Origin of the sequence: Micromonospora sp. NBC_00617 (assembly GCF_045161355.1) — a bacterium.
Classification (GTDB): Bacteria; Actinomycetota; Actinomycetes; order Mycobacteriales; family Micromonosporaceae; genus Micromonospora.
The window spans coordinates 7,031,846-7,089,516 of record NZ_CP107751.1 but is presented as its reverse complement, the minus strand read 5'-3'; the positions used below and the strand labels follow the sequence as shown (position 1 = coordinate 7,089,516).

The window sequence follows — 57,671 nt, the reverse complement described above, 5'->3', positions numbered from 1 at the left end:
TGGCGGGACGTCGCGGTGCCCGAACTGCTCAGCGGGCACCCGCCCCTGACCGATCAGGTGCCGGGCGTACCGGCCCTCGTGGTGGACAACGAGGCCAACCTCGCGGCGCTCGGCGAGCTGCACTCCCGACCGCCCGGCCCGGCGAGCTTCCTGCACATCTCCGGCGAGGTCGGCATCGGCGCGGGGATCGTCCTGGACGGCGCGCTGTTTCGCGGCGTACGCGGCTGGAGCGGCGAGATCGGCCACCTCCCGGTCCACCCCGAGGGCCGGCCGTGCCGCTGCGGAGGGCAGGGTTGCCTGGAGCAGTACGCCGGGCAGGAGGCGATCGTGGCCGGCGCCGGGCTGGTACGCGCGGAGCTCCCCGCGGACACCGCGACGGCGCGGCTGGCCGAGTTGGCCGAGGCCGGTGACCCGGACGCGCTGCGGGCGCTGCACGAGGCCGGTACGGCACTCGGGGTGGCGGTGGCCGGCGTGGTCAACCTGCTGGACCTGGACACCGTGGTGCTCGGCGGCGGGTACGCCCCGTTGGCGCCCTGGCTGTGCCCGCCGGTGCTCGCCGAGATCGCCGCTCGGGTGCTCACCGCCGCCTGGTCACCCGTCACGGTCCGGCCCTCGACCCTCGGTCCGGAGGCCGCCTCCGTGGGCGCGGCCGGCTCGGTGGTACGGCGGATCGTCGCCCGCCCCGCAGGCTGGCTGGGCCGATCCGGCTGACGCGCTCTGGGCGTGCGTCGGTACGGCGTGGTGGACGAGTGGCTGGGCGGGCAGGCGCACGACGACATCGCCATGCTGGCGGTGTGCGCGTCGACGCCGGCCTGAGTCAGGCGGTCCGGGCCACCGGCGGCTCACCGGTGGGCCATTCGCGGGGCGGGCCCACCGCCCGCTCGGGGCCGGTCTGCCACACCGTTCGGGTCGACGGCTCCGGGTGCTCCGACGAGTCCCCCGCCGGCCCGGTCGGTCGGTCCGGGTCCCGCGGGTCCGTGTCGTCCGGCCAGTCGCCGCGCCCCGGCGGCCGGTCCCCGTCCTCCGGCGCCGAGCCGCTTCGCGCCTGCTGCCGACGGGCGGCCTCGTCGAACTCCCGCATCCCGCTCACCAGGGCGGCACGGCCTGCCGGCGTCATCGCCGCCAGCACGGCGGCAATCCGCTTCTGGCGGTCCGCGCGCAGCTCCGTGAGGAGTCGGCGGGCCTCCGGGGTGAGGTGCAGGGATATCTCCCGCCGGTCGAAGCGGCCCGGTTCGCGCTCCAGCATGCCGGCCGCTACCAAGCGGTCGCAGAGCCGGCTGGCGGAACTGAGCAACATGTCCAGGCGGGCGGCGAGCCGGCGTAGGTTGATCCCGTCTTGTTGCTCGACCACCATCACAGCCCGTAGTTGGGCTCCGGAGACCCGGCTGGCGGTCGCCTCGCGGGCGGAATCCCACACGCCCAGCAGGGCACCCGCCGCCGCGTCCAATGCGGCGGCCATACTCGTCTCAGGGTCCGGTGGACCGTGTTCTTCGGCCATGGTGGCCCGAGAGTACTCCGAAGCCACTGGTCGTCGAGCTTTGATCAAGGAGGCCTGATGAGCGAACCGGTCAATCGGGCACGACGTACCCTGAACGAGACACCCGCCGACCGTCTGGTGGGCGGCATCGGGGGGATCCTCGACGAGGCGTACGGGGTCACCGAAGCGGAGCTGTACCAGGTCGACTACCGCCTCTCGGAGCTGTTGCCACTCACCGAGGGTGACTCCCTTCGGGGCGCCGGACACCCCGCCTGGCGTGCCTTCGACCACCAGGCGCCCCTGCTGGTCGACGGCACCGCCTGGGTGCCGGTCAGCATGCGCGGCGAACGGCGGGGCGTCCTGCGCCTGGCGCCGGTGGCCGACGACCCGGCAGTGCTCGGCGAGCTGGCCGACATCGCCACCGCGCTCGCGCATGAGCTGGCGGCCGTCGCCCCCGGCACCGACGTCTACAACGTCGCGCGGCGCAGCCAGCGGCTCACGCTGGCCGCCGAGATGCAGTGGGACCTGCTCCCCGGCCGCAGCCGGATCCGACCCTCGTTCAGCCTGGCCGGGCAGCTGGAACCGGCGTACGCCGTGCGGGGGGACAGCTTCGACTGGTCCGACGACGGGCAGCAGCTCTGGCTCTCCACGGTCAACGGAACCGGTGAGGGCGTCGCGGCGTCCCTGCTCACGTCGCTGGCCACCCACGCGCTGCGCAACGCCCGCCGGGCCGGCCTCGGTCTGGGTGATCAGGCAGCCCTCGCCGACCAGGCCATCTACGACGAGTACCGCGGCAAGCGGCACCTCTCCGTGCTGTTGATGGAGCTGGACCTGCGCTCCGGGACGCTGACCGTGGTGGACGCCGGCTCGCCACGGCTCGTCCTGCTGCGGGCCGGGGAGGTCACCGAGCAACCGCTGGAGGCGCAGTTCCCGCTCGGCATGTTCGAGGCGACCGACTACCACGAGCAGACGTTCACGCTGGAACGCGGTGACCGGCTCTTCGTGGTCAGCGACGGCGTGGTGGAGGCCACCGGGCAGAACGTGCGCTACGGCGAGACGGCACTGGACCGGTTCCTGCGCCGGACGGGCCCGATGGAGCCGCTGGACGCCGTGCGGTCGCTGATCGGCGACCTGCGCGCGTTCGTGGCCGGCGACCTCGTCGACGATGCCGTGGTGGTCTGCCTGGACTGGACCGGCCCGCAGGGCTGAGCGGCGGCGGTCAGTACGCGCCGCGGCTGTTCAGCACCGCGCCGGCGGTCTTCCAGAGGATGGTGAGGTCGGCGGCGAGCGACCAGTTCTCCACGTAGTAGAGATCGAGTCGGATGCCGTCCTCCCAACTCAGGTCGGACCGGCCGCTGACCTGCCAGAGCCCGGTCATACCGGGCTTCACCAGCAGCCGCCGGGCCACGTCACCGTCGTAGCGGGCCACCTCCGAGGGCAGCGGCGGGCGCGGCCCGACCAGGCTCATCTGGCCCAGCAGCACGTTGACCAGCTGCGGCAGCTCGTCGAGCGACCACTTGCGCAGCAGACGACCGACCCGGGTCACCCGGGGGTCGTCGCGCATCTTGAACATCAGGCCGTCGGTCTCGTTGCGGGTCGCCAGCTCGGCGAGCAGCGCGTCGGCGTTGACCACCATCGTCCGGAACTTGAACACGCCGAACTCCTGCCCGCCCCGACCCACCCGGATCTGGCGGAAGAGCACCGGCCCCCGGCTGTCCAGTTTGATGGCCACCGCGATGACCGCGATCAGCGGCAGCAGCAGCGCCAACGCCAGCGACGACGCGGACCGGTCGACGAACCCCTTGACCAGCTTGCGGGCACCGCGAAACTCGGGCGCCTCGACGTGGATCAGGGGCAGCCCGGCGACCGGACGGGTGTGGATCCGCGGGCCGGCCACGTCGGTCAGCGCGGGTGCCACGACGAGGTCGACGCCGGTCCCCTCCAGCTGCCAACCGAGCCGACGCAGTCGGGCCGCCGTCAGCTCACCGGAGGCGGTCACCGCGACCGTGTCCGCGCCGATCGCGGTGGCGGCCTCCGGGATGCCCCGGAACGACCCCACCACCGGCACGTCACCGAGCCGCTGGGCCACCGGAGCGAGCAGCGCGTCGGGGATGCACGCGCCGACCACCTGATAGCCGGCGTACGGCTCCCGGCGCAGGGTGTGCACCAACTCCAGGACGTGTGCGGTGTCGCCGACCACGAGCACCTTGCGCGACCAGCCGGCGCCTTTCGAGCGGGCCCGGTGCAGGCGTTTGCGCGCGACGAACCGGGTCACCTCCAGCCCGACCGTGCCGACCGCGAACGAGATGCCGAGGAAACCACGGGAGACGCCGACGTCGGCGATGTAGCCGGCGATGGCGATCGCGCCGGCCAGCCGCAGGCTCGCCGAGCTGACCCGCCGGTACTCGTCCGCCCCGTAGCCGACGACCCGGTCGTCGTAGCAACCGAGCGCCTTGAGGGAGATCAGCCAGGCCAGGACCAACCCCGGCGCCACCAGCACGTACGGGATCTCGGAGCCGACCGGCTCCTCGTCTCCGAACCGGCCGACGTACCCGACGAGCAGCGCGATGATGAGGATGGTGGTGTCCAGCACGACCAGGACCCGGACGTAGGATCGTTCGTCGGCGCGGGCCACCAGCCCGTTCGGCGGGCCTTGCGGAGTCGCCGAGGTGCTGGCAGGGGTCAACAGGGTCGCCGCGGTCACCGGCCCTCCCACTCTGCTCAGGACGGCCCCGGCCGACGAGTCGGACCGGAGGCGGACGGACGATGCCGGGACACGTCGACATCCTGCCCTGATAACTATGACTGCCGATTGCTTCCGACGTATTGCCGTCACTTTTCTTCAACCCTGCGGCCATAAAAGGAACCCGCCGTACCGCTGACGCGGTACGGCGGGTTTCTCCTGCTGGGCGGCCGGTCAGCGCGGCGCCGGGGGGCGGCGCGCGATGGCGGTGAGGAAGATGCTGCCGATCTCGCTCGGGTCCTTGGTGACGAAGACGTCGCCACCGGTCACCTTGGTGATCGACTCCAACTCGGTCTTGCTGACGCCCTCGCCGATACCGATCATGATGACCTGCACGGGCCGCTCCGGGTCGGCGATCTGCTTGAGCTTGGCGAGCAGTTGCCCCTGGTTGAGGCCGTTGTCGTCCTCGTTCTTGCCGTCGGTGAACAGCACGATGGAGTTGACCCGGCCGGGCTGCCAGTCCTCCTGCACCGCCTGGTACGCGGCGAACACGGTGTCGTAGAGGCCGGTGTCACCGCTGGACGGCTTGATGGTGGCGAGCGCCCCCTCCAACTGCGCCCGCTGGCCGGAGAGCGGCCCGATCGGGACCAGCTCCCGGTAGTCCCGATTGCCGACCAGCTTGGTGGAGAAGGTCCACAGGCCGATGGACCAGGAGTCGTCGAAGAGGCCCAGGCCGCGGCGGGCCGCGTCCACGGTGACCTCCTCCCGGCTGCGGTTGTTGGCGCTGGGCACCTGGTCCTTCATCGAGCCGGAGACGTCGATGACGGCGAGCATCCGACCCGACTGGGTGGCGATCGACCAGCTGGAGACGACACGCTGTATCGCGGCCGGGTCCAGGCCGCCCGCCGCGGTGCCGCCGGCCGCCGGGGCGGTCGACGCGCCGCCGGCCGGGCTCGGGGCACCCTGCGGCGCGTTGAAGCCGGCACCCCAGTTGCCGTCCGGACCGCGCAGCGACTGCGCCGCCAGCCGGTCGCGGAACTTCGGGGCGGTGAGCAGCTCGAACAGCACCTTCGCCGCAGCCGCCTTGGTCGGCTCGATGCCGGGCAGCACCGCGTACGGGTAGTCCAGCGGCATCGGGGCCGGCTCCATGTAGAGCGCAGCGAGCGGCACCGGGGGCTTCTTGCTGTTGTAGGCGATCACGTCTTCTTCGGAGAGCGCCGCCGCACCGAGCGCGCTCGCGATGGACGTCGGGTCCGTGGCGGTCGGGAAGCGGGCCAGCAGGTCGCTGCGGAGCGAGGACCGACCCGTGGCCAGCGCCCGCAGCGCGCCGACGGTGCTGCGCTGCGCGTCCCCGCCAGCGCCGCTGGCGGCCGTGGTCAGTGAGAGCAGGCCGGACAGGCCGGCCGCGTCCCGGGTCGGCTCGACGATGCCGGTACGCAGCGGCTTGCTGCTGTTGACCTGCTTGAGCAGGTCGGTCCAGGTGAACTTGGCGTTGGGCCAGCCCAGCCGCGTGGCCACCGGCTCGGGCATCGCCACGACGACGGGGCTGCGCGCGATGGAGGCCCCGTTGGTCGGCGCGAACGCGGTGGCGTCCTTCTTCAGTCGCAGCAGCCAGGTCGAGGAGTCTGGCACCCAGACGTCCGGGGTGACCGCCGTGCCGCTGGCCTGCCCGACGCCGGCCAGCACGGCACCGTGCTTCGCGGCCACCACGGCGGCCACGTCGACCGGGTCGGACGCCGAGACGTCCACCCGGATGCAGGTGGGGCCGACCGCGGCACCGTCCTTGACCCATTGGGACGCGGCGGCGTCCACCGCGGGCGCCAACTCGGAGGCGACCGCGACGGCGAGTCGAATCTCTCCCGAACAGCTGGGCTGGATCAGCTCCTTGTAGCCGAACCAGACGCCGGTGGTGACGACGAGAACCGTCGCCGTCGCGGCGGCGGCTGCTAGATGGAGTTTCGAACGCATGCGATGGCGGCCTGCTGACACGCTGACCATCTTGCGTATTAGGTGCCGTCTCTGCCACATCCGTTCGGACTAAAGTTACGCAGGAGAAACAGTTGATCGCTCTTTAGCAACAGAGTGTGACGAGATGGCCCCAGGCCGTTGCCAAACCGGTTTCCGTCTCACGTCCGGCCCGTCGCCCGAGCGACTCACGGCAGCACGCAGGTCGGGCTCGCCACCGCGACGGGCTCGCCGATCGGGGCCGGGATGCCGGTGCTCGCGTCCCGCCGGAAGGCCCGCACCATGTCCGCCCGCTCGTCGGCGACGTACAGGTGCTCCCCGATGAGGGCGAAGTGCCGCGGCCACTCACCCCCGGTCTCCACTTCGGCCACCAGCTCGGGCAGCTCACCGGCCAGGTCGAACACAGCGATGGTGCCGACCCCGCGGTTGGCGACGTAGAGGAAACGGCCGTCCGGGTCGACCGCGACCTCCGACGGCTGGACGTGCCCCGCCCGCTCACTCGCCTCGACCCGGCCACGCTGGTGCAGCGCCCCGTCGTCGGTCAACTCGTACGCGGTGACCGAGGCATCCAGCTCGCCGACCAGATAGCAGCGCCGGCCGTCGGGATGGCGGGCCAGGTGCCGGGGCCCGGTGCCGGGCGCCGTCCGCATCCGCGGACCGCGCGGCACCAGCCGCCCGCTCGCGCCGTCCAGGTCGTACCGGTAGACCGAGTCGGTGCCGAGATCCACCGCCAGCAGCGGCCCCCGATCCCGGCCCGGGGAGACCATGTGGGCGTGCGCCCGGTCCTGGCGTTCCGGGTCCGGGCCGTGCCCCTCGTGCACCACCAGATCGGTGCGCTCGCCGGGCACGCCCTGCGCGTCGAGCGGGAAGACCGCGACGCTGCCGCCGCCGTAGTTGGCGGCCACCAGGTGGTCACCGTCGGGCAGCACCGCCAGGTGACAGGGCTCGGCGCCGCCGGTCGAGAAGCTGCCGAGCGCGTCCAGCGCGCCGTCCGGCCCGACCTGCCAGGCGCTGATCGCCCCGTCGGTCAGCTCGTTGACCGCGTAGAGCACCGGACGGGTGGGGTGCCGCACGAGGAACGACGGCGACGGCGTGACCGCCACCGTGCCGAGGGAGGTCAGCGCCCCGGTTGCCGGGTCCCGGTGGGCGGCGACGATGCCGCTGCCCCGCCCTCCGCTCTGCGCGGTGTAACCCCCGATGTGGACGATCTCGCCCTGACCAGTCACGCTGCACCCCTTTGCCGGCATCCTGGAGTAGATCCAACCAGAGCTGCCCACGGCGCCGACCCGCTAACCGGCTTTCCGAGGACCAGATCGGCCCGCCGATCCCGCGTCGGCCGGCCGGCGCCAGGCCGCCCGCCCGCGCGGCAGGGCCAGGTCAGGCGGCCGGCACCGGCTCACCGCGCTGCCGGGCGACGTGCTCGACCAGGGAGATCAACACCAGCTTGCCGGACTGCCGGTCCCGGGCGTCGCAGAGCACCATCGGCACGTCCGGATCCAGGTCGAGCGCCCGGCGTACGGTCTCCAGCTCGAACCGACGGGTGTCCTCGAAGCAGTTCACGCCCACCACGAACGGGATGCCACGCTGCTCGAAGTAGTCGATCGAGGGGAAGCAGTCGGCCAGCCGCCGCGTGTCGGCGAGCACCACCGCGCCGAGGGCGCCGAAGGCCAGCTCGTCCCAGAGGAACCAGAACCGGTCCTGGCCGGGGGTGCCGAACAGGTACACCTGAAGGTCGTCGTTGATGGTGATCCGGCCGAAGTCCATCGCCACCGTGGTGGTCGACTTGCCCTCCACCCCGGAGATGTCGTCGGTGCCGATGCCGGCATCGGTCAGCACCTCCTCGGTCTGCAACGGTCGAACCTCGCTCAACGCGCTCACCAGCGTCGTCTTGCCGGCACCGAAGCCCCCGGCGATGAGGATCTTCAGTGCGAGCGGGACGGTGACCGAGGTGCCCGCCTGGTCATAGCGCACGGAGTCCACTGACCACCGCCTTGAGGATGTCGTCGTCGGGAAGGTCGCTGCCGGCCGGCGGCTCGTGCACCGCGACCAGCCCCTGAGCGAGGAGGTCACCGAGCAGCACCCGGATCACCCCGACCGCGAGGTCCAGCTCGGCCGCCAGCTCGGCCACCGACACCGGGCGCCCGGCCAACGTGACCAGCCGCCGGTGCTCCGGCGGCAGCTGCGGGTGGGCCGCCAGGTCGAGGTCCGAGCCGGCCAGCACGAACGCGACCAGGTCGAACCCGTCGACGGCCGAGCGCACCCGGCCGCCGGTGAGCGTGTACGGGCGGACCACCGGGCCCGCGTCGCCGTCCAGCCACTCGTGCTGGGGGCCGGGCGGCTCAGCCCGCATCACCGGCATCCGTCGATCCTCGGGCGGCGGCGGTGAGGTTCTCCCCCACGCGGATGACCAGCATCGCCATCTCGTACGCGACCAGGCCGATGTCCGCGTCGGCGTCGCTCACCACGGCCAGGCAGGCACCCTGCCCGGCGGCGGTGACGAAGAGGTACGCCGACTCCATCTCCACCACCGTCTGCCGGACCGGACCGCCGTCCACGTGCCGGCTCGCACCCCGGGCGAGGCTGGAGAAGCCGGCGGCGAGCGCGCAGAGGTGCTCGGCGTCGGAGCGCTCCAGCTCGGCCGAGGCGCCGAGCAGCAGCCCGTCGGCGGAGAGCACCACCGCCTCCCGGGCGGCCGGTACCCGTTGCACCAACTCGTCGAGCAACCAGTCGAGGCTGGCGCTCTGCTTCGTCGTCTGCCGCACTAGGCGTCCCTCTCAGTCTCGGTCGGAGGTTTGGAGGCCGTCGGAGGCGCCGGAGCCGGGCCTGCCGCAGCCGGAGTCGCACCCGCGCGGTTCGCCGGAGCGGTCGTGCCGGGCGCACCGCCCCGAGCGGCCGAGCCCGGGGCGACGACGGTGGCCCGGCCGCGTGCGGTGCCGGCCTGGAGAGCCGCCATGACCCGGCGTACCTCCTCCGGCGACCGTGGCGACGGCGCGTCGGCGACGGTGGACCGGGGCTGGGCGGTGGGGGTACGCCGTCGCACCCGGCGGGGCAGCCCCTCCAGGTCGTCCGTCGTCCCGTCGGAGGACGACTCGCCGTTGACGTCCGGCGCGTCCGCGCCCGTCCCACCGGCGCCCGGTCCGTCGGCGGACGGACGGTCGGGCGTCGGGCCCGTGGGGAGGGCGAGGGTGGGCAGGTCATCGGTGGCGGTCGCGGCCACGGCCGGGCTGGTACGGCCGGCGCGGGGCCGGGGCACCGTACCTCGGCGCACCGGTCGGGCCAGCCGCCGGTCGCCCGCAGTCGCGGCCAGCGTGGCGGGGTCGGGGCCGGCCGGCGGCTCGCTGGTGACCAGGTCGGCGGGGACCAGCACCACTGCGGTGACGCCGCTCCCCTCGGCGGACCGCAGCCGTACGCGGACAGCGTGTCGGGCCGCGAGCCGGGCCACCACGAACAGGCCGAGTCGGGCACTCTGCGCCGGGTCGAATTCGGGCGAGCTGGCCAGCCGGGTGTTGGCGCTCTCCAGCGCGGCGACGGACATGCCCAGCCCCTGGTCGGTGACCTCCAGGACGTACCCGTTGGCGACCTGCTCCCCGCTGATGGTCACCCGCGTGTCCGGCGGTGAGAAGGCGGTGGCGTTCTCGACCAGCTCGGCGAGCAGGTGGATGATGTCGCCGACCGCCCGACCCAGCACGCCGACCGGCTGCACGGTGGTGATGTCCACCCGGTCGTACGCCTCGACCTCGCTGATCGCGCCGCGGACCAGGTCGACCATCGCGACCGGGTTGCGCCACCCTCGGCCCGGCGCGGAGCCGGCGAGAATGACCAGATCCTCGGCGTGCCGGCGGAGCCGGGTGGCCAGGTGGTCCACCTGGAACAGTTCGGCCAGCTCGTCCGGGTCCTCGGCGCGACGCTCCATCCGGTCCAGCAGGTGCAGCTGCCGGTGCACCAGGCCCTGGCTGCGCCGGGCGATGTTGAGGAACACCTCGTTGAGCCCTCGGCGCAGGGTGACCTCGTCCACGGCGGCCTGGACGGCGGTGCGCTGCACCTCGGTGAAGGCCCGCCCGACCTCGCCGATCTCGTCGTTGCCGTACTCCAGGGGTGGCGCCTCCCGGGCGACGTCGACCTGCTCACCCCGGCGCAGTCGGGTCACCACGTCCGGCAGTCGGTGCTCGGCCAGCTCCAGGGCGGCGGTACGGACCCCGCTGAGTCGCCGGACCAACGTGCGGCCGACCCGCAGCGCCACCAGCACCGAGACCACCACGGCGGCGAGCCCGAGCACACCGGCTGCGGCAAGCCGGACCAGGATCCAGACGGCCATCGGCACCGAACGGTCGGTGAGCCCGTCGGCCTCGGACAGCTCGAAGTCACGCAACTGCTGCTGTACGGCGTCGTGGCTGGTCTGCCACGACGCCGCGTCCACTGGTGGTCGACCTGACCTGTTGGACCCGATCAACGCGTCCTGCATCGCGCGCAGGCTGGTGAACTCCGGGCTCTCGGTCAGTCGCTGGTACGCGGTGCGCCCGGCCTCGGGCAGGTCGGCCACCGCGCTCTCGATGAGCCACCGCTGGTTGCCGATGGCCTGCACGAGCAGGGCGTGCTCCCCTTCGGCGAACTTTCCGGCGGTCAGCACGCCGGCCAGCATGGCGTCGGTCTGGCCGAGCAGCTCCCGGGAACGGCCCAGCGTGGTGAGGGCCAGCGCCTGTCGGTTGATGGCCGGATCGCTCAGATTCGCCATCGCGGAGAACGCCTGGAAGGCTGCCGAGACCATGCCGCTGTAGAGGCCGAGGGCCCCGGCGCGGTCCATCATGCCGTCGTCGATGAAGTCCCGTCCGGTCGGCAACGCCGCCAGGGCGGTGACCAGCCGGTCGACCCGGTCCTCCAACAGGTCGTCGGCGGCGTCGCGCAACGCCTCCCCGTCGACCCGGCGACGCAGCTCGGCGACCGCCCGATCCGTACGCTGACGCTGCTCGGTCAGGGCGGGCAGCTTGGTGGTGCCGGCGAGCTGCACCACCGACAGTCGACGCTCGCGTTGCAGCTCGGTGACGACCGCCTCGCCAGGGCGGCCCAGGTCGTACAGCAGGGTGCGCGCGGAGAGCAGGTTGAGGGCGGGGCCGAACGTCAACGTCGTCGCGAAGATCCACAGCGCGAGGAGCGCGGTCACCGGGGCGACGACCAACGCGGTCAGCTTCGAGCGGATCGGCCAATCGCGGGTTCTCATCAGACCTCGCCCGTCAAGGGGTGGCAGGAGGGGCGCCGGCACCGCCGGGCAACGCGCTCGCCGGTCGCGCACCCGGTCGTCAGGCCGGGCACCGGCGCGGGCGCCTTGGGCAGGATACGTAATCGCGCCCGGTTGCACTACCGCCCGTCGCGCCGACATCGACGCTGCAGAATGCGCCTGCGTCCCGCCACGACGAGCGCCCCACCGGTGACCGGTGGGGCGCTCGTGCTGGGGCGGTACGGATCAGACGTTGTCAGCGATGCCGAGCCCTTCGGCGACGCGGCGACCGTAGCTGGCGTCGCACTGGCTGAAGTGCCAGACCATCTTCTCCTGGATGTGCTTGTCACACTGGGCCAGCAGCGTGGTCAGGTTGTGCACCAGGTCGTCGCGCTCGGCGTCCGTCATCTCGCGGAAGCGCCGGCCGGCCTGCGCGTAGTTGTTCTGCCGCTCGATCGGGGCCTTCATGACGTGCCCGGAGACGAAGGGCCGGTACTCCCGGTAGGACTCATCGGCCTCCTGGAGACCGGCCACGGAGGACGGCTCGAAGTTGATGTGCGGGTTGCCACCGCGGTTGTCCACCCCGTACGACATCTGACCGCCGCCCTGGTTGGTGCTGACCTGGACGTCCTCGCGCGGCCGGTTCACCGGGAGTTGGAGGTAGTTCGGGCCGACCCGGTAGCGCTGGGTGTCCGAGTAGGAGAAGGTCCGGCCGATGAGCATCTTGTCGTCGGAGAAGTCGATACCGTCGACCAGCACGCCGGTGCCGAAGGCGATCTGCTCGTTCTCGTTGTGGTGGTCGGTGATGTTGCGGTTGAGCGTCATCATGCCGACCGGCAGGTAGGGGAACTGCTCCTCCGGCCAGATCTTGGTGTCGTCGAGCGGGTCGAAGTCCAGCTCGGGATGTTCGTCGTCGCTCATGATCTGCACGTTGAGCTCCCACTGGGGGTACTCGCCGCGCTCGATCGCCTCGTACAGGTCCTTCGAGGCGTGGCCCAGCTCGGTGGCCTGGATGGCATCCGCCTCGACCTGGGTCAGGTTGTGCTCGCCCTGCTGGGTCAGCCAGTGAAACTTGACCAGCACGCCCTCGCCCTGGGCGTTCACGAGGCGGTAGGTGTTCACGCCGGACCCACGCATGGTGCGGTAGTTCCGCGGGATGCCGTACGGGGAGAAGAGCCAGGTCAACATGTGCATCGACTCGGGCGTGTTGGACATGAAGTCGAAGATGCGGTTCGGCTCCTGGCGGAAGGTCACCGGGTCGGGCTTCAGCGAGTGGATCACGTCGGGGAACTTGATCGCGTCGCGGATGAAGAAGACCTGGAGGTTGTTGCCGACCAGGTCCCAGTTGCCGTCCTGGGTGCGGAACTTGACCGCGAAACCGCGCGGGTCGCGGGTGGCCTCGGAGGAGTCCCGGCCACCGATGACGGTGGAGAAGCGGATGGTGACCGGGGTTTTCGCGCCCCTGGTCTGGAACAGCTTGGCCCGGGTGTACGTGGCGGCCGGCACGTCGCCGATCGTCCCGTACGCCTCGAACTCGCCGTGCGCGACGAAGCCGCGCGCGTGCACCACCCGCTCCGGGATGCGCTCCCGGTCGAAGTGGCTGATCTTTTCCAGGAAGTGGTAGTTCTCCAGCGTGGCAGGCCCGCGTGAGCCGACCGTCCGCTGCTGCTGGTTGTTGTGCACGGGGTGACCCTGGCGGGTGGTGAGGGTCGGCCTGTCGGCCTGCGGATCGCTCATTGGTCTCCTCCGGATGCGTGGTGCGGCGTACCTGACCGGTCCCGGGGTCGGCCGGGCCGGGTCGCTCGCGGGCGTACGGCGGGCACCACCCACTCAAGCGCGTTATCTGGAATGAGTCAAGTTTCCGCTCCGAAATGTGGCGACACCCGGTCGAGACCGGCGAGGAAAGTGCCTCGGATCGGGATTGGCGATCAGTACGCGGAGGGAATACCAGGTAACGAAGGAGGAGCCCATGTCGCCCACGCAGATAATCGTCATCGTGCTCGTCGTGCTGGTGATCGTCGCGGCGATCGCCGTGGCCGTCCGGACGATCGGCCATCGCCGCGCGTTGCGCAGCCGGTTCGGGCCGGAGTACGACCGGCTGGTGCAGGAGCAGGACAGCCGGTCCGCCGCGGAGCGCGAGCTGCGCGACCGGGAACGCCGGCACGCCGAGCTCACGCTCACCCCGCTCAGCCCGGAGTCGCGGGCCCGGTACGCCGCCACCTGGGAAGAGCTGCAGATCCGCTTCATCGACTCGCCGGGCGAGACCGTGGGCGACGCCGACGAACTGGTCACCCGGCTCATTGCGGAGCAGGGCTATCCGACCGGGGACTTCTCCGACCAGATCGCCCACCTCTCCGTCGAGCATGCTCGCACGCTGACCAACTACCGGGACGCGCACGAGATCCACCTCCGCAACTCCCGGGGCGAGGCGGGCACCGAGGAGCTGCGCCAGGCGGTCGTGCACTACCGGACCCTCTTCGCCGACCTGCTCGGCGAGGAGCCGGTCGGTCAGCGCACGCCCGAACAAGGTTCCCACCCGGACACTCCGCACGACGCCACGAGCCGCTGAGGAGGCCACCGATGCGCCACGAAAAGCAGCAGGTGAGCAACGACCATCCGGAGGCCGTCCGGTCCGCACCGGTGCCACCGACCGGCGACCGGGCCGCCCGCTCGGACGTACCCGAGGACGCCCTGGACGACCGGGGCACCTTCGACGATCCGACCACCGACGATGACCGGACCGATGACCAGCGGGCCGAGGACACCGACCGCCGGAGCAGGCCCGACGACGAGGGTGGCTTCCACGAGCCGGGGCCGCTGCCGACCACCTTCGGCGCCACCACGGTGGCCGACGCGGTGGCGGCGTCCGCACTGGCGAGCCCGCGCCCGCAGGACCAGCCGGACCCGCGGGCCGAACGAACCGCCCAACCGGGCGACGGCGCCGAGGACGGCGAGCGGGAGGGTCTGCGCGCCGACCCCACCGCCGAACTGCACCGCCGCGACGGCGTCCCGGAGACCGACCGCGACCTGACCGACTGGGCCGGCGATCCCGACGCTGCGGGCGCGGCCGGCTACGGCAGCGCGTCTCCGGAGATGGTCGACCCGGACGCCGACGCCGAACCGGTCACCGCCGCGACGGCCGGCGCCTCCCTGAAATCCGCCGGGACGTCGCGGCCCGCCGGTTCAACCGTCGCCGCCGAACCGGCCACGCTCCTCGACGGGGACACCGCGCAGGGATTCCGGGACCGCTGGCGGGACGTGCAGCTGCGTTTCGTCGACGATCCGCACGCCGCCGCCGGCGAGGCTCAAGCCCTGGTGGAGGAGGCCATCCAGGCTCTCGCCTCGGCACTGGCCGCGCAGAAGAACACCCTCGGCGGGTGGCAGGACGCCGGCTCGGCGGACACCGAGCAGCTGCGGATGGCCGTCCGCAACTACCGGGACTTCCTGGACCGCGTACTGGGTCGCTGAGGCGACCCGATCGAAGGGGCGCTCCGGCCTGCCGGCCGGGGCGCCCCTCGGCGTCCCGGAGGGCTGAGTGCCCCGAAACCCGGCCAGTCGTACGTCGAAGGCCGAGCTGGCCCGAGCGGGCGCGAACGCACCGGAACGGGCGTGCAGGCGTGAAAACTCGCGTAGTGGGTAATAGGGCGCGCGCATCAAATCCGGTGCCAACGTCGGGACGAGGGGTGACGGGATGGACGGCGGCGGTCTGCGGCTCAATATGAACGGGCTGGACTACCTGATTCTCGCGCTGTACTTCGTCACCGTCCTCGGGGTGGGCTTCGCCGCCCGGCGGGCGATCCGGACCAGCGTCGACTTCTTCCTCTCCGGCCGCTCCCTGCCGGCCTGGGTGACCGGCCTCGCGTTCGTCTCCGCGAACCTGGGCGCCCTGGAGATCATCGGCATGGCGGCGAACGGCGCCCAGTACGGCGTCATGACGGTCCACTACTACTGGATCGGCGCGGTGCCGGCGATGGTCTTCCTGGGCATCGTGATGATGCCCTTCTACTACGGGTCCAAGGTCCGCAGCGTGCCCGAGTACCTGCGGCTGCGCTTCAACCGACCGACCCACCTGCTGAACGCGCTCAGCTTCGCCGTCGCCCAGGTGCTGATCGCCGGCGTGAACCTCTACGCGCTGGCCCTGGTCATGCAGGCGCTGCTCGGCTGGCCGCTCTGGACGGCGATCGTGGTCGGCGCGGCGATCGTACTGGCGTACATCACCATCGGCGGCCTGTCCGGGGCGATCTACAACGAGGTGCTCCAGTTCTTCGTCATCCTGGCGGGCCTCATCCCGGTCACCGTGATCGGCCTGGTCAAGGTCGGCGGAGTGAGCGGGTTGATGGACGCGGTCCGCGACTCGAAGCTCGGCGAGGCGGGTCTGCACGCCTGGCAGGACACCGCCAGCACCGACAACCCGCTCGGCGCGCAGTGGATCGGCATCGTGTTCGGCCTCGGCTTCGTGCTCTCGTTCGGCTACTGGACGACGAACTTCGCCGAGGTGCAACGCGCGCTGTCGGCGAAGAACATGAGCGCCGCCCGGCGTACGCCGATCATCGCCGCGTACCCGAAGCTGTTCATCCCCCTGGTCACGATCATCCCCGGTCTCGTCGCCCTCGTGACGGTGAAGGGGCTCGGCGCGGAGAGCGGCGACCTGCAGTACAACAACGCGATCCCGTTGCTCATGCGGGACCTGCTGCCCAACGGCGTGCTCGGGGTGGCGGTCACCGGCCTGCTCGCGTCGTTCATGGCCGGCATGGCGGCCAACATCAGCGGCTTCAACGCCGTCTTCACCTACGACATCTGGCAGGCGTACGTCCGCCGCGACCGGTCCGACGAGTACTACCTGCGCATCGGTCGGTGGGCGACGGTCGGCGCCGTGGTGATCGGCATCGGAACGGCGTTCATCGCGGCCGGGTTCAGCAACATCATGAACTACATCCAGGCGCTCTTCTCGGTCTTCAACGCGCCGCTGTTCGCCACGTTCATCGTCGGCATGTTCTGGAAGCGGATGAGCGCGCTGGCCGGTTTCTGGTCGCTGCTGCTGGGCACGCTGGTGTCGCTGACCCTTTACCTGCTCTACCGGGGCGGGGTGGTCGACTTCAACTCCGACCTGGAGGAGAGCTTCTGGGGCGCGGGCCTCGCGTTCGTCACGGCGGTCGTGGTCGCCGCGATCATCACCCCGCTCACGGCGCCCAAGCGCGACGAGGAGCTGCGCGGGCTGGTCTACGGGATGGGCGGCGTCGACCTGAAGGGCGACGTGCTCGCCGGGGACGCCGTCTGGTACCGCTCCCCCGTGCTGCTCGGCCTGATCGCGGTCGCGCTCGCGGCCCTCTTCTACATCCCGGTCTTCTAGGAAAGGAGTCGGCAGATGAGCAACGACGGCCAGCCGGCGCAGGACCCGTTGATCGACGAGACCCAGGCCGAGGAACGCCGCTCCGCCGCCGCCCGACTGTTCGACATCCGTCGGGTGATCGGTGGCCTCTTCGTGGCGTACGGGATCATCGTGACGCTGATCGGCGTCTTCGACAGCCGGGCCGAGATCGACAAGGCCGAGGGTGTCCGCATCAACCTGTGGGCCGGGCTCGTGATGCTCGCGTTCGGCCTGCTCATGCTGCTCTGGCAGTGGCTGCGCCCGGCGGAGGCGCCGTCCCCGAACGAGCAGCAGCCCGACAGCTGACCCCATGCCCGCCGCGCCGGCGTCGTCCACACGGACGGCGCCGGCGCCGCGCATGGGCTCTCCCGCAGGGGGTACGCGAGGGGGATCAGGCACCGTGTCGGACACAGGAGGGCACCATGACCGATCGCGACCGCCGACCCCCGCTGGAGGAGAGCCCGCAAACGGCCGCTGCGGTGGACGACGACAGCACCGTCGGGCAGCTGCGAACCGGAGGCGGGCCCGACCGTGACACCCCGACCTTCACCGAGCCCCGCGACCGGCCGGAGGACCTCGCTCCGGACACCGACGACCTGATCGGCGACCCGTACGCCGCCGGCACCGGCGCCACCGGAACGGGGACCGGCGCGGGCGGCGACAACATCCGTACCGGGGCCGAGCAGCCCTGGGAGCCGGAGGACCTGGTGATGGCCCGCGGGCAGGACCTCACCCCGGAGAACATGGAGAAGGCTCGTCGCGACCTGGCCGAGCAGGGTCGCGCGGCGATCGAACGCATCGTGCCCTGACCTGGGCGGACGAGGGGGGTCCCCGGCCCGACCGTACTGGTCGGACCGGGGACCCCGGGGAAACCTGCCGTCGGCAGTGCCTCACCTACTGCCGGCGGCGGGTTGGCGCGTGAGCTACCCGATCAGAGAGCCGGGTACGCGTTGCGCATCAGCTCCTGGAACTGGGCGGAGAACCATGCACCGGAGATAGGCGCGTTCGCCAACGCCCCGGACGGGTTGTTGCCGTTACGGGCGTTGCCGCCGTAGGTCGGGTCACACATCCGGTCGAAGCCCTTGCCCTCGTTGTTCGGGATCTCCTTGCTGGAGCCGTCCGACTCACCCGGAGGCTTCACCCAGACGTACGCGTCGATGCCCGCCGCCGGGTTCGCCCGGGGGCGCTCGCCGAGACCGGCGCCGGCCTGGTTGCACCAGTTGCCGAGGTGGGCCCGGCGGTCGATGCGACCACCGTTGACGTAGGTGTCCACGCTGGTCATCGCGCCCGGTCCGGTGGGCCGCGCGGAGCCGCCCCAACCGTTGCGGGACGTGTCGATCAGCATGCCGATGTTCGAGTTGAAGCCCAGCGAGACCAGCTTGGTCCGGAACGCCTGGGCGAACGACAGCTCGTCGACGTAGAAGTTCCAGTCGACCCACTTGGACTGCCGCACCGTCTGGCCGTTCACGTTGTCGGTGACCTTGAAGTACGGCTCCTGCAGGGCCGAGTAGTTCGCGGTGTTGGTGATGAAACCGTGCACGTTGTTGACCGTGCTGCCGGAGGCGACCGCGGCGGTCTTCAGGATCTCGGCGGTCGGGCCGAAGTTGCTGTCCCAGCCGAGCCAGCCGTGGTGGCCGGCGTCGATGTAGTTGTAGACGTTGCCGATCGCGCCCAGCTTGGCCAGGGCGTAGCCGACACCGTTGACGTACGCGCCGTTGGCCTTGACCGTGTCACACATGACCGTGCCGCCCGGCTGACCCGAGGTGTTGGTCACGATGTTCGGCAGCGAGTCGATCTCGATGATGTTGACGATCCGCAGGCTGCTGTACTTCGAGTTGCTCTGGATCGCGGCGATCGGGTCGATGTACTCGGCCTTGTACCGGGGCAGCTCGTTCGGGCCCAGCTCACCGTTCGAGGAGAGCGCGGAGCAGTCCCGGCCGGGCAGGTTGTAGATCACGAACTGGATGTAGCCGGCGCCCTGGCGCAGCGCCTCGTCCAGGTGCTCCCGCACCCCGAACGCGCCGTTCGAGCTGCTGTTCGGAGTGCCGTTGATGGCGGCGATCCGGTCCAGCCAGACGGCGGTGGGGTTGTTCGAGACCCGGCTTCCGCCCGGCTCGGCATCCGCCTTGGCCTTCCACTCCGGGTTCACGTACCCGCGCGCACCGGCGTACGGGTTGTCCACCTTGGTTCCGGGCGGCGTGGTGGTCGGCGGAGCCGTGGTCGGCGGAGCCGTAGTGGGCGGAGCCGTGGTAGGCGGAGCCGTAGTGGGCGGAGCCGTGGTAGGCGGAGCCGTGGTGGGGTTACCGCCGCCACCGTTGCAGACCACACCGTTCAGGGTGAACGAGGTCGGCTTCGGGTTGCTGCCGCTCCACGCGCCGTTGAACCCGATGCTCGTCGACGCGCCGGTGGCCAGCGTGCCGTTGTAGGACAGGCTGCGGGCGGTGACCTGGCTGCCGGACTGGCTGAACTCCGCCGACCAGCCCTGCTGCACCCGCTGGCTCGAGTTGGGGAAGGTCCAGCCGAGCGTCCAACCGTTGACCGGGTCGCCGAGGTTCTTGATGGTGATGTTGGCGGTGAAGCCGCCCTGCCAGTCATTGGTCGTGTACGCGATGTCGCACTGCGTCGCGGCCTGCGCCGCGGTGACCGGGATCGTCACCAGCCCGCCGGCGACCAGAACGCCCGCGCCGGCGAGCGCGAGGGTCCGGCGTGGGCCGGACAGCCTTCTCCACACATTCATGCCACTGATCTCCTTGGGCGAGACCGGGCTCGCGTTCGGCCCGGCGAGACGGCCCGGTGGGCGTCCTGCACGGACGGCCTCCGGCGCCACGGGATTCATTGGGGGGTGCCCGACCCGGACGGGCGGTGGTGGTGGTGATTGGCCGGCGCGAGGCCGACCGCTCGGCGGCCGGTTGTCGCCCGGCGAACCGGATGCCCTCGACGACCTGCCTGCGCGGTGTGGCTCCCCGAACCGCGTGCGCCGATTCTTGCATGGGAGCGCTTCCATGGCAATGGCTCGATGCGCGGCCTGCCTCAACTCGGACGATACCCCGAGCAGCGCGAGCGGCACCTGCCCGCCCCTTACCGGGATGACGACCGCGGGTCGGGCACTAGGGGTCGGCAACAGCGCGGGGCGCACGCAAGGCCGCGCGGACCCCGAGACGGCACTGCGAGCCGAGAAAGCCGCTTAGCACTCCTTAGCCGCGTACCACCAGCAGAGGTCAAAACACGAATCTTTCGCTTCATAGGTCATGAAACGGTCTAACGTCGGTCTTAGCTCGGTTGTCGCCGGGCTCAGGACAACAGGGATGGAGTGACGCAGGTCATGGCTAAGAAGATGCTCGGGAAGGTCGTTGCGGGCGCCGCGCTCGGCGGCGCGTCGCTCCTGGTGTTCGCGCCGGGGATCGCGTTCGCCGACGGGCACCACGGCGATGACGGCAAGGTCTACGCCAAGCCGCACGTCGTGAAGGCCGGCGACGAGGTCAAGCTCCTCGAGATCTGCCCGGATCGGCAGGAGCACGCGTACGTGTGGTCCAAGGTCACCGGCAAGGTCAAGCTCAAGCCGGCGCGGGACGACCGGGGCGAGGACCGCGGCGAGTGGAACGAGGAGGAGGACTCCTACGACCACGACGACATGGGCAAGGACGAGCAGGGCAAGGACGAACACGGCAAGGACGAGCAGGGCAAGGACGAGCAGGGCAAGGACGAGCAGGGCAAGGACGAGCAGGGCAAGGACGAGCAGGGCAAGGACGAACACGGCAAGGGCCACGAGGGCAAGGACGAGAACGGCAAGGACGAACACGGCAAGGACGAGCAGGGCAAGGGCCACGAGGGCAAGGACGAGAACGGCAAGGGCGAGAACGGCGACGACGAGTCGCAGCCGCCCGCCGATGACGCCCAGCCCGGTGGCCAGGGCGGCGGCGCTGCCGCCGACGCCTCCGGCGACGAGGACAGCAAGGACTGGAAGGGCGAGGAGCACGGCCAGGACGCGGACGACAGCCGCGACAAGAAGGACTGGGGCTCCAAGGACGAAGGCAAGAAGGACTGGGAGTCCAAGGACGAGGACAAGAAGGACTGGGAGTCCAAGGACGAGGACAAGAAGGACTGGGAGTCCAAGGACGAGGACAAGAAGGACTGGGAGTCCAAGGACGAGGACAAGAAGGACTGGGAGTCCAAGGACGAGGACAAGAAGGACTGGGAGTCCAAGGACGAGGACAAGAAGGACTGGGAGTCCAAGGACGAGGACAAGAAGGACTGGGACTCCAAGGGCCACGAGTACGGCTCCGACGACGAGTACGGCTCGGACGAGGACCGCGACCACGGCAAGGGCGAGAACGGCCGGGAGCACGAGCGCGAGTTCGTGTTCTACGGCGAGGCCAAGGTCGACAAGGACGCCAAGCCGGGCCGCTACGAGCTCAAGGGCTCGTGCGGCGAGGGCGAACTGGTCGTGCTGCCCCACGGTGGGGTCGACGGTGGTGACGGTGGCGTCAGCGCCGGCACGGACCGTGGTCTGGCCACCGGTGGCGCGAGCCTGCTCGGCGCTGCCGCGCTGGGCGGGATCGTTCTGATGCGTCGTCGGCGGACCGATGGTTCCCTCGTCTGACGTGACGGCGACACGGGCCGGCGGCCGTCACGGGAAACCGTGGCGTACCGCCGGCGCGGCCGTCGTCGTCACCCTGGCGTTGATCGGCGCCGGCATGATCGGCGCCTCGTTGCAGACCAGGTCCGCTCCCCGCCCTCCGCAGCCGCTCGCCCAGGCCGGCCCCGAGGTCCCCGGGCCGGCGGCCACCGGGGACGACGCCACGACGCCGGGCGACGTTCCCGTCGGGCTGAACCGGGCTGCCCCGACCACCATCGAGATCCCCCGCATCGGCGTCAACGCGACGCTCATGTCGCTCGGCACCAACCCGGACGGCACCGTCCAGGTCCCCCCGTTGGAGCAGGCCGACCAGGCTGGCTGGTACGAGCCGGGCCCGAGCCCCGGTGAGACCGGCAACGCGGTCATCGTCGGACACGTGGACTCGGCGAAGCTCGGCCCGGCCGTGTTCTTCGACCTCGGCTCTCTCGTGCCCGGCGACACGGTCACGGTGCAGCGGGCGGACGGCCAGCCGGCGACGTTCCGGGTCGACTCGGTGAAGTCGTACCCGAAGACGTCCTTCCCCACCGAGCTGGTGTACGGGCCGAACGACCGGCCCGGCCTGCGGGTGGTCACCTGCGGCGGCCAGTTCGACGAGGCGGTGCGGAGCTACCGGGACAACGTGGTCGTCTTCGCCACCCTGGCGGCCTGAGGCGGACGTACACGGACGTGGTCCGGCCGGTCGGGGTCACCCGATCGGCCGGACCACGTCCGGCGTACCGAATCAGGCCGCGGCAGAGGTCCGCACCAGGGTGCGGATCTGGCGCAGCAGCACGGACAGGGCTGCGAGGTCCGCCCGCGACTCGTCGAACTCCCCCATCGCCCGACGGGCCCGGTGGATCGACGTGGCGTTCGACTGCTCCCACTGCTGCACCCGCTCGTGCGGCGGCTGATCCTCCGGGGTGGAGTCGAGCACCTCCGCCGTGAGCGCGGCCAGCGCGGCGTACAGGTCGTAGCGCAGCGCCATCCGCGCGAGGGTCTGCCAGCGGTCCTCGCGCGGCAGCAGGGAGATCTTCGACAGCAGCGAGTCCACCCGGAACAGGTCGGACAGCACGAAGTAGACCGAGGCCACCTCGCTGACGTCCCGTCCGCTGCGGGTCGCGGTCTCCACGACGTCCATCAGGCCGAAGCTGTACATCAGCCGGGTGGCCCGCTCGGCCAGCTCGCGGGGCAGCCCACGTTCGGTCATCGAGTCGATGTGCGCCTCGATGGCCTGCCGCTCGCCGCCGTAGAACAGCTCCTCGAGCCCCGGCAGCAGCCGGGTGACCCCGTCGCGCAGCCGGGCGATCTCGGCCGGCACGTCGATCGGCGAACGCCGGTTGGAGACCAGCCACCGCACCGCCCGGTCGAGCAGCCGGCGGGTGTCCAGGTAGACGGTGGTCTGCAGCTCCGGCGCCACCTTGTTGTCCAGCGCCTCGACCGCGTCCCACAGGTCGCGCAGGCCGAACACCTCGCTGACCACCACGTACGCCCGGATCACGTCCGCCGCGCTGGCCGCCGTCTCCTCGACCACCCGGAAGATGAACGAGATGCCACCCCGGTTGACCGCCTCGTTGACCAGCACGGTGGTGACGATGTCCCGGCGCAGCCGGTGCCGGCCCATCCGGTCGGCGAACCGCTCGCGCATCGGCGTCGGGAAGTAGTTGACCAGGACGTCGGTCGTCCACTCCTCGTCGGCCAACCCCTCGGTGAGGATCTCCCGCTCCAGGACAATCTTCACGTACGCGAGCAGCACCGCGAACTCCGGCGCGGTCAGCCCGGACTCGCTGCGCACCGCCAGCTCCTCGTCCGGCGGCAGCGCCTCCAACGACCGGTCCAACGCGCCGGAGCGCTCCAACTCGCTGATCATGCGGCGGTGCACCGGGAGCAGCGAGGCGGCCTGGGCCTGAGCGTTGTTGATCGCCCGTGCCTGGTCGTAGTTGTCCCGCAGCACCAGCTCCCTGACCTCGTCGGTCATCGCGGCCAGCAGCTCGTCCCGGTCAGCCGTGGTGAGCTCCCCGTCGGCGACCGCGGTGTTCAGCAGGATCTTGATGTTCACCTCGTGGTCGGAGGTGTCCACACCGGCCGCGTTGTCGATGAAGTCGGTGTAGATCCGCCCACCGGTCAACGCGTACTCGATCCGGCCGAGCTGGGTCCAGCCCAGGTTGCCGCCCTCGCCCGCCACCCGGCAGCGCAGGCTGCGCCCGTCCACCCGGATCGCGTCGTTGGACTTGTCGCCCACCTCGGCGTTGGTCTGGGTGGAAGCCTTGACGTAGGTGCCGATGCCGCCGTTCCAGAACAGGTCGACCGGCGCGGTGAGGATCGCCTTCATCAGCTCCTGCGGTGAGAGCTCCGTGACGTCGTCGTCCAGGCCGATCGCCGCCCGGACCTGCGGCGTGATCGGGATGGACTTGGCGGTACGCGGGAAGATGCCACCCCCGGCCGAGATCAGCTCCGGGTTGTAGTCCTCCCAGGAGGAACGGGGCAGGTCGAACAGTCGCCGCCGCTCCGCGTACGAGGTGGACGCGTCCGGCTCCGGGTCGAGGAAGATGTGCCGGTGGTCGAACGCGGCCACCAGCCGGATGTGCTCGGACAGCAGCATCCCGTTACCGAACACGTCGCCGGACATGTCGCCCACGCCGACCACCGTGAAGTCCTCGGTCTGGGTGTCCAGGCCCAGCTCCCGGAAGTGCCGCTTCACCGACTCCCAGGCGCCGCGGGCGGTGATGCCCATCTTCTTGTGGTCGTACCCCGCCGAACCGCCGGAGGCGAACGCGTCACCCATCCAGAAGTTGTGGTTCTTGGAGATCTCGTTGGCGATGTCGGAGAACGTCGCGGTGCCCTTGTCCGCCGCCACCACCAGGTACGGGTCGTCGCCGTCGTGCCGCACGACGTCCTCGGGCGGCACGATCTGCCCGCTGACGATGTTGTCGGTGACGTCCAGCATCGCGCCGACGAACTCCTGGTAGCAGGCGACCGCCTCGTCCCGGTCGCCCGGCTTCTGCTTCAGCACGAAGCCGCCCTTGGCGCCCACCGGCACGATCACGGTGTTCTTCACCATCTGTGCCTTGACCAGGCCCAGCACCTCGGTCCGGAAGTCCTCCCGACGGTCGGACCAGCGCAACCCGCCCCGGGCCACCGGCCCGAACCGCAGGTGCACGCCCTCGAACCGGGGCGAGTAGACGAAGATCTCGAACTTCGGCCGGGGCGCCGGCAGGTCCGGGATGGCCTGCGGGTCGAGCTTGAACGCCACGTACGCCTTCGGCCGCCCGCCGACCGGCTTCTGGTAGAAGCTGGTCCGCAGGGTCGCCTCGATGAGCGTGAGGTACGAGCGCAGGATCCGGTCCTGGTCGAGGCTTGCCACGTCTTCCAGCGCGCCTCGGATCGTCTCCACCAGCTCGCCGCTGCGCTGCTGCCGCTGCTCGGCGCTCATCTCGCCCGGCGCGAACCGGGTCTCGAACAGCTCCACCAGCAGACCGGCGAGCTTCGGGTACGCGATGAAGGTCTGCTCCATGTAGTCCTGCGAGAAGACCGTGCCGGCCTGCCGCAGGTACTTCGCGTACGCCCGCAGCACCACCACCTGCCGCCAGGTCAGCCCGGCGCGCAGCACCAGCTCGTTGAACCGGTCCACCTCGGCCTCGCCCCGCCAGGCTGCCGCGAACGCGTTCTCCACGTGCGGGCGCACCTCGGACAGCTCCTGGTGCCCCTCGGGCAGCATCAGGCCGAAGTCGTACAGGTAGACCCGACCGTCGATCCGGTCCACCTCGTACGGGTGCTCGTCGACCACGCGGACGCCGAGCGAGTGCAGCACCGGCAGCACCGCGGAGAGCATCATCGGCTCGCCGTACCGGTAGACCTTGAACCGGACGTCCATCGTCTCGGCCAGGTCGGCCCCCGGCATCCGGGCGCCGGGCCGAGGGGCCAGCTGCTTGCGGAACAGGTGCATCTCCAGCTGGCCGGGCTCCTCCAGCAGCTCCAGCTTCGCCAGATCCTTCATCGCCTCGTACGGCGTGTGCCCGTCCTTGTAGCCCTCCGGGAACGCGTCGGCGTACCGGGTGAACAGGTGCTTGGCCTGCTCGTCGCCGAGCTTGCGCTCCAGCACCAACCGGTAGTCGTCGTCCCAGAGCCGGGTCGCGTCGGCCAACTCCTCGGCCAGCAGGTCGGCGTCGATGTCGCCGGGTGGCCGGGTCGGGTCGGTACGGACGATGAAGTGCACCCGAGCCAGCATCGACTCGGTGACCCGGGTCGTGTAATCCACCCCGACGCCGTTCAGCTCGCGCAGCAGGATGTCCTGCATGCGTAGCCGGTTCTGGGTGGTGAACCGGTCCCGGGGGAGGTAGATCAGGCAGGAGATGAACCGCCCGTACGCGTCGCGGCGCAGGAACACCCGCAGTTGCCGGCGGCCCGCCATCCGCAGCACGCCGATCACCGCGTGGTACAGGTCGTCGGTCTTGATCTGGAACAGCTCGTCGCGCGGGTAGGTCTCCAGGATCTGCAGCAGATCCTTGCCGGAGTGGCTGCGCTGGCTCAGGCCGGAGCGGTCGAGCACCTCCGCGACCTTACGACGCACCACCGGCAGCTCCCGGACACTGGTCCGGTACGCCGCGGTGGAGAACAGGCCCAGGAAGCGCCGCTCCCCGATGACCTCGCCGTTCGAGTTGAAGATCTTGAAGCCGATGTAGTCCAGGTACGCCGAGCGGTGCACGGTGGCCCGCGAGTTGGCCTTGGTGATGATGAGCAGGCGCTTCTCCAGCACCTTCTCGTGTGCCTCGTGCGTCATCGACGACAGCGCCCGGGCCTCCGGGGAGTCCGAACGCAGGATGCCCAGACCGGTGCCGAGCACCGCCTCCAGCGCCTTGCCGTCCACCGCGTCGGCGGGGTTCCCGTCCGGGGCGTCCACCAGGCGGTACTCGCGGTAGCCGAGGAACGTGAAGTGGTCGTGCGCCAGCCAGCGCAGCAGCTCCACGGAGTCGGTGATGTCCTTCTCCGGCACCGGCGGACGGTTGTCCGAGGTGCGGGCCGAGGCCAGCTCGTCGGCGAGCGCGAGCGCACGCTGACGCATCTTCGGCCAGTCTTCCACGGCCTCCCGCACGTCGGTGAGCACCCGTTGCAGCTCACGGCGCAGCCGGTCGCGTTCGGCGGCGTCCCGGACCGGGTCGATCTCGATCCGCATCCAGCTCTCGATGATGTCGCCGGCGATCGCGTCGTCCGGCTCCACGTCCGCCGAGACCTCGGTGAGCCGGCCCAGCGGCTCGCGCCGGACCACCACGAGCGGGTGCACCAGCAGGTGCACGTCCAGGTGGTACGAGTTGAGCAGCGCGGTCACCGAGTCGACCAGGAACGGCATGTCGTCGGTGACGATCTCGACGACGGTGTGGTGCTGGTCGGCGTGCGGCTCGTGGATGCGCAGCTTCAACTCGCCGGGCACCCGCTGCTGGGCCAGGTCTCGGTGCGCCCGGGCCGCGTCGAGCATTTCCTCCGCCGTGAAACCGACCAGTTCCTCGTCCGGGGCGAACCGCCAGAAGCGGCCGACCAGGGTCGCCGCGTCGTGGTCGTCCCCGGCGAGCGCGACAGCCTGGGCCACCAGGCGCTCCGCGTTGGGGACCGGTTCGTCGAGCTCGGCGTCCTCCACGTCGTCGGCCAACGCCTCGGTCGGCAGGCCTAGATCGTAGATGGTGTCGATGCTCGACCCGGTCAGCCCCGTGACGCCCGTGTCGAGCCGGCCGTAGCCGTCCCCGTCGGTCGCCGAATCGAAGCTGTCGTCGTCCCGGCCGGAGTCATCCTGCCGGAGGTCGGGTTCCGGTTTCATCGCCGGACGCCGGTCCATGGGTGCCACTCCCCTCGACCCACCGCGTTGTGGGTCACTCTGCCGCCCAGCGTAAGCCTGCCGCTTGCCACCTTGGTCGGCGGACCACTGGCCGGACGTCCGGATCGGGACGCTGTCCTTTCACCCGTTGCGGGTCCGGGGTTGGCCTGCTGCGGGATACCCCGCCCCGCGATGTTCATCACACCGGCTCGGCCCGTCTTTGCGCACGTCGAGCGCCAGACGGGACGTTGGGGACACCCTTCGCGTACTACCGTGCAGAGCAGCCCGAGACCGGAAGGACCGCTTCATGACCTTGTCCTACCCCCGGCCCCACCGGCCGAATCGCGCCCGGCGGGTCGCCGCGCTCACGGCGACTCTGCTCACCGCTGGCGTCTTGGCGGCGTGCTCCGGCGACGACGGGCCGGAGCGCAGCGCCGACGCCTTCCTCGCCGGCTGGCGCAGTGGCGACCTGCAGGCGGTCGCGATGGTCGACACGACCGGCGCCAAGGTGCCGGCGCCCGAGGTGACCAAGGAGATCAAGGAGCTGTCCGGCGAGTTGGCGGCCACCCCGCCCGCCCTGGCCCGCCAGGGTGTGCCGAAGATCACCAAGAACATCGCGACCACGACGATCCGGGTCGACTGGTCGCTGCCGGGCCAGACCCACTGGACGTACGACCGGGAGCTGCGGCTCGTCCAGGGCGACGACGACCAGTGGCAGGTGATGTGGGAGCCGCGGGTGATCCACGAGCAGCTCACCAAGGGCGACCGGCTGGGGCTGCGCCGCGACACCGGCCCCCGGGCGGGCCTGCTGGACGCGGCCGGCCAGCCGATCGTGGCGCCCCGTCCGGTGGTGCGGGTGGGTGTGCAGCCGAACCAGGTCACCGACATCAAGAAGCTGGTCAAGGATCTCGACGCGGCCTTCAAGGCGATCCGTCCGGCCCTGGTCCCCGCCGTCGACCTGGCCGATCTGCCCAAGCGGGTGGCCGAGGCTGACCCGGGCGCGCTCGTCGAGGTGGTGACCCTGCGCGAGGACGCGTACCGGCAGATCAAACCCCGGATCTATGACCTGCCCGGCACCAAGTTCGTCTCCGACAAGCTCGACCTGGCGCCGACCCGGGAGTTCGCCCGCGCGCTGCTCGGCTCGGTCGACCCGGCGCAGGCCGACGACCTCGCCGCCCACCCGGACCGGTACGTCGTCGGCGACCTGGTCGGGCACGGCGGGTTGCAGGGCCGCTACGACGAGCGGCTGCGCGGCGCCCCCGGCCTGACGGTCGTGGTCGAGCGGCCCGCCGAGGATGGCAAGCTGGCGCCCACCGGCGCCGAGCTGTTCCGCCGGGAGCCGCAGCCCGGTCAGGCGCTGAAGACCACCCTGGACGTGGCCACCCAGAACGCGGCCGACGCCGCCCTGCGCGCCGAGCCGCGCCGGGCCGCTCTGGTGGCGGTACACGTCAGCGACAGCGCGGTGCTCGCCGTCGCCAACGGTCCCGGGCCGGCCGGCGAGAACCTGGCCTTCACCGCCCAGGTGCCGCCCGGCTCCACGTTCAAGATGGTCAGCGCGCTGGGTCTGCTGGACCGGGGAGCGGTCACCCTGGACGGGCCGGTGGAGTGCAAGAAAACCTTCACCGTCGATGGCCGGTCCTTCAAGAACTCGGACAACTTCGAGTTGGGCTCGGTGCCGTTCCGCACCGACTTCGCCAAGTCCTGCAACACGGCTTTCGCCTCGTTGGCCCCGAAGCTCGGCGGTGACGGGCTGGCCGCCGCCGGCCGCTCCCTGGGCCTGGAGGGGCAGTGGGATCTCGGGGTGGACGCCTTCGCCGGCAAGGTGTCGACCGGCGGCAGCCCGGCCGAGCAGGCCGCCGCGTCGTTCGGTCAGGGCACCACGTTGGTCAGCCCCCTGGCCATGGCCGGCGCTACAGCGGCCGTCGCCCGGGGCGCATTCATCCAGCCGAAACTGCTGGTCGACCCTGCGCCGGCCACGCCGGCCGTGACCGACGGACCGCTCAAGCCGCAGTCGGTCGAGGCGCTGCGCACGATGATGCGCGAGGTCGTCACCGCCGGCACCGGCAGCGCGCTCAAGGACGTTCCGGGCGGCGAGGTGTACGGCAAGACCGGCACCGCCGAGTACGACGACAACCCGGCCCACACGCACGCCTGGTTCGTCGGCTGGCGGGGTGACGTCGTGTTCGCCGTGTTCGTGGAGAAGGGCGGCGCCAGCACCGCCTCGGCCGTCCCGATCGCCGAGCGCTTCCTCCGAGCGCTGCCCGGCACCTGACCTGCCGTACGCCGCTGGTCGCCACCCGCGCCCAGCGGTGATCCACCCGGTTTAGCGGGAACCGGGGTGTCCAGGCCATCCGGACACCCCGGTTTCGCTCCTTCCGGGGTGGAGCGTGGCGAGGTGGACCGGATCAGGCGGAGTCGGCCTCGCGCCGTTCCGACGGCGTCTCGGCCGGCGGGGAGGGCCGTCGGAGCAGACCCGGGCCGGCCGACGCGGGCGGACCGACCGGTTCGCGCTCGACCGTGGCCGCGATCTGGGCCGCGAGGTCGGATGGCTCGGTTGGGAGCCGCCCGCCCGCGCCGGGTGGCTCCGCCGCAGGCGCGACGGCGTCAGTCACCTCGTCGTCAGCCACCGCGCCGAGCGACGAACGGACGCCGGCGGACCCGACGCCAGAGGGCTGGTTGCCGGAGGCGTCGCCGTCGGGCAGGTCGTCGCCGGCACGCTCATCGACCCGATCGGGGCTGTCGCGCCCGGCGAGGCGCGCAGCACGATCGAGCCCGTCAGGCCCCGCGAGCCGCTCGGTGGCGGTCGCGGCCCGGCCGTTGCCGCGCCGTGGGGAGGGCGCGGGCCGGGGCGACAGCAGTCGGGGTGGCACCGCCTCCGGGGCGGTGACCGGGGCCAGGCCGGCGACCACGGTGTTGACGATCTCGGCGGCGTACGAGCCGTCCGGGTCGTAGTCGGGGTCGAAGACGGTCAGCTCGACGCCGAGGCAGTGTGGGGTGTCGACCAGGCCGGCGAGCAGGATCTCCAGCTCGGCGAAGGCGATCCCACCCGGGTCGGGGGCGTCCACGGCCGGCATGACAGCCGGGTCGAGCACGTCGACGTCGATGTGCACCCAGTAGCCCGCGCAGTCGGCGAGCTGCTCGTGCGCCCACTGGGCCGTCCGGGCGGCGCCCTCGGCGCGCAGCGCCGGCACCGGACGGGTGGTGATGCCCGCGGCCTGGAGGTCGAGGCGGTACTCGTCCTGCGCCCGGATGCCGAGCACCACCACGTCGATGTCGCGGAAGTAGGGTCGACGGCCCTCCAGCGCGGCCAGGTCGGCCTGGCCGCGCCCGGTGACGAGGGCCAGATCCTCCCCGGCTGCCGCGCCGACGTAGGAGGCGTTGCCGGGGTGCCGGAAGTCGGAGTGCCCGTCGACGAAGACCAGCCCGATCCGCCCGCCGACAGCCTCACCGAGGCGGTGCATGGCCAGCGCGGATCCGAGCAGCACGGAGCAGTCGCCGCCCAGCACCACCGGGAACTCGCCCCGGTCGATGATCGAGCCGATCCGCTCGGCGAGGGCGAGGGAGTAGTCGGCGATCTCCCGGGCGTGGCACACGCCGTCACCCGGCCGCCAGTCGCCGGGGTCGTACCGGGGTGGGGTGACGCAGCCGGCGTCGCGGGCCCGCAGCCGGGCCAGCAGGTCGTGGTCACGCAACGCGCCGGGCGCCTTGGCGCAGCCCGGCACGGAGGTGGACGTCGGCGGTCGCAGGCCGAGATTGGTCGGCGCGTCGAGGACGGCGATCCGGCGCATCATGAGCTCCCGTCCTCGGTGGTCGGGCGGGCCGGCGAAACGCCGGCCCGCGCTGGCGTACTACGAACTCACGATCCGTGCGGCTGACTCAGAACAGGGCGCTGGCCAGTGCCCGCCGGGCCGAGGCGACCGCCGGGTCGTCCGGGCCGGCGATGGAGAACAGCGACACCAGGTGCTGGCGGACCGTCTCGCGGTCCTCACCGGCGGTGCGCCGGACCAGGCCGACGAGCCGGGCGTACGCCTGTTCGGCCAGGCCGCTGAGCACCTCGATGTCGGCGGCCAGCAGTTGGGCCGCGACGTCGCCGGGGGCGCTCTCGGCGGCCGCCAGCGCGGTGGCCGGGTCGGCGCCCGCGACCCGGCGGGCCACGCCGACCTGGGCCAGACCCGCCGTGGCCGCGGCGTCCGCCGGGGCGTCGGCGAGGATCTTGCGGTACGCCTGCTCGGCGGCGTCCAGGTCGCCGCTCATGAGCGCGTCGTCCGCCTCGTCGAGGCGCGGATCCTCCGGTTCGGCGACGGCCACGCCACCGGCCTTGAGCACCGCCTGGATCCACTGGCGGAGCTGGGCCTCGGGCACCACACCGGAGAAGGCGTCGATCGGCTGGCCGCCGACGACCGCGTAGACCATGGGGATGCCCTGGACCCGGAACATCTGGGCGATCCGCGGGTTTTCCTGCACGTCGACCCGGGCGAGCACCCAGGCGCCGCCGCTCTCGGCGGCCAGCCGCTCCAGCACCGGGGCGAATTCGTCGCTCTCGGGGAAGCCGGCCGCACCGAAGAAGACGATGACGGGCATGGCCATCGACCGTTCGAGCACATCGGCCTGGATGGTGGCCTCGGTGACGTCGACGATGGCGGCGTTGCCGCCGGCGGTCTGCGCGCCGGGCACGCCGGCGGACGGGCCGCCCTGTGCGGGTGTGCCGGGGCGGGTACTGGCTGGTGCGGGGCCGCGCAGCGTGCTGAGGTCGACCGCGCCGCGGGTGAAGATCGACGAGGTGATCCGTGGGTCGCTCATGGTTACCTAGTCTCGCACGCGAGCCCGGATTCCCGGCTCACCCACAACTCCGACGTTGCAACTCTCACGCCCCATTCCACCCCCGGCGATCGGGCAGTTCTGCCGCCGACACGGGATGTCCGTCAGGCAGCGACCGCGCGATCGACGGGGGTGGTGGTATGGGTCAGAAACGGGCGGGTTCGCGGTAGGTGCCCCACTCGGCCCGGAGGGCGTCGCAGATCTCGCCCAGGGTCGCTTCGGCGCGGACCGCGTCGAGCATGGCGGGGATCATGTTCTCGTCGGTGCGGCTCGCCTCGACCATCCGGGCGACCGCGGCCTTGACCGCGGCGTCGTCCCGTCCGGCCTTGCGCTCGGCGAGCACTCGGCGCTGCTCCAGCTCCACCTCGTGCGAGATGCGCAGGATCTCCAGCTCCTTGGCGACCGTGCCGGTGTGGCAGTTGACGCCGACGATCTTCTTGTCGCCCTTCTCCAGGGCCTGCTGGTAGACGAAGGCCGACTCGGCGATGTGCCCGGTGAACCAGCCGTCCTCGATGCCGCGCAGAATGCCGGAGGTCATCGGGCCGATCTGGTGCGGCCCGTCGCCGCCGAGCTGCCGGATGCGAGCGAAGATCTCCTCCGCCTCGGCCTCGATCTTGTCGGTCAGCGCCTCGACGTACCAGGACCCGCCGAGCGGGTCGGCCACGTTGACCACCCCGGTCTCCTCCATCAGCACCTGCTGGGTACGCAGGGCGATCTCGGCGGACTCGTCGGTGGGCAGCGCCAGGGTCTCGTCCAGCGCGTTGGTGTGCAGCGAGTTCGTGCCGCCCAGCACCGCCGCGAGCGCCTCGACGGCGGTGCGTACGACGTTGTTGACCGGCTGCTGCGCGGTCAGCGACACACCGGCGGTCTGCGTGTGGAATCGCAGCCAAAGGGCCTTCTCGCTGGTCGCGCCGTAGACGTCGCGCAGCCAGCGGGCCCAGATCCGACGGGCGGCGCGGAACTTGGCGATCTCCTCGAAGAAGTCGAGGTGCGAGTCGAAGAAGAAGCTCAGCCCCGGCGCGAAGACGTTCACGTCCAGGCCGCGCGACAGGCCCAGCTCCACGTAACCGAAGCCGTCGGCCAGGGTGTACGCCAGCTCCTGCGCGGCGGTCGAGCCGGCCTCCCGGATGTGGTAGCCGGAGACCGACAGCGGCTTGTAGCGCGGGATCTCCGCCGCGCAGTACTCCATCAGGTCACCGATCAGGCGCAGGTGCGGCTCGGGGTCGAAGAGCCACTCCTTCTGCGCGATGTACTCCTTGAAGATGTCGGTCTGCAGCGTGCCGTCCAGCTTGGACAGGTCGGCGCCCTGCCGCTCAGCGGCGACGAGGTACATGCAGAACACCGGCACGGCCGGGCCGGAGATGGTCATCGAGGTGGTGACGTCGGCCAGGTCGATGCCGTCGAAGAGCGCCTGCATGTCGGTGGCGGTGTCGATGGCCACGCCGCAGTGGCCGACCTCGCCGAGCGCCTGCGGGTCGTCCGAGTCGCGGCCCATCAGCGTCGGCATGTCGAACGCGACGGACAGGCCGCCACCGCCGGCGCCGAGGATCATCTTGTACCGCTCGTTGGTCTGCTGGGCGTTGCCGAAGCCGGCGAACTGCCGGATCGTCCAGGTCCGCCCGCGGTAGCCGGTCGGATGAAGACCCCGGGTGTACGGGTACTCGCCCGGCCAGCCGATCCGCTCGAAGCCCGGGTAGGCGCTGCCCTCCGGCGGCCCGTAGACCGGCTCCACCGGCATCCCGGAGAGCGTGGTGAAGTCGGCGTCCCGCTTGCGCGCGGAATCGTACCGGGCCTGCCAGCGTGCCCGTCCGGCGTCGATCTCGTCGGCGTCCATGCGCAGGGCTCCTCCTCGGTTCCTCGACTGCACGTCGAGTGTAAGGCCCTCACCTGAACGATCGCTAAGTCCTGTCGTACCGACGGGTAACGGCGGATTCAGGCCGGCTGCAGGCCGAGGGCGTGGACCCGCCCCACCTGCTCCCCGGGAAGTGCCGGGCGAGACGCACGATCAGCGGCACGGGATCGGCCAGCGCCGGCGAGGGCTCGATGGTCACCGGATCAGCCGCCGGGTGCAGTGGCCGTCGTGGTCGGCCCGGAGCAGGCAGCGCCGACCGCCAGCCAGCCGCCGGTCGCAGAAGACCCGATGGCGTACGCACTGGTTGTCCTCGACCGAGACGGTGGTCTCGCCGGGATCGGCCTGGGCGAGCACACTGGCCCACCCGGGCCACCACCCGGGCCAGGCGCACGGCGACGACCAGATCGGCGGCGACCACCGGCAGGTGAATGACGAAGCGTTCCCGGCCGGCCATCAGCGGTACCGGCCCGCGTTGACCGGCCGCACCTGGTCGGACTGCCACTGGCGTAGCGCGTCCTTGATCCGAGCGGTCTCCTGGCGGCTGTCGCCGAGCGCGGCATGCAGTGCGGACAGGTCACCGGCGACCCGGTCCAGGAACGCGTACACCTCATCCGGGTCCAGGCCGCGGCGGGCGAATGGGATGGGCCGGAACCGCCGCTCGCGCACCTGCCACGGGAAGAGCGGGAGGTAGGTCGCCGAGCGGTAGTAGCTCGGTTGGCTGGGGTGCGTGGTCCGCTCGGGTCGACCGCTTCGCCGGAAACTCAGACGCACGACGAAGACCTGCCTCTCTGTCGCAGGGGAAATGGAAGGGGTGGGCCCACTCCGCCCCACGACCGCAGCTCAGATCAGCAGTACGACAGCGGGGCAGCTCAACCAGCAGGCGCACACCAGGGGCAGATGTCTCCGTGACCCCACAAGCACGCACCGCTATGGGCGACCATAACAAAGAGGCAACGTAGCAACAATCCATCATTGCAATAAAGCCTTGATGGATCTCTACCATGAAGGCACAAGGCTTGTGGCATGACCATCGATCCCCGCTCACACACGCCGGTCTACATCCAGCTCGCCGACCTGCTTCGTCAGCAGATCGAGTCGGGGGACCTGCCTGCGGGGTCGAGCGTCGGCAGCGAGACGCGCTTGAGCCAGGAGCACCAGATCGGCCGCGACGCTGTCCGCATGGCGATCTCGCTCCTGCGGTCCGAAGGGCTGGTCACCACCACCCGCCCCGCAGGAACCCGAGTCCGGGACGTGCCACAACGAACGACGGTCGAGCTGGCGACCGGCGCACGGGTCATCGCCCGAATGCCGACCAGCACCGAGCGCCGAAACATGCAGCTTGACGAGGGCGTACCGGTCCTCGAAGTCCACGACCGAAGCGGAGAGGTAGAGATTCTGGCGGGCGACGAGGTCGAGCTGACCCGGCCAGAGCCCCAATAGCCCTCACGAGAGCCTGGCCGGATCAGGCCCCACACCGCCCAGCGTGTCTATGCCGTCGGCCCGCCCATCGCCACGTCGTCGACCCGGATGTTGACCTCGTCGACCCGCAGCCCGTGCGCCTCGACCGCCTCGGTTACCCGGGCTCGCACCTCACGGGTGATCTCCGGCACCGGCCGACCGCCCTGAATCACCAACACCAGGTTGACCACGGCCGCGTCGCCGGTCACGTGGGCCGAGCAACCCCGCCGGTCGTCGCCGACCTGGTCCAACCCGACCCGGTCGAGGACCGCGTTGACGAACCGGGCCACGTCCCCGCCCAACTCCACCACGCCCGGCACCGCGCGGGCCGCCGAGACTGCGATCTTCTCGACCACCTCGTCGGAGACCTGCGTCGTCCCGCCGACCGCTGCCGACGCCATGGTCAGCTCCTGCGTCGCCTCGTGGTCCACAGCCGCTCCCCTGCTTCTCGCGCCACCGCGCCGGGACACCCGCCCGACTTCCACCGCCGTGAGGGTGCGAGCCTACAAGGACGACTGTCGCCGGGGACGTCCCTGGTGAACGGTCGGCGCGGGCGTCGTCGGGAACCGGCCGATAGCCGGGCGGTCCGACAACTGTTGCGCCGTCGGACGCCTACGCTTCAGGCTCCGGCTACTCCCGGCTGGTTCAGCTCGATGTCGTCCACCGTGATGTTGACCTGGGTGACCGTCAGGCCGTACTTCTCCACCGCCTCGATCACCGCAGTCCGCACCGCCTCGGTCACGTCGGATACGACCTGACCGGAGTCGATCACCAGGACCACGTTGATGACCGCAGAGGTGCCGCTCACGTCGGCCGAGACGCCTCGGCGGGCATCGCCCACCTCGTCCAGGCCGACCTTGTCCAAGAAGTTGTTGAAGAACCGGGCCACATCACCGCCGAGATCGGCGACGCCGGGCACCGAACGAGCGGCGGCACCGGCGATCTTCTCCACCACCTCGTCGGAAACCGACGTGCCGCCCCGGGCAGCGCTCGTCGCGGGTTGCACTCCACCGGCGTTCTCCAACGCGTCCGTCATGATCACATCTCCCCTGGTCCCGACGCATGTGGACCGACCGGCGCGTCAGCCCGCTTTGCGGAAGCCTCGCTTCCGGTCATGCGCTGCGAGCGTACTAAAACCGGAGCGACATTCGCTTCCGGGCGACCGAAGCGCGGCGGTTGTTGCGCCGCACCCGGGGGAGTCCCGTGCGCACGCGGTCTTCGGGCCATTTAGGCTGTCGATCTTGGAAAGTCCAGGATGGACATTTTTCGCTACACGAGTGAGGTCTGCTTGATGCGCAGAAAGTTGTTGAGTTTCGCCACGGCGGTCACCCTGTCGGTCGGCGCTCTACTCGGGGCGGCAACGCCGGCTCAGGCGGCCGAGTCGCCCAGCGCCCTGTGCGGCTCCGGGTACTACGTCATCAACAGTCACGGGCTACCCGGCGCGACCGCGTACCTGCTCTACAAGTCCAGCGGTGGTGGCTGGAACTGTGTGGTCACCATCAAGACCGCAGACCGGGGCACGCTGACCAAAATCGGTGCGTACCTCGACATCGAGGACGGCCGCGGCGGCATCGACGAGGACCGCTACAGGTACTACGCGGGGCCGATCCGAGCCGACAGCGGCGGACAGTGCGTCCGGTTCGGCGGCCTCAGCCGCGGCACCTACTGGACCAGCCCCTGGGGACACTGCGGCTAGACCCGCGGACGCGGGGCTGTCGCCGATCGTCGGCGCCGGCCCCGCCGGCCGGCGCCGCCCGGGTCACCGGGCGAGCTGGGAAAGCAACTCGTCAGCCGCCGTGTACGGGTCATTCGCGCCCTCGGCCACCTGGGCGGCGAGTGTGGACAACTGCGTACCGTCGCGCAGTGAACCGATCCGGGCGCGAAGCACGCCGAGCGCGATGGCCTCGATCTCGGCCGCGGCCCGCGCCTCCTGGCGGCGGCGCAGTTCGCCGTGCTCGACCAGCCAGCCCCGGTGCTTGTCGATGGCGGCGGCGATGTCGTCGATGCCCTCGCCCCGGGCCGCGATCGCACGGACCACCTGCGGTCGCCACTGCCCCGGGCCGCGCTCGCCCAGGGCGATCATGCCCTGGATGTCACGGACGGTGGCGTCGACGCCGTCCCGGTCGGCCTTGTTGACCACGAACACGTCGGCGATCTCCAGGATGCCGGCCTTGACGGCCTGGATCGCGTCCCCCATGCCGGGAGCGAGCAGCACGAGCGTGGTGTCGGCCAGCGAGGCGACCTCCACCTCGGCCTGCCCGACGCCGACGGTCTCCACCAGCACCACGTCGCAGCCGGCGCCCTCCAGCACGCGGACCGCCTGCGGTGTCGCCGCCGCCAGCCCGCCGAGGTGCCCTCGGCTGGACATGGACCGGATGTAGACGCCCGGATCGGTGGCGTGGTCCTGCATGCGCACCCGGTCGCCGAGGATCGCCCCGCCGGTGAACGGGCTGGACGGGTCGACCGCCAGCACGCCGACCCGGTGCCCACGTGCCCGCAGCGCGCGGACCAGCTCGTTGGTGGTGGTGGACTTACCCACCCCCGGTGAACCGGTGAGCCCGACGACCTGGGCCTGCCCGGCGTACGGCGCCAACGCGGCGGCGATCGCCGGCAGCAGGCTGTCGCCGTTTTCCACCAGGGTGATCAGGCGGGCCACCGCACGGGGGTCACCGGTGCGGGCCCGCTCGACCAGCAGCGGCACGTCCCGGCTGCGGCGCACGGACGTGGTGGCCGCCGCCGGGACGCCCTCGATCGCATCGCTCACTGTGCAGTCGCTTCGCTTCCCGGCACGTGGATGATCAGCGCGTCGCCCTGGCCGCCGCCGCCGCAGAGAGCGGCCGCGCCGGTGCCGCCGCCGCGCCGCTTCAGCTCCAGGGCGAGGGTGAGGACGAGACGCGCACCGGACATCCCGATCGGGTGGCCCAGCGCGATCGCGCCGCCGTTGACGTTGACCTTGTCGGAGCTGATGCCCAGGTCACGGGTGGACTGGATGCCGACCTGCGCGAACGCCTCGTTGATCTCGATGAGGTCGAGGTCGTCGACGCTCAGGCCGCCCTTCTTCAGGGCGTGGCTGATCGCGTTGGACGGCTGGGAGTGCAGGGAGTTGTCCGGACCGGCCACGTTGCCGTGCGCGCCGATCTCGGCCAGCCAGGTCAGCCCCAGCTCGTTGGCCTTGGCCTTGCTCATGACGACCACGGCGGCCGCGCCGTCGGAGATCGGCGAGGAGCTGCCGGCGGTGATGGTGCCGTCCTTGGTGAACGCGGGACGCAGCTTGGCCAGCGACTCGGCGGTGGTGTCCGGGCGGATGCCCTCGTCGTCGCTGATCACCAGCGGGTCACCCTTGCGCTGCGGGATCAGCACCGGGGTGATCTCCTCGGCGAAGTGGCCGTTCTTTTGCGCGGCGGCGGCCCGCTGGTGGCTGGCCGCGGCGAAGGTGTCCTGCTCCTCGCGGGAGATGCCGTGCTTCGTGCCGAGACGCTCGGTCGACTCGCCCATGGAGCAGCAGTCCCAGGCGTCGCTGAGCCCGTCGTGCGCCATGTGGTCCTTGACCACCACGTCGCCGTACTTGTAGCCGGTGCGCTGGCCCATCAGCAGGTGCGGGGCGTTGGTCATCGACTCCATGCCGCCAGCAACCACGATGTCGAACTCGCCGGCCCGGATGAGCTGGTCGGCCAGGGCGATCGCGTCCAGCCCGGAGAGGCAGACCTTGTTGATGGTCAGCGCCGGCACCGACATCGGCACGCCGGCCTCGACAGCCGCCTGCCGGGCCGGGATCTGCCCGGCGCCCGCCTGGAGCACCTGGCCCATGATCACGTACTGGACCTGGTCCGGGCTGACCCCGGCCCGCTCCAGGGCCGCCTTGATGGCGATTCCGCCGAGCTTGGTGGCCGGGAGGTCCTTGAGGTTGCCCAGCAGCCGCCCCATCGGGGTCCGCGCGCCGCTGACGATCACCGAAGCCATGCCTGCCTCCGAGGGGGGTGCCGAGCTGTACGCCTTAACGATTGTTCGGCCAGACTAGCGCCATGGCTGAGAACTCCCCCGTCGAGCCCGGTGCGGACTACGTCACAGACATCGGGCTTCGCAAGATTGACCACGTCGGCATCGCCGTCGCCGACCTGGATGCCGCGATCGACTTCTACCAGCGGACCTTCGGGATGCGCTGCGTACACACCGAGACCAACGCCGAGCAGGGCGTACGGGAAGCGATGCTGGCCGTCGGGCCGACCGCCGAGGGCGGCTGCGTGCAACTGCTGGCCCCGCTCACCCCGACCTCGACGATCGCGAAGTTCCTCGACCGCAACGGGCCGGGCGTGCAGCAGGTCGCGTACACGGTGGCGGACATCGACGTGGCCTGCGCGGCGCTGCGCGAGCGGGGGGTGCGACTGCTCTACGACGCCCCGCGTCGCGGCACCGCGGACTCCCGGATCAACTTCGTGCACCCCAAGGACGCCGGCGGCGTCCTGATCGAACTCGTCCAACCCGCCCCCACCCACTGACCATGCAAGGAAGGGCCCCTTCTTATCGCCTCGTGTATAGGAAGGGGCCCTTCCTAACATCGCTGAGGCGAGCGCGGAGGCCGGTTCGAGAGCACGTGTCTGCGCGGTTGGCGGGGCGGCCGGACACCTTCACGCATCGGCGGATGCAGTTTTTCACAGAGGACTTCCGACTTTAGCTACCGTTCAGTAACGTCCCGGCCCACAGGAGCGCGACCGGTCCCGGATGTGTCGAATGCCGACATGGCGGTCGCGTCCACCGGCGCCGACGATGGCAGCACCCGGGCCCGTACGGGTGCGGACGAACCGGAGGTCACCGTGCAGGACATCCTCGAAGCGATCATGGCGGCGGAGGAATCGAACGACCCGGACCGCGAGCTGGCGGGCGTCGCCGGACTGCCCGTGCCGGAGAGTTACCGAGGCGTGGTCGTCCGCGCCGAAGAGGCCCGGATGTTCGACGGCATGGCCACCCGGGACAAGGACCCCCGCAAGGCGCTGCACGTGCAGGAGGTGCCGACGCCGGAGCTGGCACCGGGCGAGGCGCTGATCGCGGTGATGGCCAGCGCGATCAACTACAACACCGTGTGGACCAGCATCTTCGAGCCGGTGTCCACCTTCAGGTTCCTCGAACGCTACGGCCGGGTCTCCGAGCTGACCCGCCGGCACGACCTGCCGTACCACGTGGTCGGCTCGGACGCGGCCGGCGTGGTGCTGCGTACCGGCCCGGGGGTGACCCGGTGGGCGGCCGGCGACGAGGTCGTCGCGCACTGCCTCTCGGTCGAGCTGGAGGACGCCGCCGGCCACGACGACACCATGCTCGACCCGCAGCAGCGGATCTGGGGCTTCGAGACCAACTTCGGCGGCCTGGCCGAGCTGGCCATCGTCAAGGCCAACCAGCTGATGCCCAAGCCGCGGCACCTGAGCTGGGAGGAGGCGGCCAGCCCGGGGCTGGTCAACTCCACCGCCTACCGGCAGCTCGTCTCGCATCACGGCGCCAACATGAAGCAGGGTGACGTGGTGCTGATCTGGGGCGCCTCGGGCGGCCTCGGCGGGTACGCCACCCAGATGGCGCTCAACGGCGGCGCGATCCCCGTCTGCGTGGTCTCCTCGCCGGAGAAGGCCGAGCTGTGCCGCAAGATGGGCGCGGAGCTGGTCATCGACCGGGCCGCGGAGGGCTTCCGGTTCTGGAAGGACGAGCAGACCCAGGACCAGGACGAGTGGCGGCGCTTCGGCGAGCGGATCCGCGAGCTGACCGGGGGCGAGGACCCGGACATCGTCTTCGAGCACCCGGGCCGGGAGACGTTCGGCGCGAGCGTCTACGTGGCCCGTCGTGGCGGCACCATCGTCACCTGCGCGTCCACGAGCGGGTTCCAGCACCAGTACGACAACCGCTACCTGTGGATGCACCTGAAGCGAATCGTGGGCAGCCACTTCGCCAACTACCACGAGGCGTGGCAGGCCAACCGTCTGGTCGCGCTCGGCAAGGTGCACCCGACGGTGTCACGTACCTACTCGTTGGAGCAGACCGGTCAGGCCGCGTACGAGGTGCACCGCAACGCGCACCAGGGCAAGGTCGGGGTGCGCTGCCTCGCGCCCGCCGACGGGTTGGGCGTCCGTGACGGGGAGTTGCGGGCCCGGCACGAGGAAGCGATCAACCGGTTCCGGGGGCACTGAGGCCACCGGCCGGACGGATGAGCTGCCGATGGCCAATGCGGTGATCGGCATTGTTCTTCCACCCCCATTAGCCCGACCCCATCCGGATCGAACAAAGGGCCACGGGGCGCACCCGTGGCCCTTTTTCGCGTCACGCTGCGTGGTGCCCGTCCCGCCCGGGACCTGCCAAGATCGCCGATTGGTCCGGCCTCGACGGCCAGGTCAGTTGACCATGTAATGAGGACACGAAAGCTCCGTACCGCTCTTGCGAAGCACCCTGGGGCGTCTGCCAGTATGTCCCAATGCCCCAGCAGCAGTCCTCCCCTCTCGCGTTCTTCGATAACGCGAACTCGCAGCCAGATTTCACCGTTGGCCTGCGCGGATACAACACTCACCAGGTCGATGACTTCATCGGCCGGATGACCGCCGCGCTGACCCAGTCCGAGCAGGCCCGTGCCGAGGCTGAGCAGCGGATGAACGACGCCCAGCGTCGCCTCCGCCAGGCCGAGCAGCGCATGAGTGCGCTGGAGCAGAAGCTCACCGACACGAACAAGCAGCTCGAAGAGAACAGCCGGCCCACCCTCTCCGGGCTCGGAACCCGCGTCGAGCAGATCCTCCGGCTCGCCGAGGAGCAGGCCAACGACCACCGCAACGAGGCCAAGCGCGAGTCCGAGGGCATCCTCTCCGCCGCCCGCCTCGAGGCCCGGGAGATCACGGACAAGGCCCGCGCCGAGGCCGCCGCGATGAAGGCCAGCGCCGAGCGTGAGGCCGGCAACCTGCGCACCGCCGCCGAGCGCGAGGCCGCCGAGGTCCGGGTGCAGGCCCGCCGCGAGGCCGACACGCTGCGCGCCGACGCCGACCGCGAGACCAAGCAGCTGCGTACGGTGACCGCCCACGAGGTGGCCGAGCTGAAGTCGACCGTCGAGCGGGAGGTGGCCACCCTCCGGGCCACCGCCGAACGGGAGATCACCCAGCAGCGGGCCAAGGCGGCGCGCGAGGCCGAGGAGAAGCGCGCCGAGGCCACCAAGCTGCTCACCGACGCGCGGGACAAGCGCGACAAGGACCTCCAGGCCCTGGAGTTGCAGCTGGCCGAGCGGCGCGAGAAGGCCGAGCGCGAGGAGTCCGAGCGGCACGCCGCCCAGGTCGCGCAGACCCAGAAGCTGGTCAGCGAGGCCGAGCAGCGCGCCCGGGCCGCGCAGGAGCGCGCCAAGGAGATCGAGCAGCGCGCCGAGGCCCGCCGGGTCGAGTCCGAGCGCAACGCCGCCGAGACGATCGACAAGGCCAAGGCGCACTCCGAGAAGACGCTCAACGAGGCCAAGGCCGAGTCGCAGCGCCTGCTCACCGAGGCGCGCACCGAGGCCGAGCTGACCACGCAGGCCGCCCGCCGCGAGGTCGAGGACCTCACCCGGCAGAAGGACGCGGTCACCTCGCAGCTCGGTCAGATGCTCTCCGGGCTCGCCGGCATCGTGCCCGGCGTTCCGGCGGCGGCTGCCCCGGCGGCCAAGCCGGAGGCGAAGAAGACCGACGGCGGGCAGGAGCGGGTGACCGCGGAGACCGCCGGCTGACGCGAGGCGTCAGGTCGGGGCATCGACGGCGCGAGGTGACACCGGGTGACCGGTGTGACCTCGCGCCGTGTGCGTTTCCCAACCCTTGGTGTGGCCCCCTCGCCACGGAGTGAAGTAGGTCCCACAAGGGGCGTCCGTATCGCCCCAGCAGGGGGCGATGCGTGTGAGGATGGGGGCATGTCGCACGGCGAGGAACTGTTCGCTCTCGGCGGGGACGTGACCACGGAGCCCAGCTTCGAGTCCGCTCTGCGGGGGTACGAGAAGAAACAGGTTGACCGGTACGTCGCGCGTGCCGAGCACGAGATCGCGACTCTCGCCGCCGAACGGGAACAGGCCTATACACAGATCCACAAGCTCGCCGGCCAGGTCGAGGTTCTGCAACGGGATCTGACCCAGGTCCGCAAGCAGATGAACGTGGTGGACCGGGCCTCCTTCCGGCACCTGGGCCCCCGCGTCGAGTCGATCCTCACCCTCGCCGAGGAGCAGGCCGAGCAGATCCTGTCGGCGGCCAACGAGGAGATCGAAGCCCGTCGCGCCACCGCCGAGCACATCATCGAGGAGGCCCGCGAACAGGCCGCGCGGGCGTTGAAGGACTTCGAGATCGCTCTCGCCGCCCGACGCCAGGAGGAGGAGCGGCACAGCGCCGCCCGCCGCGCGGAGGCGGACGCGACCCTGCGGTCGGCCAACGACGAGTCGGCGAAGCTGCGCAAGACGGCGCACGACGAGCTGGCCAAGGCCCAGCAGGAGGCCACCCAGCTGCGGGACACCGCCAAGGAGATCCACACCCGGGCACAGCAGGAGGCCACCAAGCTGCGCGAGGCGGCCCGCGAGGCGCTGGCCACCGCCCGGCAGGAGGCCGGCGAGCTGCGCGAGGCGGCCAAGGAGGTGCACGCCAAGGCCCAGCAGGAGGCCAAGCGGCTCACCGACACGGCGACCGAAGCGGGCCGGGCGACCCACGCCAAGGCCCAGCAGGAGGCCAAGCAGATCATCGACGACGCGTCGATGGCTGGCCGGGCCACCCGCGCCAAGGCCCAGCAGGAGGCCGAGCGGCTGACCACGCAGGCGTCCGAGTCGGCCAAGCGCAGTCGGTCCGAGACCGAGGCGTACGTACAGCGGATGCGCAGCGAGACCGAGGCGTACGTGCAGCAGTCCCGGTCGCAGACCCAGCAGGAGCTGGGCGCCTGGCGAGCCGGCGTGGAGCAGGAGGTCAACTCGCGGCGCGAGGCGGCCGATCGCGAGCTGGCCCAGCGACGGTCCACTGCCGAGCAGGAGTTCGCCCAGCGACGCGACGAGCTGGACAAGCAGCACGAGTCCCGCCAGCAGGAGCTGGAGTCGGGTTGGGCCGCGCGCAGCGCCGAGTTGGAGACCGGGTACACGGCACGCCGCGACGAGCTGGAAACCGAGTACACGACCCGCAAGAACGAGATCGAGCAGGGCGCCGATGCGATCCGCCAGGCGGCCGAGCGGGACGCGTCGACCCTGCGCCAGCGGGCCGAGACGGAGGCGGCCGAGCTGTTGAGCCGCGCCGAGACCGAGGCGGGCGACAAGCGCCGCAAGGCCGACGAGCACGTCGCGGCCTCGCGCCGCCAGTTCGAGGAGTACGCGGCCACCACCCAGCAGCACCTGGCGACCACGCAGCAGCACTTGGCGGCGACGCAGCAGGAGGCCGCCGCGGGCCGGCAGCAGCTCGCCCAGGTGATGTTGGAGATCGCGCAGGCCCAGCAGCAGCTCGCCGACCTGCGGCAGGAGACCTGGAAGGCGCGGCAGGAGTCCGACGAGCTTGAGCGGCAGATGGCCGAGGTGCGGCTGCGCAGCACCACCGGCCCGATCGACGGCCCGACCGCACCGGCCACGGACGACGGCCCCGACGCGACGGCCGTGACCGGGTCGGGTGTCGGTGACGACGACGCCGGTGCGCCTGTCGCCGCCGGCACGGCGAACGGCCTCACGACCGAGCCCGACGACGCCCGGCAGCCGGCGAACGCCGCCGCGGGCGGCGAGTCTGGGCAGTCCACGACCCGCCCGGTGGCCGAGCCGGTGACCACTGTCGACGGCGGCGCGGCCAGCGCCGGGGTGGACGGCGAACCGACCGTGGCGGCCGTTCCGGGCGAGGGTGGCCGGGGCGCCAAGCCGACGAAGATCACCAGCACCGGTGAGAACGGCAAGCGCCCCAGCAAGCCGACCACCGACGAGCGCAGCGCCAAGCCCAGCAAGGTCACGATCGAAAAGGACTGACGGTACGCCTCAGCGCGGCGGCACGCCCTGCGTCGCCACCGGCCCAGGATCATGATCGACACGACTTCGCTGATATCGGGCTGTCCCGCTCCGTCGGACACCCCGATATCAGCGATCTCGCGTGGATCACCGCCCGCGTACCGATCAGAGGGTGGGTCGCTGAGCGGCCGACGGCACGTGTGGAGCACCCTTGACGGTGTTGTGGACGACAGCGACCATGACACCGTCGCTCTCGTCGCCGTCGCCCGTCGTCTCACCGCCTGACCGGGAGGTCCCTGGTGCCGCAGCACGATCCGTCGGCCGAGGGTCCGGACCTGAGCCCGGATCAGCCGCCAGCCGAGAGCCCGGACGCGAGCCCGTCCGCCGAAGGTCTGGACGCGACCCAGGACCGTCTGGCGGCCGAGACGCGACCACCCGCAACGCCGCCGGTCGAGACGCCGCCTCCCGTGCCGGTGCCGGCACCGGGCATCGACCCGGAGGAGCCGCCTGCCGTACCGTCCGGGAAGTTCGGCACGCCGGGGCGTCCACTGCGACGCAGCAGCTTCCTGGTCGGCTTCACGGGCGCGCTGGGCGTGCTGCTGGCGTACACCCTCTATCTGGGGATTCGCAATGCCGGCGGCATCCTCGTGCTGGTGGTGATCGCGCTCTTTCTCGCGGTGGGTCTCAACCCGGCGGTGGTGCGGCTGCGCACCTGGGGTGTGCCCCACGGCCTGGCGGTGACGGTGGTGGCGTTGACCGTGGTGCTGCTGCTCTGCGGGGGCGTGGTGGCGCTGGTCCCGCCGATCGTGACGCAGTCCGGGCAGTTCATCGACCAGATCCCGAGCCTGCTCGACGAGTTGCGCCGCAATCCGACGGTCAACGACCTCGTGGAGCGGTACGACGTGGTGGAGCGGGTGCACGACGCGGCCAACGCGGACACCCTCGGCCGGGCGCTCGGCGGGGTGCTCGGCGGCGCTCAACTGATCTTCGGCACGGTGTTCCGGACGTTGACCGTGCTGGTGCTGACCATCTACTTCCTGGCCTACTTCAACCGGCTGCGCTCGCTGGCCTACTCCGTGGTGCCCCGGTCGCGGCGGGAGCGGGTGCAACTGATCGGCGACGAGATCCTGGCGAAGGTCGGCGCCTACATGGTCGGCGCGCTCAGCATCGCCGTACTGGCCGGCGCGACCACCTTCGTCTTCGCGCTGATCGTCGGGCTGCCGTACCCGTTCGCGCTGGCCGTGGTCGTCGCGGTGACCGACCTGATCCCGCAGATCGGCGCGACCCTGGGCGCGGTGATCGTGAGCCTGGTCGGCTTCGCCGCCGGCCTGCCCACCGGCATCGCCTGCGCGGTCTTCTTCCTGATCTACCAGCAGATCGAGAACTACCTCATCTACCCGAAGGTGATGCGACGATCGGTGGAGGTCAACGAGGTCGCCGCCCTGCTGGCCGCGCTGCTCGGGGTGGCGCTGCTGGGCGTGGTGGGCGCGCTGATCGCCATCCCCACGGTGGCCGCGCTGCAACTGATCCTGCGCGAGGTGGTGCTCCCCCGCCAGGAGAGAGGTTGACGGTCAGTCGGCCGGCCCCGGGACGGGCGTGTCCGCGAAGGCGGCCACCGTCCGGTCGGCGTACGCGCTGACGTCGCCGGCCTCCATCGGGCCGTCCCAGGTCGTCGGCAGCGGCACCTCGACGGCCGGGTTGACCCGCTTGACGATCTCGTCGAGCACGGTCTCCGCATCGCCGACCCAGAGGTGCTTCGCGCCGGGCACCCCGACCACCTCGGCCTGCGGCACCGCCGCGAACCGCTCCCGCGCCTCGGCCGGGCGCAGGTAGTCGTCGAACTCCGGCACCAGCGCCACCAGCGGCCGACCCGAGTCGGCCCAGGTGGCCAGGTCCTCCGGGGCCGAGAAGCGCAGCGGCGGGGAGAGCAGGATCGCCCCGGCAACCGCCGGGTCGCACCCGTACTTCAGGGCCAGGTCGGTGCCGAACGACCAGCCGACCAGCCAGATGTCGGGCAGTTCGGCGAACTCCGCGTACTCGATGGCGGCGGCCACGTCGTAGCGCTCACCCACCGCGCCGTCGAAGGCCCCCTCGCTGGTGCCGCGCACACTGCTCGTGCCCCGGGTGTTGAACCGCAGCACGGCCAGGTCGGCCAGCGCGGGCAGCCGCCACGCTGCCTTGCGGAACACGTGGCTGTCCATCATCCCGCCGTGGGTGGGCAGCGGGTGCAGGCAGACGAGGGTGGCCGCCGGGGGCCGGTCGGCCGGCAGGGCCAGTTCGCCGACCAGCCGCAGACCGTCGGCGGTGTGCAGCTCGATGTCCTCCCGGCGGCCGGGCAGGATCGACGACGCGCGGATCGCTGTGCTCACCGGTCAAGTCTGTCGCGAACTCGCCGCCGCCGCCCGCCCAGGCACGAACAGGGTGATCCAGGTCGCTCGCTCAGTAGCGCGGCGTGCCCCGCCCGCGCTGCACCGCCGGGCCGCGCCGCTCCCGGGCACGCCAGCACCCGCTGTGCCAGTGCCGGCGGTCGGTCAGGTCACCCAGGCCGTCGGCGGGCCAGGCCACGAGGTGCGCCACCCCGGGTCGGATCTCCTGGTCACAGCCGGGGCAGCGGTACGTCTTGACCGACGCGCCCGCCCCGATGCCGCGTACCTGCCAGGCGCCGTCGGTCCACTGCTGCACCGAGGCGACACCCTGCCGGACACGATCGGCGTCCAGGTTGGCGTTCTCGTCCCGACGAGGGCGGTTGCGACGGGGGCTCACAGTCACCAAGCGTACGGTCCGCCGGATGGAGCAGCCCTGCGGGCGGTCCCGACGGCTGCGATCACTTCCAGCTCTGTGGCCGCGTCGGGTCCTCGACGACCCGGGCTCCCGCCAGCACGATCGTCGCGTCCGCCTCGGTGAAACCGCTCGTCGCGCCCGGCTCGGCGCCGGCCGGCCGCGGGCCGTCCCACTGCCAGCCGAAGTTGGCGCTCACCGCCGTCTTCGGGATGCCGAGCAGATCCAGGGTCGTCCGGTCCTCGGAGAGATACGCGGGGCGGCCAGCGACAGTCAGGTTCCCACCCGTACGGGTGCCGGCCCCGATCGCGTAGCGGTAGTTCACAAACATGACCTTGGTCGCCGCCCGCGCGAGGGTGAAGTCCGAGGTGACAAGTCTCGGGTATGAGCTGACGTGAGACGCTGGTCGACAACTCGGGGGTACGGGTCACCTCGACGTACACCGGTTGGTCGTCCCGCACGCTGAGCCGTACCGTCTCCGCGTTTCCCCGAACGACCGACCAGCCCAGGTGACGGGCCCGGGCCGGGTCGAGACCGAAATGCAGCACGTTCGGGTCGCTGCCGACCAGCGCCGGGTCGGCCGCGGCCCCGGGCACCCCGTCGACCCGGGGTGGCACCGGCGTGGCACCGGCCGGCGTGGTGGCGGTCCAGGGCAGGCGGCCGGTCAGCCCGTCGAGGCCCGCCCCGGTCACCCCGACGACGCCGAGCGCCGCGACCAGGGACAACGCGGTGCCGGCGGCGGCTCGGCGGTGCAGCTGCCGGCGGCGGCCGCGAGCGCGGGACGCCCGCAGCAACCGGCCGGTGTCCACGTCACCCTCGGCACGCTCCCGCAGAGTCTGGGCGATCTGTTCGTCGAGGTCGATCACGACCGGCTCCCGTTCTTGGCGGGGACGCCGCAGCGCTCCCGGAGGTTCGCGAAAGCCCGCATGGCATGGGTGCGGACGGTGACCGGCGAGCAGTCCAGGATCTGGGCGATCGTCGCGTCGTCGAGGTCCTCGTAGTAGCGCAGCACCAGCACGGCCCGTTGGCGGTCGGGCAGGGCGAGGATCAGCCGCCACATCTCGTCCCGGTCGGCCACCTCGCCATCCAGGTCGCCACGCTGCGGTCGGTCGACGACGGTGTCGACGGGCCAGTTCGCGGTTCGACCGGCGACGCCACCAGGAGTTGTTGGCGTTGACCAGCATCCGACGCACGTACACGTCGGGCCGGTCGGCTCGAGCGATCTTGCGCCAGTGCACGTACGCCCGGGACAGCACCTCCTGGGTGAGGTCCTCGGCCCGGTGCTCGTCACCGGTGAGCAACCGCGCCAGCCGCACGAGGGCCGGGCCGCGGCTGGAGACGTACTCCTCGAAGGTCACATCCCTCAGACGCCGCCGGGACCCTCCGGCGTTGACCCGATCAGCGGTGCGAGTGGTCGCGGAAGCCGCGGCGGGTCTTGCGGCCCAGGTAGCCGGCGGTGACCAGGTGCTCCAGCAGCGGCGCGGGGGCGAAGCCCGGCTCGCGCAGTTCCAGGTACAGCTCCCGCTGGATGGCCAGCGAGACATCCAGCCCCACCACGTCGAGCAGCTCGAACGGACCCATCGGGTAGCCGCAGCCCAGCTTCATGGCGTGGTCGATGTCGTCCGTGGTGGAGTAGCTGGCCTCCAGCATCTTCACCGCGTCGTTCAGGTACGGGAAGAGCAGCGCGTTGACGATGAACCCGGACCGGTCGCCGCAGACCACGCCGGTCTTGCCCAGCGCGGCGCAGACGGCGCGTGCGGTGGCGGTGGCCTCCGGGGAGGTGCGGATGGTCTGGACGACCTCGACCAGCGGCATGACCGGCGCCGGGTTGAAGAAGTGCAGGCCCACCACGTCGGCCGGCCGCTGGGTGGCCATCGCCACGTCGATCACCGGCAGGGACGAGGTGGTGGTGGCCAGCACCACGCCCGGCTTGCAGATCTCGTCGAGGCTGGCGAAGAGCGCCTTCTTCACGCTCAGCTCCTCGACGACCGCCTCGACCACCAGGTCGACGTCGGCGAGGTGATCGAGGGTGGCCGACCAGCTGATCCGGCCGAGCGCGGCGTCCCGGTCGGTCTCGGCGAGCTTGCCGCGCACCACGCCCTTGTTCAGCGAGGTCTTCACCGCCTCGCAGACCGTCGCGGACTTCTCCGCGCCCCGGGTCACCGAGATGACCTCGTAGCCGGCCTTCGCGAACACCTCGATGATCCCGGTGGCCATCGTCCCGGAGCCCACGACGCCGACCTTCGTGATGGCCCGTGCGCCGTCGGCGAGCGCGGCGTCCGTCGCCGGCGGCGTCGCCTCGTCGGGTACGACGACCGGGGAGCCCGGCCGCTGGTAGGTGTAGAAACCCCGGCCGGACTTCCGGCCGAGCAGCCCCGCCGTCACCATCTGCTTGAGCAGCGGCACGGGGGCGTGCCGGCGGTCCCGCCCGCCGCGCCGGTACATCGTGTCCAGGATCTCGTACGCGGTGTCCAGGCCGATCAGGTCCATCAGCGCCAGCGGGCCCATCGGCAGGCCGCAGCCGAGCTTCATGGCCGCGTCGATGTCCTCCCGGGTCGCGTAGTGCGACTCGAACATGCCGACGGCGTGGTTGAGGTAGCCGAAGAGCAGCGCGTTGGCGATGAACCCGGCCCGGTCGTTGATGGTGACGTCGACCTTGCCGAGGCGGGCGCACAGCGCCTCGACGTCGGCGACCACCTCGGGTGCGGTGACGACGGTGCGGACCACCTCAACCAGCTTCATCACCGGTGCCGGGTTGAAGAAGTGGATGCCGATCACCTGGTTGGGCCGGGTGGTGGCGACCGAGATCTCGGTGACGCTCAACGACGAGGTGTTGGTGGCGAGGATGGTGTCCGGCCGGCAGACCCGGTCCAGCTCGGCGAAGATCCGCTGCTTGAGGTCCAGGTGCTCGGGCACGGCCTCGATCACCAGGTCCACGGAGTGCAGGGCGTCCAGCCCCACCGCGAAGCGCACCCGCTCGTGCAGCGCGTCCCGGTCCGCCTCGGCGAGCTTGCCCTTGGCGACGGCGCGATCGGTGGAGCCGGTGAGGGTGGCCCGGCCGCGCTCCAGCGCCGACTCGGAGATCTCCACCGCGAGCACGTCGATGCCGTTGCGGGCGAAGACCTCGACGATGCCGGCACCCATGGTGCCCAGCCCCACCACACCCACGGTGCTGAACTCGCGCGCCACGACCGGCCTCCCCAGACACTCCGCACGGCCACTGAACGGCCGCTAAGGTTATGCGCGCGAGTCTGCCACGTGACGCTCGGTTGTCGAGACGCCGTGGCATATTTCACCCACGGCGCCAGCGGCCCTCAGACGGCCGGCACGCCGGTCAGCGCCAACAGTTCCGCGACGAACTCCGCCGGGCGTTCCAGGTGCGGGCTGTGCCCGCAGCCGGGCAACACCACCTCGCGGTACGCGCCGCCGGCCGCCGCGTACCGCTGGAGCACCGCACGGGTCTGACCGACCATCGGCTGCGGCGGGCAGGACTCCTCACCCGGCCAGCCGGGAACGACACCCAGCGAACCCAGGTACGCCAGGTCGAACAGCGACGTGTCCGAGACGATCACGTCGGCGTCCCCGCGTACCCAGGTGACCGGCGGTTTGGGTGCGACGGCCACCAGCTCGTCGGCGAGCCGGAACCAGGTCGGGGCGAGCGCGTTGAGCACCCCGCGCTCCCCCGGCGCGGTGCCCGGCCAGTTCGCCGAGGGCACCGCCGTACCGGGGTAGTTGTCGTCGCCGGTCGCCGTGGACAGGACGCTGTCCAGCAGCAGCTCCTCGTCGGCGCCCAGCACGGCCGGATCGGCCACGTAGGTGGCCCGCAGCACCGCGCGCGGGCTGGCCGGCGCGTCGGCGCCGCGATCAGCTGCGGCGAGCCGCGCGACGAAGTCGGCGTTCGCCGTCCCGGCACCGGTGCCGGCGAAGTCGGGGGTGGTAGGCGTGCCGGTCAGGTCGCGGGTGCCACCGAAGCCGTACGGGGACACCGGCGCGGCCAGCAGCAGCGCGCCCACCCGGTGCGGATGGTCGACCAGCAACCGCATCGCCACTCCCCCGCCCAGGGAGTGCCCGACCACCACGGGCAGGCCACTGCTGGCGCTGGCGCTGGCGAAGAGCGTCGGGTCGTCCAGCAGGGCGGCGATGTCGTCGGCGAAGTCCCGCAGGCCCCGCGTGGCGTTCACGGGAGCGGTCGCGGAGTCGCCGTACCCCCGTAGGTCGGGAGCGACGACCCGCAGCGTCGGTGGCAGCCGCCGGAGCAACGGTTCCCAGAACAGCGAGGACGAGCAGTTGCCGTGGATCAGCAGCACCGGAGTGCCGTCCGGCGGGCCGGCCACCCGTACCGCCTGGGTTGTGCCGTTCGCCGTTACGACCCGCTGCTCGCTCTCCATCCGCGGCATGCTGCCACGCCGTTCTCCGCCGGTCCAGGTGCTGGACAGCCACCCGGCGGCACCGCCGGAGTGTTAGTCGTAGCCCCGGCCGCCCACACACCGGCGGACGGCCTTCGCCGCGGGTCAGCGGCGGGCGCTGGGTGGGGTGGCCAACGGCAGGGGCAGCGTCGGTCGGATGTCCCGCCGGGACACCCCGAAGCTGAGCCCGACCGGATCCGTGTGGGCGACCCCCGGGTCGAACAGGCGCAACTCGGTGCGGCCGAGCCGGATCACGTCGCCGTCGGCGAGTCGTTCCACCTCGGTGATCCGGCGGTCGTTGAGCCAGGTGCCGTTGGTCGAGCCCAGATCACGCAGCGAGGCGCCCTCCGGGGCCAGCCACACCTCGGCGTGCCGGCGGCTCAGGTGCGGGTCGTTGATGACCACGTGGCCGGTCGGCGCCCGACCGATCACCTGCGGCTCGGCCCGAAGGCGAAAGCTCGCTCCGCGCATCGGCCCACCAGCGACCGTCAACAACGGCAGCAGTTCCGGATGTTCCTCCATGGACAGTCAGCCCTCCACCCCACACCGTTACTCCGCGCGTCAGCCTGCCATCAGACGGTAATCGTCAATACCGACCAGCCGGTCAGCTCCTCGTCACCTCCCGGCCACCTACCGTTCGACGGTTCGGGCGGCCAGCCTCCGGCACCCGACTCCTGACCTGCACTGATCAACGAGTGGACGACCCGGGGCGACTTCCGTCCCCTCGACCCGAATTCGTGCCCTACCGGTGAGTAATCTTCGGGTCTAGACTTCCGCCATGACGGCTGTGCATGCCCCCGGCACCCCTCTCATCGAGGCGGACGAGCTCGTCTCCACCAGTCCGGCCACCGGCGCCGAGGCGGGTCGCCTCCCGGTCGCCACCGACGCCGACGTACGCCAGGCCGTCGATGAGGCCCGCGCCGCCAGCGAGTGGTGGGCCGGCCTGGGCTTCAGCGGCCGCCGGCAACGGCTGCTGCGCTGGCGCGCACTGCTCGCCCAGCGGATCGAGCAGCTCGCCGAGCTGGTGCACGTCGAGGGCGGCAAGCCGGTCCCCGACGCCATCGTCGAGATCGTCACCGCGATCGAGCACGTCGACTGGGCGGCGCGCAACGCCCAGCGGGTGCTCGGCCCCCGTCGGGTCCGGTCGCGGCTCATCCTCGCCGAGTTCTCCGGGCACCTGGAATACCAGCCGTTCGGCGTGGTCGGCGTGATCGGCCCGTGGAACTATCCGGTCTTCACCCCGATCGGCTCCGCCGCGTACGCCCTGGCCGCCGGCAACGCCGTCGTGCTCAAGCCCAGCGAGTACACGCCCGCCGTCGGCCAGTGGCTGGTGGACACCTTCGCCGAGGTGGTGCCCGAGCAACCGGTGTTCACCGCCGTGCACGGCCTCGGCGACGTGGGCGCGGCGCTGTGCCGTTCCGGGGTGAACAAACTCGCCTTCACCGGCTCCACCGCCACCGCCCGCAAGGTGATGGCCGCCTGCGCCGAGACGCTGACCCCCGTGCTGATCGAGGGCGGCGGCAAGGACGCCATGATCGTCGACAGCGACGCCAACCTGGACGCCGCCGCCGAGGCGTGCGTCTGGGGCGCCATGACCAACGCCGGCCAGACCTGCATCGGTATCGAGCGGGTCTACGCCGTCGACCCGGTCTTCGACGCCTTCGTCGACAAGGTCGTCGCCCGCGCCGGCCGGCTGACCGTGGGCCCGGAGGGCGCCGACATCGGCCCGATCACCATGCCCAGCCAGATTGAGGTGATCCGCCGGCACATCGACGCCGCAGTCAGCTCCGGCGGTCGCGCCGTGCTCGGCGGCCCGGGTGCGGTGCAACCTCCGTACGTGCACCCGACCGTGCTGGTGGACGTCCCCGAGGAGTCGGCCGCCGTCCGCGAGGAGACCTTCGGCCCGACGCTGACCATCAGCCGGGTCCGCGACGCCGACGAGGCCGTCGCCCGCGCCAACGCCCTGTCGTACGGCCTGGGTGGTTCGGTCTTCGGCCGGCAGCGTGCGGTGGCCATCGCGCGGCGCCTGCGCTCGGGGATGGCTTCGATCAACTCCACCCTGACCTTCGCCGGGATGTCCACGCTGCCGTTCGGCGGGGTCGGTGACTCCGGCTTCGGGCGAATTCACGGCGAGGACGGCCTGCGCGAATTCGGCCGCGCCAAGGCCATCACCCGGCGTCGGGCACGGTCGCTGCTGCCGTCGATGACCTTCGAACGCACCCCGACCGACGTGGCACGTCTCATCAAGGCCATCAAGGTGATGTACGGCAGATGAGTGTCGGATAACCGATCTGGACGCTGATCGGCGTATCCACTTGTTTATAGGTCGTGCTCGCGGCAGTACATTGCGTTAAATGGGCCACAATCGATTGCGCCACCGCCTTGTCGACAGTGACCAGTCGTGGAGCGCCCGGCAGCGGCGTCGTCGTTCGGACTGGCTGGCGCGCACCTTCCCCGACATCGGCGACATGCACGTCGTCGACCTCGGCGGCCGGCTCGGCACCTGGCACCGCGCCACCGTCCGACCGGCCCGGGTCACAGTGGTCAACCTGGAACAGCCGCCCGCCACGGTGCCGGAATGGGCCCACGTCGAACAGGCCGACGCCTGCGACCTGCCACCCCATGTCGCCAACGGCGCCTACGACCTGGTCTTCTCCAACTCGGTGCTGGAGCACCTCGGCGGGCACGAACGCCGGCTGCGGTTCGCCGCGGCCGCACGGTCACTGGCCGATCGCCACTGGGTACAGACGCCCTACCGCTACTTCCCCATCGAGCCGCACTGGATCGCGCCCGGTATGCAGTTCCTGCCGATCCGACTGCGCACCGCGCTCGCCCGCCGCTGGCCCCTCGGGCACAAACCGACCCGCAGCCACGAAGCCGCCATTCACCAGGTGCTCTGGACCGAACTGCTGGACCGCTCGCAGATGCGCCATTACTTCCCCGACTCGCGGATGCTCATCGAGCGGGTGGTCGGTCTGCCGAAGTCGCTGATCGCCGTCCGAACCGAGGTGTGAGCGGTCAGAAGAGGGTCAGCTCGTCCTTCTCGATGCCGCGCAGCCGGTCGTAGTTGACGACCACGCACCGGATGCCCCGGTCGGCGGCGAGCACCCGGGCCTGCGGCTTGATCTCCTGGGCGGCGAAAACCCCGGTGACCGGGCTGAGCAGCGGGTCACGGTTCATCAGTTCGAGGTAGCGGGTCAACTGCTCCACCCCGTCGATCTCACCACGCCGCTTGACCTCGACAGCGACGGCGCCGGAGTTGGCGTCCCGGCACAGCAGATCCACCGGGCCGATCGCCGTCATGTACTCACGGCGCACCAACGTGTACCCCTCGCCGAGAACACCCGGGTTGGCCGCCAGCAACTCCTGCAGGTGCGCCTCGACCCCGTCCTTGCGCAGGCCGGGATCCACACCCAGCTCGTACGAGGTGTCCTGGAAGACCTCCTCCAGGGTGATCCGCAGCTCCTCGCCGGCCTTGTTGACCACCCGCCACACGCCGGGGGCCTCCTCCAGCCGACACGGCGGGCTCATCCAGTTCAGCGGCTTGTACGCACGATCGTCGGCATGGATGGACACCGACCCGTCCGCCTTCACCATCAACAGCCGGGTGGCCGGCGGCAGGTGAGCCGAGAGCCGTCCGACGTAGTCCACCGAGCACTTCGCAATGACCAACCGCACCCGACGAGGGTAGCCGAGCACCCGGCGACCGCCACCGAGCGGCACTGGCGCGTCGGTGCGATGCTGAGACGGTGTTCGAAGTCCTCACCGGCACCGGCCTCGCCGCCTCGGCAGGGCTGAACGCCTACATACCCCTGCTCATCCTCGGCCTACTCGGTCGTTACACCGACCTGATCGACCTGCCCAGCGGTTGGACGTGGCTCGGCAACGGCTGGGTCATCGTCATCCTGGCCGTCCTGCTCGCCGTCGAAATGGTGGCGGACAAGGTGCCGGTGGTCGACCACATCAACGACGTGGTGCAGACCGTCGTCCGACCCACCGCCGGCGGCCTCGCCTTCGGGGCCGGGTCGTCCTCGGAGACCGTGACCGTCAGCGACCCGGAAGGTTTCTTCACCTCCCACCAGTGGGTGCCCGTGGCCACCGGCGTCCTGCTCGCCTTCGGCGTGCACCTGCTCAAGTCCGCCGCGCGGCCAGTCGTGAACGCGACCACCGCCGGGTTCGGCGCCCCGGTCGCCAGCACCGCCGAGGACGCGACAAGCGTGGTCGTCTCCCTGATCGCGATCATCCTGCCGGTGCTGGTGCTCGCCTTCCTGGTGGGCCTGGTCGTCTTCATCTACTGGTTCTTCCGTCGACGATCCGAACGCCGTCGCGAACGCGAGGCGGCCCGCGCCGCCGGCTTCCGCGTCTGACCTGGGGTCCTTACTCGCGGGGCGCACCGGCTTCGCGGCGCTGGCGCTCCGCTCGCCTCCCGCGTCTTCAGATCGTGGCCAGTTTCCGTTAGCTGCTAACGGAAACTGTCCACGATCTCGTGGGTATGCCGATGGCCGGCACCCCGGGTTCGGGGTGCCGGCCATGGTCTTACGGTCAGCTGTTCCAGTGCTGGGCGACGAGGTCGGTGGCCTGCTGCTCCCACTGGGCGTACGCGTCCGGGTACGCCGAGACCTGCACGGTCTGCGCGGCCTTGGTCAGCGGCATGTCCTGCCAGCCGTCAACCTGCTTGAGGCCCTTGAGGAACGCGGTCGTCGAGTACTCCGGGTCGGTGATCTGCTCGGGGGTGCCCCAACCACTGGAGGGGCGCTGCTGGAACAGGCCCTGCGAGTCGTGGTCGTTGGCGTCGCCGAGGTGACCCAGGTTCTCCAGCTTGGACTCCTGCAGGCTCGTGGCGATCGAGATGACCGCGGCGCGTTCGGGCAGGCCGGCCTTCTTCGTGGCGGCGATGATCGCCTTGACGTTGGCGGTCTGCTCGTCGTTGAGGGTGATGTGCGACTGGGCGCCCTGCGGCTTCGACGCCGCGGTGTGTACGGCTGCCGCGGCCGGCTTGGCATCAACCGGGTTGGCGTGCGCGGCGATCGGGCCGGCGAAGACACCACCGGCGAACGCGATACCGGCAACGGACAGCATGCTCTTGCGGAAGATCGTGTTCATGGGGGTAGCTCCTTCGGGGGTAGGAACACCACACACCACCATCGGGGGACGGTGACGCGGGGTGTGAGCACCTCGTCCCGCGCTGCACAAGACAGGGAAAAAGTCTGGGGGCGGCCTGCGAACCCGGGGAAGGTTCGTGGCGCGGCGACCTGCGAGCGCAGGGGCTCGTGGCGCGGGGACCGTGGGTAACGACCGGCGGGCCGGGGTC

47 protein-coding genes and 2 pseudogenes (1 of these 49 cut by a window edge) are annotated in these 57,671 nt (G+C 71.2%); 20 read left to right on the top strand and 29 right to left on the bottom strand.

Going from position 1 to position 57,671, the window contains the following annotated elements:
• Window positions 1-711, top strand: partial view of an ROK family protein gene (locus OG505_RS32955; RefSeq protein WP_405429932.1) — the 3' portion only. The gene continues 528 nt to the left of window position 1, outside the view; only the last 711 of its 1,239 coding nucleotides appear in the window; the start codon falls outside the window, past its left edge; the stop codon is at window positions 709-711.
• Window positions 712-817: 106 nt separating this feature from the next.
• On the opposite strand, the gene OG505_RS32950 is transcribed toward OG505_RS32955, so the two are convergent.
• Window positions 818-1,459: a MarR family winged helix-turn-helix transcriptional regulator gene (locus OG505_RS32950; protein ID WP_405429931.1), complete on the bottom strand. Its 642-nt coding sequence runs from the start codon at window positions 1,457-1,459 to the stop codon at window positions 818-820.
• Between the two features lie 96 nt (window positions 1,460-1,555).
• Here OG505_RS32950 and OG505_RS32945 point away from each other — a divergent pair, with 96 nt between their 5' ends.
• Window positions 1,556-2,686 (top strand): PP2C family protein-serine/threonine phosphatase, encoded by a 1,131-nt coding sequence (locus OG505_RS32945; RefSeq protein WP_405429929.1) that lies wholly within the window; start codon window positions 1,556-1,558, stop codon window positions 2,684-2,686.
• Window positions 2,687-2,696: 10 nt separating this feature from the next.
• Here OG505_RS32945 and OG505_RS32940 read toward each other — a convergent pair whose 3' ends face one another.
• From OG505_RS32940 to OG505_RS32905, 8 genes are all read right to left on the bottom strand, one after another.
• Complete coding sequence (locus tag OG505_RS32940; protein ID WP_405429928.1) at window positions 2,697-4,181, bottom strand: sugar transferase; 1,485 nt, start codon at window positions 4,179-4,181, stop codon at window positions 2,697-2,699.
• A 213-nt stretch (window positions 4,182-4,394) separates the two neighbouring features.
• A complete protein-coding gene (locus OG505_RS32935; RefSeq protein WP_405429927.1) occupies window positions 4,395-6,149 on the bottom strand; it encodes a substrate-binding domain-containing protein in 1,755 nt (584 codons plus the stop codon).
• 164 nt (window positions 6,150-6,313) lie between these two features.
• A complete protein-coding gene (locus OG505_RS32930) occupies window positions 6,314-7,351 on the bottom strand; it encodes a lactonase family protein (RefSeq protein WP_405429926.1) in 1,038 nt (345 codons plus the stop codon).
• A gap of 151 nt (window positions 7,352-7,502) precedes the next feature.
• Window positions 7,503-8,105 (bottom strand): ATP/GTP-binding protein, encoded by a 603-nt coding sequence (locus tag OG505_RS32925; protein WP_007464399.1) that lies wholly within the window; start codon window positions 8,103-8,105, stop codon window positions 7,503-7,505.
• Window positions 8,086-8,475 carry a DUF742 domain-containing protein gene (locus OG505_RS32920; RefSeq protein ID WP_405434863.1) on the bottom strand — a complete coding sequence of 130 codons (390 nt, stop codon included), beginning with the start codon at window positions 8,473-8,475 and terminating at the stop codon, window positions 8,086-8,088. The genes OG505_RS32925 and OG505_RS32920 overlap by 20 nt, the downstream gene beginning before the upstream one ends.
• Window positions 8,465-8,887, bottom strand: coding sequence for a roadblock/LC7 domain-containing protein (locus tag OG505_RS32915; protein WP_234582163.1), 423 nt, complete (start codon window positions 8,885-8,887; stop codon window positions 8,465-8,467). The genes OG505_RS32920 and OG505_RS32915 overlap by 11 nt, the downstream gene beginning before the upstream one ends.
• Window positions 8,887-11,340: a nitrate- and nitrite sensing domain-containing protein gene (locus OG505_RS32910; protein WP_405429923.1), complete on the bottom strand. Its 2,454-nt coding sequence runs from the start codon at window positions 11,338-11,340 to the stop codon at window positions 8,887-8,889. Before OG505_RS32910 ends, OG505_RS32915 begins: the two co-directional genes overlap by 1 nt.
• A 243-nt stretch (window positions 11,341-11,583) precedes the next feature.
• Complete coding sequence (locus OG505_RS32905) at window positions 11,584-13,074, bottom strand: catalase (protein ID WP_405429922.1); 1,491 nt, start codon at window positions 13,072-13,074, stop codon at window positions 11,584-11,586.
• A 232-nt stretch (window positions 13,075-13,306) separates the two neighbouring features.
• Between OG505_RS32905 and OG505_RS32900 the strand changes: the two genes are divergently transcribed.
• The 5 genes from OG505_RS32900 (at window position 13,307) to OG505_RS32880 (ending at window position 17,514) form a co-directional block, all read left to right on the top strand.
• Window positions 13,307-13,906 (top strand): hypothetical protein, encoded by a 600-nt coding sequence (locus OG505_RS32900; protein ID WP_405429920.1) that lies wholly within the window; start codon window positions 13,307-13,309, stop codon window positions 13,904-13,906.
• A gap of 11 nt (window positions 13,907-13,917) precedes the next feature.
• The gene (locus OG505_RS32895; protein WP_405429918.1) at window positions 13,918-14,805 is read left to right on the top strand and encodes a hypothetical protein; all 888 of its coding nucleotides are present in this window, start codon (window positions 13,918-13,920) and stop codon (window positions 14,803-14,805) included.
• Window positions 14,806-15,028: 223 nt separating this feature from the next.
• A complete protein-coding gene (locus OG505_RS32890; RefSeq protein ID WP_405429916.1) occupies window positions 15,029-16,687 on the top strand; it encodes a sodium:solute symporter family protein in 1,659 nt (552 codons plus the stop codon).
• A 15-nt stretch (window positions 16,688-16,702) separates the two neighbouring features.
• Window positions 16,703-17,011 (top strand): hypothetical protein, encoded by a 309-nt coding sequence (locus OG505_RS32885; RefSeq protein WP_357496068.1) that lies wholly within the window; start codon window positions 16,703-16,705, stop codon window positions 17,009-17,011.
• Window positions 17,012-17,127: 116 nt separating this feature from the next.
• Window positions 17,128-17,514, top strand: coding sequence for a hypothetical protein (locus tag OG505_RS32880; RefSeq protein ID WP_405429914.1), 387 nt, complete (start codon window positions 17,128-17,130; stop codon window positions 17,512-17,514).
• A 122-nt stretch (window positions 17,515-17,636) separates the two neighbouring features.
• On the opposite strand, the gene OG505_RS32875 is transcribed toward OG505_RS32880, so the two are convergent.
• Window positions 17,637-19,442: a glycoside hydrolase family 6 protein gene (locus OG505_RS32875; RefSeq protein ID WP_405429913.1), complete on the bottom strand. Its 1,806-nt coding sequence runs from the start codon at window positions 19,440-19,442 to the stop codon at window positions 17,637-17,639.
• Between the two features lie 585 nt (window positions 19,443-20,027).
• On the opposite strand from OG505_RS32875, the gene OG505_RS32870 reads away from it, so the two are divergent.
• The gene (locus tag OG505_RS32870; RefSeq protein WP_405429911.1) at window positions 20,028-21,305 is read left to right on the top strand and encodes a hypothetical protein; all 1,278 of its coding nucleotides are present in this window, start codon (window positions 20,028-20,030) and stop codon (window positions 21,303-21,305) included.
• A gap of 1 nt (window position 21,306) precedes the next feature.
• Window positions 21,307-21,990 (top strand): class F sortase, encoded by a 684-nt coding sequence (locus OG505_RS32865; RefSeq protein WP_405429909.1) that lies wholly within the window; start codon window positions 21,307-21,309, stop codon window positions 21,988-21,990.
• 72 nt (window positions 21,991-22,062) lie between these two features.
• On the opposite strand, the gene OG505_RS32860 is transcribed toward OG505_RS32865, so the two are convergent.
• A complete protein-coding gene (locus tag OG505_RS32860; protein ID WP_405429908.1) occupies window positions 22,063-27,144 on the bottom strand; it encodes an NAD-glutamate dehydrogenase in 5,082 nt (1,693 codons plus the stop codon).
• Window positions 27,145-27,430: 286 nt separating this feature from the next.
• Here OG505_RS32860 and OG505_RS32855 point away from each other — a divergent pair, with 286 nt between their 5' ends.
• Complete coding sequence (locus OG505_RS32855) at window positions 27,431-29,395, top strand: penicillin-binding transpeptidase domain-containing protein (protein WP_405429906.1); 1,965 nt, start codon at window positions 27,431-27,433, stop codon at window positions 29,393-29,395.
• 133 nt (window positions 29,396-29,528) lie between these two features.
• On the opposite strand, the gene OG505_RS32850 is transcribed toward OG505_RS32855, so the two are convergent.
• The 5 genes and pseudogenes from OG505_RS32850 to OG505_RS32830 all read right to left on the bottom strand — a co-directional run bounded on the left by OG505_RS32850 (window position 29,529) and on the right by OG505_RS32830 (window position 34,564).
• Window positions 29,529-30,914, bottom strand: coding sequence for an arginase family protein (locus OG505_RS32850; RefSeq protein WP_405429904.1), 1,386 nt, complete (start codon window positions 30,912-30,914; stop codon window positions 29,529-29,531).
• 85 nt (window positions 30,915-30,999) lie between these two features.
• Entirely contained in the window at window positions 31,000-31,923 is a 924-nt protein-coding gene (locus OG505_RS32845) for a tetratricopeptide repeat protein (RefSeq protein WP_405429903.1), read from the bottom strand.
• A 163-nt stretch (window positions 31,924-32,086) separates the two neighbouring features.
• The gene (locus tag OG505_RS32840) at window positions 32,087-33,775 is read right to left on the bottom strand and encodes a methylmalonyl-CoA mutase (RefSeq protein ID WP_405429902.1); all 1,689 of its coding nucleotides are present in this window, start codon (window positions 33,773-33,775) and stop codon (window positions 32,087-32,089) included.
• Window positions 33,776-33,988: 213 nt separating this feature from the next.
• Window positions 33,989-34,247, bottom strand: a pseudogene (locus OG505_RS32835) (hypothetical protein).
• Window positions 34,247-34,564 carry a DivIVA domain-containing protein gene (locus OG505_RS32830; RefSeq protein WP_405429901.1) on the bottom strand — a complete coding sequence of 106 codons (318 nt, stop codon included), beginning with the start codon at window positions 34,562-34,564 and terminating at the stop codon, window positions 34,247-34,249. The pseudogene OG505_RS32835 and the gene OG505_RS32830 overlap by 1 nt, the downstream one beginning before the upstream one ends.
• Before the next feature lie 252 nt (window positions 34,565-34,816).
• On the opposite strand from OG505_RS32830, the gene OG505_RS32825 reads away from it, so the two are divergent.
• Entirely contained in the window at window positions 34,817-35,233 is a 417-nt protein-coding gene (locus OG505_RS32825; protein ID WP_405429899.1) for a GntR family transcriptional regulator, read from the top strand.
• Window positions 35,234-35,280: 47 nt separating this feature from the next.
• Here OG505_RS32825 and OG505_RS32820 read toward each other — a convergent pair whose 3' ends face one another.
• Together OG505_RS32820 and OG505_RS32815 are read right to left on the bottom strand one after the other, a co-directional pair.
• The gene (locus tag OG505_RS32820; RefSeq protein ID WP_405429897.1) at window positions 35,281-35,682 is read right to left on the bottom strand and encodes an Asp23/Gls24 family envelope stress response protein; all 402 of its coding nucleotides are present in this window, start codon (window positions 35,680-35,682) and stop codon (window positions 35,281-35,283) included.
• Window positions 35,683-35,870: 188 nt separating this feature from the next.
• A complete protein-coding gene (locus OG505_RS32815) occupies window positions 35,871-36,287 on the bottom strand; it encodes an Asp23/Gls24 family envelope stress response protein (protein WP_405429895.1) in 417 nt (138 codons plus the stop codon).
• 255 nt (window positions 36,288-36,542) lie between these two features.
• On the opposite strand from OG505_RS32815, the gene OG505_RS32810 reads away from it, so the two are divergent.
• Window positions 36,543-36,947, top strand: coding sequence for a hypothetical protein (locus OG505_RS32810; protein ID WP_405429894.1), 405 nt, complete (start codon window positions 36,543-36,545; stop codon window positions 36,945-36,947).
• A gap of 63 nt (window positions 36,948-37,010) precedes the next feature.
• Here the strand turns inward: OG505_RS32810 and meaB are convergent, their stop codons facing one another.
• Together meaB and OG505_RS32800 are read right to left on the bottom strand one after the other, a co-directional pair.
• Window positions 37,011-38,015, bottom strand: a complete 1,005-nt coding sequence (gene meaB / locus OG505_RS32805; protein ID WP_405429892.1) for a methylmalonyl Co-A mutase-associated GTPase MeaB — start codon at window positions 38,013-38,015, stop codon at window positions 37,011-37,013.
• Window positions 38,012-39,211: an acetyl-CoA C-acetyltransferase gene (locus OG505_RS32800; RefSeq protein ID WP_405429890.1), complete on the bottom strand. Its 1,200-nt coding sequence runs from the start codon at window positions 39,209-39,211 to the stop codon at window positions 38,012-38,014. The genes meaB and OG505_RS32800 overlap by 4 nt, the downstream gene beginning before the upstream one ends.
• A gap of 62 nt (window positions 39,212-39,273) precedes the next feature.
• Between OG505_RS32800 and mce the strand changes: the two genes are divergently transcribed.
• From mce to OG505_RS32775, 5 genes are all read left to right on the top strand, one after another.
• A complete protein-coding gene (gene mce / locus OG505_RS32795; RefSeq protein ID WP_405429889.1) occupies window positions 39,274-39,747 on the top strand; it encodes a methylmalonyl-CoA epimerase in 474 nt (157 codons plus the stop codon).
• 315 nt (window positions 39,748-40,062) lie between these two features.
• Entirely contained in the window at window positions 40,063-41,418 is a 1,356-nt protein-coding gene (gene ccrA, locus OG505_RS32790; protein ID WP_405434861.1) for a crotonyl-CoA carboxylase/reductase, read from the top strand.
• A 281-nt stretch (window positions 41,419-41,699) separates the two neighbouring features.
• Complete coding sequence (locus OG505_RS32785; protein ID WP_405429887.1) at window positions 41,700-42,962, top strand: cell division protein DivIVA; 1,263 nt, start codon at window positions 41,700-41,702, stop codon at window positions 42,960-42,962.
• A 177-nt stretch (window positions 42,963-43,139) separates the two neighbouring features.
• Window positions 43,140-45,197, top strand: coding sequence for a hypothetical protein (locus tag OG505_RS32780; protein WP_405429886.1), 2,058 nt, complete (start codon window positions 43,140-43,142; stop codon window positions 45,195-45,197).
• A 452-nt stretch (window positions 45,198-45,649) separates the two neighbouring features.
• A complete protein-coding gene (locus OG505_RS32775) occupies window positions 45,650-46,744 on the top strand; it encodes an AI-2E family transporter (protein WP_405434859.1) in 1,095 nt (364 codons plus the stop codon).
• Between the two features lie 3 nt (window positions 46,745-46,747).
• Here the strand turns inward: OG505_RS32775 and OG505_RS32770 are convergent, their stop codons facing one another.
• From OG505_RS32770 to OG505_RS32740, 7 genes and pseudogenes are all read right to left on the bottom strand, one after another.
• A complete protein-coding gene (locus tag OG505_RS32770) occupies window positions 46,748-47,545 on the bottom strand; it encodes an alpha/beta hydrolase (RefSeq protein ID WP_405429885.1) in 798 nt (265 codons plus the stop codon).
• Window positions 47,546-47,615: 70 nt separating this feature from the next.
• A complete protein-coding gene (locus tag OG505_RS32765; RefSeq protein WP_053658704.1) occupies window positions 47,616-47,945 on the bottom strand; it encodes a hypothetical protein in 330 nt (109 codons plus the stop codon).
• Between the two features lie 55 nt (window positions 47,946-48,000).
• Window positions 48,001-48,285 (bottom strand): hypothetical protein, encoded by a 285-nt coding sequence (locus OG505_RS32760; protein ID WP_405429883.1) that lies wholly within the window; start codon window positions 48,283-48,285, stop codon window positions 48,001-48,003.
• 531 nt (window positions 48,286-48,816) lie between these two features.
• Window positions 48,817-49,312 (bottom strand): annotated as a pseudogene (locus OG505_RS32755) (SigE family RNA polymerase sigma factor).
• Window positions 49,313-49,352: 40 nt separating this feature from the next.
• A complete protein-coding gene (locus tag OG505_RS32750) occupies window positions 49,353-51,143 on the bottom strand; it encodes a 3-hydroxyacyl-CoA dehydrogenase family protein (RefSeq protein ID WP_405429881.1) in 1,791 nt (596 codons plus the stop codon).
• Window positions 51,144-51,268: 125 nt separating this feature from the next.
• Entirely contained in the window at window positions 51,269-52,351 is a 1,083-nt protein-coding gene (locus OG505_RS32745) for an alpha/beta fold hydrolase (RefSeq protein ID WP_405429880.1), read from the bottom strand.
• Window positions 52,352-52,465: 114 nt separating this feature from the next.
• The gene (locus OG505_RS32740) at window positions 52,466-52,882 is read right to left on the bottom strand and encodes an FHA domain-containing protein (protein ID WP_234582041.1); all 417 of its coding nucleotides are present in this window, start codon (window positions 52,880-52,882) and stop codon (window positions 52,466-52,468) included.
• A gap of 256 nt (window positions 52,883-53,138) precedes the next feature.
• Between OG505_RS32740 and OG505_RS32735 the strand changes: the two genes are divergently transcribed.
• A complete protein-coding gene (locus tag OG505_RS32735) occupies window positions 53,139-54,635 on the top strand; it encodes an aldehyde dehydrogenase family protein (RefSeq protein ID WP_405429878.1) in 1,497 nt (498 codons plus the stop codon).
• Window positions 54,636-54,714: 79 nt separating this feature from the next.
• The gene (locus OG505_RS32730; RefSeq protein WP_405429876.1) at window positions 54,715-55,374 is read left to right on the top strand and encodes a methyltransferase domain-containing protein; all 660 of its coding nucleotides are present in this window, start codon (window positions 54,715-54,717) and stop codon (window positions 55,372-55,374) included.
• Window positions 55,375-55,378: 4 nt separating this feature from the next.
• Here the strand turns inward: OG505_RS32730 and nucS are convergent, their stop codons facing one another.
• Window positions 55,379-56,038, bottom strand: a complete 660-nt coding sequence (gene nucS / locus OG505_RS32725; RefSeq protein ID WP_405429875.1) for an endonuclease NucS — start codon at window positions 56,036-56,038, stop codon at window positions 55,379-55,381.
• Window positions 56,039-56,109: 71 nt separating this feature from the next.
• Between nucS and OG505_RS32720 the strand changes: the two genes are divergently transcribed.
• Window positions 56,110-56,727: a DUF4126 domain-containing protein gene (locus OG505_RS32720; protein WP_405429874.1), complete on the top strand. Its 618-nt coding sequence runs from the start codon at window positions 56,110-56,112 to the stop codon at window positions 56,725-56,727.
• 175 nt (window positions 56,728-56,902) lie between these two features.
• Here the strand turns inward: OG505_RS32720 and OG505_RS32715 are convergent, their stop codons facing one another.
• Window positions 56,903-57,463: a hypothetical protein gene (locus tag OG505_RS32715; protein WP_405429872.1), complete on the bottom strand. Its 561-nt coding sequence runs from the start codon at window positions 57,461-57,463 to the stop codon at window positions 56,903-56,905.
• Window positions 57,464-57,671 lie beyond the last annotated feature (208 nt).

Bases quoted from the DNA above. Each gene is read 5' to 3' on its own strand.
- OG505_RS32950 (WP_405429931.1), bottom strand. From the start codon at position 1,459: ATGGCCGCCGCATTGGACGCGGCGGCGGGTGCCCTGCTGGGCGTGTGG.
- OG505_RS32945 (WP_405429929.1), top strand. From the start codon at position 1,556: ATGAGCGAACCGGTCAATCGGGCACGACGTACCCTGAACGAGACACCC.
- OG505_RS32920 (WP_405434863.1), bottom strand. From the start codon at position 8,475: ATGCGGGCTGAGCCGCCCGGCCCCCAGCACGAGTGGCTGGACGGCGAC.
- OG505_RS32910 (WP_405429923.1), bottom strand. From the start codon at position 11,340: ATGAGAACCCGCGATTGGCCGATCCGCTCGAAGCTGACCGCGTTGGTC.
- OG505_RS32905 (WP_405429922.1), bottom strand. From the start codon at position 13,074: ATGAGCGATCCGCAGGCCGACAGGCCGACCCTCACCACCCGCCAGGGT.
- OG505_RS32900 (WP_405429920.1), top strand. From the start codon at position 13,307: ATGTCGCCCACGCAGATAATCGTCATCGTGCTCGTCGTGCTGGTGATC.
- OG505_RS32895 (WP_405429918.1), top strand. From the start codon at position 13,918: ATGCGCCACGAAAAGCAGCAGGTGAGCAACGACCATCCGGAGGCCGTC.
- OG505_RS32890 (WP_405429916.1), top strand. From the start codon at position 15,029: ATGGACGGCGGCGGTCTGCGGCTCAATATGAACGGGCTGGACTACCTG.
- OG505_RS32885 (WP_357496068.1), top strand. From the start codon at position 16,703: ATGAGCAACGACGGCCAGCCGGCGCAGGACCCGTTGATCGACGAGACC.
- OG505_RS32880 (WP_405429914.1), top strand. From the start codon at position 17,128: ATGACCGATCGCGACCGCCGACCCCCGCTGGAGGAGAGCCCGCAAACG.
- OG505_RS32875 (WP_405429913.1), bottom strand. From the start codon at position 19,442: ATGAATGTGTGGAGAAGGCTGTCCGGCCCACGCCGGACCCTCGCGCTC.
- OG505_RS32870 (WP_405429911.1), top strand. From the start codon at position 20,028: ATGGCTAAGAAGATGCTCGGGAAGGTCGTTGCGGGCGCCGCGCTCGGC.
- OG505_RS32860 (WP_405429908.1), bottom strand. From the start codon at position 27,144: ATGGACCGGCGTCCGGCGATGAAACCGGAACCCGACCTCCGGCAGGAT.
- OG505_RS32855 (WP_405429906.1), top strand. From the start codon at position 27,431: ATGACCTTGTCCTACCCCCGGCCCCACCGGCCGAATCGCGCCCGGCGG.
- OG505_RS32850 (WP_405429904.1), bottom strand. From the start codon at position 30,914: ATGATGCGCCGGATCGCCGTCCTCGACGCGCCGACCAATCTCGGCCTG.
- OG505_RS32845 (WP_405429903.1), bottom strand. From the start codon at position 31,923: ATGAGCGACCCACGGATCACCTCGTCGATCTTCACCCGCGGCGCGGTC.
- OG505_RS32840 (WP_405429902.1), bottom strand. From the start codon at position 33,775: ATGGACGCCGACGAGATCGACGCCGGACGGGCACGCTGGCAGGCCCGG.
- OG505_RS32825 (WP_405429899.1), top strand. From the start codon at position 34,817: ATGACCATCGATCCCCGCTCACACACGCCGGTCTACATCCAGCTCGCC.
- OG505_RS32815 (WP_405429895.1), bottom strand. From the start codon at position 36,287: ATGACGGACGCGTTGGAGAACGCCGGTGGAGTGCAACCCGCGACGAGC.
- OG505_RS32810 (WP_405429894.1), top strand. From the start codon at position 36,543: ATGCGCAGAAAGTTGTTGAGTTTCGCCACGGCGGTCACCCTGTCGGTC.
- OG505_RS32800 (WP_405429890.1), bottom strand. From the start codon at position 39,211: ATGGCTTCGGTGATCGTCAGCGGCGCGCGGACCCCGATGGGGCGGCTG.
- mce (WP_405429889.1), top strand. From the start codon at position 39,274: ATGGCTGAGAACTCCCCCGTCGAGCCCGGTGCGGACTACGTCACAGAC.
- OG505_RS32785 (WP_405429887.1), top strand. From the start codon at position 41,700: ATGCCCCAGCAGCAGTCCTCCCCTCTCGCGTTCTTCGATAACGCGAAC.
- OG505_RS32780 (WP_405429886.1), top strand. From the start codon at position 43,140: ATGTCGCACGGCGAGGAACTGTTCGCTCTCGGCGGGGACGTGACCACG.
- OG505_RS32760 (WP_405429883.1), bottom strand. From the start codon at position 48,285: ATGTTTGTGAACTACCGCTACGCGATCGGGGCCGGCACCCGTACGGGT.
- OG505_RS32745 (WP_405429880.1), bottom strand. From the start codon at position 52,351: ATGCCGCGGATGGAGAGCGAGCAGCGGGTCGTAACGGCGAACGGCACA.
- OG505_RS32740 (WP_234582041.1), bottom strand. From the start codon at position 52,882: ATGGAGGAACATCCGGAACTGCTGCCGTTGTTGACGGTCGCTGGTGGG.
- OG505_RS32735 (WP_405429878.1), top strand. From the start codon at position 53,139: ATGACGGCTGTGCATGCCCCCGGCACCCCTCTCATCGAGGCGGACGAG.
- OG505_RS32730 (WP_405429876.1), top strand. From the start codon at position 54,715: ATGGGCCACAATCGATTGCGCCACCGCCTTGTCGACAGTGACCAGTCG.
- OG505_RS32715 (WP_405429872.1), bottom strand. From the start codon at position 57,463: ATGAACACGATCTTCCGCAAGAGCATGCTGTCCGTTGCCGGTATCGCG.